General features: G+C 73.9%; 44 protein-coding genes (2 of these 44 only partly in view). 15 read left to right on the forward strand and 29 right to left on the reverse strand.

The features are described from left to right. From ACF08F_RS28460 to ACF08F_RS28520, 13 genes are all read right to left on the reverse strand, one after another. Positions 1 to 335 carry the beginning of a helix-turn-helix domain-containing protein gene (locus ACF08F_RS28460; protein ID WP_392301383.1) on the reverse strand. It extends 658 nt beyond the left edge of the window, so only the first 335 of its 993 coding nucleotides appear in the window; it begins with the start codon at positions 333 to 335; its stop codon lies beyond the left edge, outside the window. A gap of 431 nt (positions 336 to 766) precedes the next feature. Further along, positions 767 to 1,432, reverse strand: a complete 666-nt coding sequence (locus tag ACF08F_RS28465) for an SDR family NAD(P)-dependent oxidoreductase (protein ID WP_392301384.1) — start codon at positions 1,430 to 1,432, stop codon at positions 767 to 769. Between the two features lie 381 nt (positions 1,433 to 1,813). Further along, complete coding sequence (locus ACF08F_RS28470) at positions 1,814 to 2,818, reverse strand: HEAT repeat domain-containing protein (protein ID WP_392301385.1); 1,005 nt, start codon at positions 2,816 to 2,818, stop codon at positions 1,814 to 1,816. 7 nt (positions 2,819 to 2,825) lie between these two features. Further along, positions 2,826 to 3,494 (reverse strand): HEAT repeat domain-containing protein, encoded by a 669-nt coding sequence (locus tag ACF08F_RS28475; protein WP_392301386.1) that lies wholly within the window; start codon positions 3,492 to 3,494, stop codon positions 2,826 to 2,828. A 279-nt stretch (positions 3,495 to 3,773) separates the two neighbouring features. Then, a complete protein-coding gene (locus ACF08F_RS28480) occupies positions 3,774 to 3,989 on the reverse strand; it encodes a ferredoxin (RefSeq protein WP_392301387.1) in 216 nt (71 codons plus the stop codon). Positions 3,990 to 3,993: 4 nt separating this feature from the next. Beyond that, on the reverse strand, positions 3,994 to 5,256 hold the full coding sequence (locus tag ACF08F_RS28485; protein ID WP_392301388.1) for a cytochrome P450: 1,263 nt from the start codon (positions 5,254 to 5,256) through the stop codon (positions 3,994 to 3,996). Between the two features lie 108 nt (positions 5,257 to 5,364). After that, entirely contained in the window at positions 5,365 to 6,156 is a 792-nt protein-coding gene (locus ACF08F_RS28490; protein ID WP_392301389.1) for an ABC transporter permease, read from the reverse strand. Then, on the reverse strand, positions 6,153 to 7,130 hold the full coding sequence (locus ACF08F_RS28495; protein WP_392301390.1) for an ATP-binding cassette domain-containing protein: 978 nt from the start codon (positions 7,128 to 7,130) through the stop codon (positions 6,153 to 6,155). Before ACF08F_RS28495 ends, ACF08F_RS28490 begins: the two co-directional genes overlap by 4 nt. A gap of 180 nt (positions 7,131 to 7,310) precedes the next feature. Then, positions 7,311 to 8,147: a DUF4097 domain-containing protein gene (locus ACF08F_RS28500; RefSeq protein ID WP_392301391.1), complete on the reverse strand. Its 837-nt coding sequence runs from the start codon at positions 8,145 to 8,147 to the stop codon at positions 7,311 to 7,313. Positions 8,148 to 8,219: 72 nt separating this feature from the next. Next, positions 8,220 to 8,756 carry a hypothetical protein gene (locus ACF08F_RS28505; RefSeq protein ID WP_392301392.1) on the reverse strand — a complete coding sequence of 179 codons (537 nt, stop codon included), beginning with the start codon at positions 8,754 to 8,756 and terminating at the stop codon, positions 8,220 to 8,222. Positions 8,757 to 8,866: 110 nt separating this feature from the next. After that, positions 8,867 to 9,568 carry a DNA alkylation repair protein gene (locus ACF08F_RS28510; RefSeq protein WP_392301393.1) on the reverse strand — a complete coding sequence of 234 codons (702 nt, stop codon included), beginning with the start codon at positions 9,566 to 9,568 and terminating at the stop codon, positions 8,867 to 8,869. A 76-nt stretch (positions 9,569 to 9,644) separates the two neighbouring features. Next, a complete protein-coding gene (locus ACF08F_RS28515; RefSeq protein WP_392301394.1) occupies positions 9,645 to 10,058 on the reverse strand; it encodes a peptidoglycan-binding protein in 414 nt (137 codons plus the stop codon). Positions 10,059 to 10,336: 278 nt separating this feature from the next. After that, entirely contained in the window at positions 10,337 to 11,005 is a 669-nt protein-coding gene (locus tag ACF08F_RS28520; RefSeq protein ID WP_392301395.1) for a CGNR zinc finger domain-containing protein, read from the reverse strand. 57 nt (positions 11,006 to 11,062) lie between these two features. Between ACF08F_RS28520 and ACF08F_RS28525 the strand changes: the two genes are divergently transcribed. Together ACF08F_RS28525 and ACF08F_RS28530 are read left to right on the forward strand one after the other, a co-directional pair. Further along, positions 11,063 to 11,857, forward strand: a complete 795-nt coding sequence (locus ACF08F_RS28525; RefSeq protein ID WP_392301396.1) for an AzlC family ABC transporter permease — start codon at positions 11,063 to 11,065, stop codon at positions 11,855 to 11,857. Then, entirely contained in the window at positions 11,854 to 12,174 is a 321-nt protein-coding gene (locus ACF08F_RS28530; RefSeq protein ID WP_392301397.1) for an AzlD domain-containing protein, read from the forward strand. The genes ACF08F_RS28525 and ACF08F_RS28530 overlap by 4 nt, the downstream gene beginning before the upstream one ends. Positions 12,175 to 12,236: 62 nt before the next feature. Here the strand turns inward: ACF08F_RS28530 and ACF08F_RS28535 are convergent, their stop codons facing one another. The 4 genes from ACF08F_RS28535 to ACF08F_RS28550 form a co-directional block, all read right to left on the reverse strand. Then, the gene (locus ACF08F_RS28535; RefSeq protein WP_392301398.1) at positions 12,237 to 12,590 is read right to left on the reverse strand and encodes a hypothetical protein; all 354 of its coding nucleotides are present in this window, start codon (positions 12,588 to 12,590) and stop codon (positions 12,237 to 12,239) included. 138 nt (positions 12,591 to 12,728) lie between these two features. Then, positions 12,729 to 13,394 carry a winged helix DNA-binding protein gene (locus ACF08F_RS28540; protein WP_392301399.1) on the reverse strand — a complete coding sequence of 222 codons (666 nt, stop codon included), beginning with the start codon at positions 13,392 to 13,394 and terminating at the stop codon, positions 12,729 to 12,731. Between the two features lie 76 nt (positions 13,395 to 13,470). Beyond that, positions 13,471 to 14,310 (reverse strand): dimethylargininase, encoded by an 840-nt coding sequence (gene ddaH / locus ACF08F_RS28545; RefSeq protein WP_392301400.1) that lies wholly within the window; start codon positions 14,308 to 14,310, stop codon positions 13,471 to 13,473. Positions 14,311 to 14,342: 32 nt separating this feature from the next. Further along, complete coding sequence (locus ACF08F_RS28550; RefSeq protein WP_392301401.1) at positions 14,343 to 15,290, reverse strand: methionyl-tRNA formyltransferase; 948 nt, start codon at positions 15,288 to 15,290, stop codon at positions 14,343 to 14,345. A gap of 247 nt (positions 15,291 to 15,537) precedes the next feature. Here ACF08F_RS28550 and ACF08F_RS28555 point away from each other — a divergent pair, with 247 nt between their 5' ends. The 4 genes from ACF08F_RS28555 (at position 15,538) to ACF08F_RS28570 (ending at position 33,114) form a co-directional block, all read left to right on the forward strand. Next, a complete protein-coding gene (locus ACF08F_RS28555; RefSeq protein WP_392301402.1) occupies positions 15,538 to 16,938 on the forward strand; it encodes a lysine N(6)-hydroxylase/L-ornithine N(5)-oxygenase family protein in 1,401 nt (466 codons plus the stop codon). 193 nt (positions 16,939 to 17,131) lie between these two features. Beyond that, positions 17,132 to 18,199 (forward strand): iron-siderophore ABC transporter substrate-binding protein, encoded by a 1,068-nt coding sequence (locus tag ACF08F_RS28560; protein ID WP_392301403.1) that lies wholly within the window; start codon positions 17,132 to 17,134, stop codon positions 18,197 to 18,199. A gap of 150 nt (positions 18,200 to 18,349) precedes the next feature. Beyond that, positions 18,350 to 32,908, forward strand: a complete 14,559-nt coding sequence (locus ACF08F_RS28565; protein ID WP_392301404.1) for an amino acid adenylation domain-containing protein — start codon at positions 18,350 to 18,352, stop codon at positions 32,906 to 32,908. Further along, entirely contained in the window at positions 32,905 to 33,114 is a 210-nt protein-coding gene (locus ACF08F_RS28570; protein ID WP_392301405.1) for an MbtH family protein, read from the forward strand. Before ACF08F_RS28565 ends, ACF08F_RS28570 begins: the two co-directional genes overlap by 4 nt. Positions 33,115 to 33,330: 216 nt before the next feature. On the opposite strand, the gene ACF08F_RS28575 is transcribed toward ACF08F_RS28570, so the two are convergent. Continuing rightward, complete coding sequence (locus ACF08F_RS28575; protein WP_392301406.1) at positions 33,331 to 35,214, reverse strand: ABC transporter ATP-binding protein; 1,884 nt, start codon at positions 35,212 to 35,214, stop codon at positions 33,331 to 33,333. Further along, positions 35,211 to 36,908, reverse strand: a complete 1,698-nt coding sequence (locus ACF08F_RS28580; RefSeq protein ID WP_392301407.1) for an ABC transporter ATP-binding protein — start codon at positions 36,906 to 36,908, stop codon at positions 35,211 to 35,213. Before ACF08F_RS28580 ends, ACF08F_RS28575 begins: the two co-directional genes overlap by 4 nt. Before the next feature lie 158 nt (positions 36,909 to 37,066). Here ACF08F_RS28580 and ACF08F_RS28585 point away from each other — a divergent pair, with 158 nt between their 5' ends. From ACF08F_RS28585 to ACF08F_RS28600, 4 genes are all read left to right on the forward strand, one after another. Then, positions 37,067 to 38,134: a FecCD family ABC transporter permease gene (locus ACF08F_RS28585; protein ID WP_392301497.1), complete on the forward strand. Its 1,068-nt coding sequence runs from the start codon at positions 37,067 to 37,069 to the stop codon at positions 38,132 to 38,134. Continuing rightward, a complete protein-coding gene (locus tag ACF08F_RS28590) occupies positions 38,131 to 39,261 on the forward strand; it encodes a FecCD family ABC transporter permease (protein ID WP_392301408.1) in 1,131 nt (376 codons plus the stop codon). The genes ACF08F_RS28585 and ACF08F_RS28590 overlap by 4 nt, the downstream gene beginning before the upstream one ends. Next, the gene (locus ACF08F_RS28595; RefSeq protein WP_392301409.1) at positions 39,258 to 40,196 is read left to right on the forward strand and encodes an ABC transporter ATP-binding protein; all 939 of its coding nucleotides are present in this window, start codon (positions 39,258 to 39,260) and stop codon (positions 40,194 to 40,196) included. The genes ACF08F_RS28590 and ACF08F_RS28595 overlap by 4 nt, the downstream gene beginning before the upstream one ends. Positions 40,197 to 40,328: 132 nt before the next feature. Continuing rightward, positions 40,329 to 41,903, forward strand: a complete 1,575-nt coding sequence (locus ACF08F_RS28600; protein WP_392301410.1) for an amidohydrolase — start codon at positions 40,329 to 40,331, stop codon at positions 41,901 to 41,903. Positions 41,904 to 41,958: 55 nt separating this feature from the next. Here the strand turns inward: ACF08F_RS28600 and ACF08F_RS28605 are convergent, their stop codons facing one another. Next, a complete protein-coding gene (locus ACF08F_RS28605) occupies positions 41,959 to 42,882 on the reverse strand; it encodes an ArsR/SmtB family transcription factor (RefSeq protein ID WP_392301498.1) in 924 nt (307 codons plus the stop codon). Positions 42,883 to 43,018: 136 nt separating this feature from the next. Between ACF08F_RS28605 and ACF08F_RS28610 the strand changes: the two genes are divergently transcribed. After that, positions 43,019 to 43,927 (forward strand): aldo/keto reductase, encoded by a 909-nt coding sequence (locus ACF08F_RS28610; protein WP_392301411.1) that lies wholly within the window; start codon positions 43,019 to 43,021, stop codon positions 43,925 to 43,927. 3 nt (positions 43,928 to 43,930) lie between these two features. Here the strand turns inward: ACF08F_RS28610 and ACF08F_RS28615 are convergent, their stop codons facing one another. The 7 genes from ACF08F_RS28615 to ACF08F_RS28645 form a co-directional block, all read right to left on the reverse strand. Then, entirely contained in the window at positions 43,931 to 44,845 is a 915-nt protein-coding gene (locus tag ACF08F_RS28615) for an adenosine kinase (RefSeq protein ID WP_392301412.1), read from the reverse strand. 192 nt (positions 44,846 to 45,037) lie between these two features. Continuing rightward, positions 45,038 to 45,778 (reverse strand): phosphatidate cytidylyltransferase, encoded by a 741-nt coding sequence (locus ACF08F_RS28620; protein WP_392301499.1) that lies wholly within the window; start codon positions 45,776 to 45,778, stop codon positions 45,038 to 45,040. Positions 45,779 to 45,843: 65 nt separating this feature from the next. Next, entirely contained in the window at positions 45,844 to 47,637 is a 1,794-nt protein-coding gene (locus ACF08F_RS28625) for an aminotransferase class I/II-fold pyridoxal phosphate-dependent enzyme (RefSeq protein ID WP_392301413.1), read from the reverse strand. 129 nt (positions 47,638 to 47,766) lie between these two features. Further along, a complete protein-coding gene (locus tag ACF08F_RS28630) occupies positions 47,767 to 48,672 on the reverse strand; it encodes an amidohydrolase family protein (protein WP_392301500.1) in 906 nt (301 codons plus the stop codon). A gap of 8 nt (positions 48,673 to 48,680) precedes the next feature. Beyond that, a complete protein-coding gene (locus ACF08F_RS28635) occupies positions 48,681 to 49,565 on the reverse strand; it encodes a 3-hydroxyacyl-CoA dehydrogenase NAD-binding domain-containing protein (protein ID WP_392301414.1) in 885 nt (294 codons plus the stop codon). Further along, the gene (locus ACF08F_RS28640) at positions 49,562 to 51,544 is read right to left on the reverse strand and encodes an acetoacetate--CoA ligase (protein WP_392301415.1); all 1,983 of its coding nucleotides are present in this window, start codon (positions 51,542 to 51,544) and stop codon (positions 49,562 to 49,564) included. The genes ACF08F_RS28635 and ACF08F_RS28640 overlap by 4 nt, the downstream gene beginning before the upstream one ends. Beyond that, positions 51,541 to 52,305 carry a crotonase/enoyl-CoA hydratase family protein gene (locus ACF08F_RS28645; protein ID WP_392301416.1) on the reverse strand — a complete coding sequence of 255 codons (765 nt, stop codon included), beginning with the start codon at positions 52,303 to 52,305 and terminating at the stop codon, positions 51,541 to 51,543. The genes ACF08F_RS28640 and ACF08F_RS28645 overlap by 4 nt, the downstream gene beginning before the upstream one ends. Positions 52,306 to 52,402: 97 nt before the next feature. On the opposite strand from ACF08F_RS28645, the gene ACF08F_RS28650 reads away from it, so the two are divergent. Continuing rightward, a complete protein-coding gene (locus ACF08F_RS28650; protein WP_392301501.1) occupies positions 52,403 to 52,849 on the forward strand; it encodes a MarR family winged helix-turn-helix transcriptional regulator in 447 nt (148 codons plus the stop codon). A gap of 99 nt (positions 52,850 to 52,948) precedes the next feature. On the opposite strand, the gene ACF08F_RS28655 is transcribed toward ACF08F_RS28650, so the two are convergent. Further along, entirely contained in the window at positions 52,949 to 53,386 is a 438-nt protein-coding gene (locus ACF08F_RS28655) for a nitroreductase family deazaflavin-dependent oxidoreductase (RefSeq protein ID WP_392301417.1), read from the reverse strand. A 187-nt stretch (positions 53,387 to 53,573) separates the two neighbouring features. On the opposite strand from ACF08F_RS28655, the gene ACF08F_RS28660 reads away from it, so the two are divergent. The 3 genes from ACF08F_RS28660 to ACF08F_RS28670 all read left to right on the forward strand — a co-directional run bounded on the left by ACF08F_RS28660 (position 53,574) and on the right by ACF08F_RS28670 (position 57,622). After that, entirely contained in the window at positions 53,574 to 54,590 is a 1,017-nt protein-coding gene (locus ACF08F_RS28660; RefSeq protein ID WP_392301418.1) for a molybdopterin-binding protein, read from the forward strand. Between the two features lie 34 nt (positions 54,591 to 54,624). After that, positions 54,625 to 55,809 (forward strand): S8 family peptidase, encoded by a 1,185-nt coding sequence (locus tag ACF08F_RS28665; RefSeq protein WP_392301419.1) that lies wholly within the window; start codon positions 54,625 to 54,627, stop codon positions 55,807 to 55,809. A 115-nt stretch (positions 55,810 to 55,924) separates the two neighbouring features. Beyond that, a complete protein-coding gene (locus ACF08F_RS28670; RefSeq protein WP_392301420.1) occupies positions 55,925 to 57,622 on the forward strand; it encodes a glycosyl hydrolase family 8 in 1,698 nt (565 codons plus the stop codon). A gap of 26 nt (positions 57,623 to 57,648) precedes the next feature. Here ACF08F_RS28670 and ACF08F_RS28675 read toward each other — a convergent pair whose 3' ends face one another. Next, positions 57,649 to 57,671, reverse strand: partial view of a phosphoribosylaminoimidazolecarboxamide formyltransferase gene (locus ACF08F_RS28675; protein WP_392301421.1) — the end only. 1,312 nt of this gene lie beyond the right edge of the window; only the last 23 of its 1,335 coding nucleotides appear in the window; its start codon lies off the right edge, out of view; its stop codon occupies positions 57,649 to 57,651.

Here is a 57,671-nt window from a genome sequence, read left to right on the forward strand (position 1 = left end):
GCCCGGGCGACGGCCGTGAGGTCGCCCTGACGGACGCGGACCTCTCCGTCCAGGACGCAGGCGAGGTAGAGCGGGGCGGTCGCCGCCTTGGTGGCGAGCAGTGCGGTGCGCTCGACGGCGTGCGGTCCGGCCTGCACCTCGGCGAGCTGCACGGTGCCGAAGGTGCCCGTGGCGATGGTGCCTTCGAAGTGGCCGGGCTCGGTGCGGTAGACGCGCAGCGGGCCGCAGGCGTCCGTGACGAGATCACCCCAGGTGTGGAAAGCCCGCTGCAGATCGGAGCGCCCCGTGCGCAGGGTGCGCACCGGTCCGGGCGGGTCGAGCAGGGCAGTGCTCATGTGAATCGTCCAGGTACCGCTGAAAGAGATATGCACTTGCCCTGGGGCTCGCGGGGCATGAAGTACTCCTTTCCCGAGGACCGTTGCCGGCTCTCTTCACAGATGCTCCTCATCCTGCTGCATGGGCTCGGATGCCCGGCAGTTGGATTTGCGTCAGCGCAGCTCGAACAAGGATTCCTGCTTCGTGTATATCCACGACAAGGGGAAGCGACCTGTGTCGCGCTGTGTAGTTCATGGAACATTCACGAAGGCCGCGTGGTCCGGGACATGGCTGAAGCCCCGTCGGTGTCTGACCGAAGGGGCTCTTGCTTTCCTGTCCGGGGACGTGCGGCGGGTCCTCGGCACGCTCAGGGCGTGCTGCCGGGCCGTCCCGGGGCGCGGCGTCCGGAAAGGATGCCTTGACGGCGGGGGTCGCGGCGCGCCTCGACCCGCTAGCGCGCCGCCGGTACGCCGCCGTGCACGATCTCGCGCTCCCAGCCGTCCCGTGGCTGGGTGTGCAGGCGCCAGTAGTGCTCCGCGATGTCGTCCGGGTCGTACGCCGTTCCGGGTGCCACGGCCCCCGGGACGGTCACCGAGGCCACGTGGACCCCGGCCGGACCGTACTGCGCGTCGAGCAGGTCGACCAGGGTCCTGACACCGAATTTTCCGAGGCCCAGGCTCACGTAGCGCGGGTCGACCCGGGGCATTCCGCCCGTGACCAGGATCGTTCCGCTGCCCCGCTCGGCCATGCCGGGGGCCACGTGGCTCGCCGTGGTGAGCGCGCCCACCACGTTCACGGCCCAGGCGTCGAGCTGCCCGCGCGCGTCGAGTTCACCCGCCGCGTCGCGCCGGATGAGGGCGGCGTTGTAGACGGCCGCGTCGACCGGCCCGAGCTCCTTCCCGACCGTGTCGAGCGCGGCCCGCAGCCCCGCCTCGTCCGTGCTGTCGGCGGTCAGGGGCAGCACCCTGGCGCCGTCCCGCCCGACCTCCCAGGCCACCTGTGCCACGGTCTCCTTCGTCCGTGCGATCACGGCGACGGAGTAGCCCTCACGGGCGAACCGCGAGGCCACGGCCTTCCCGATCCCCGGCCCGGCACCGACCACGACTGCTGTGGACACCACAACTCCCTTGTTCCCGCGAATGGTTACGGGCGGAGCGTACGACGATCTTCGACCCGGTCAGCGCCCTCCACCGGCGGGAGCCACCCGTGTGAGCGAACGGCGGCCACGGAGCGTGACGAAGGCCCGTCGGCCGGCCGCCTCCACCGTTCGACGGCTCGAACGGATGCCCCACCGCTGTTCGTACGGCTCGACGCGCGTACCGGCCACCGCCGTTCGCACGGACGCTCCGATGTCGTTCGTGTGCGTGCCCCACCGTCGTGCGTGCCTGTGCCCCACCGCCGTGCGTGTGTGCGCCCCACCGTCGTGCGTGCGTGCCCCACCGCCGTCCCCACGGGTGCTCCACCCGCGAACGCGCGGGTGCCCCCATTCCCGTACCCGCTACCGCCCTCCGCGCAGTTCGACGACGTACGTCGCGGTCAGTGCGACGGAGCGGTCCTCGTCCCGGGCGAGCTCCGCGAGGGCGTCGGCCGCGGTGGCTCCCGGGATGTCCGCGAGGGCCTGCGCGAGCCGTCGGCGCGCGGGCGCCCCGGCGGCGCCGGGGACGAGGCGGCCGACGAGCGCGGCGGCGATCCCGTCCGCGGCCCCGGGGCGGTTCGCCAGCGTGCTGAGCACGTCGGCCGCGTCGACGTCGTTTCTCTCCTCGACGACCATGTCGACGAGCGCCGGGACCGCCTCGGCCACGCCCCGGGCCCCGAGCGCCAGCGCCGCGTGCTCCCGGACCACGGCGTCGGGGTGCGCGAGCGCCTCCCGCAGCGGGACGGTCGCCTCCTCGTCCGGGATCCCGGCCAGGGCCCGGACGGCGCGCTCCCGCACCTCGGCCACCGGTGCCGCGAGACCCTGCGCGAGGAGCGCCGCTCCGCCCTCGGCCCCGCGCGCCAGCGCCCAGCGCAGGGCTCCCGCGACGATCGGGTCGGACTCGCGGAGCACCGCCTCGACCAGGGCCTCCACGGCCACCGGCTCGCCCTCGGCGGAGGACAGGGCCGCCCGCTGCCGCGTGCGGGCGCTCTTCGAGCCCAGTGCCTGGAGGAGGGCGACGGTCCGCAGGACGTCCTCCCAGCCGGCCGGTTCGGCGGCCCCGATCCGGTGGAGCCGCGTGAGCAGCTCGGTCTCGGCCGCGACGCGCTCCCGGGTCTGGCGGATGAGGTCGTCGACCAGCTCCGAGGGCGTGAAACCGGGATCGTCGAGAGCCCGCCCTACCTCCCGCAGGGAGAGTCCCAGCGAGCGCAGGCTCTCGATGTGGAAGATCCGCCGGATGTCCTCGTCGGAGTACGCCCGGTAGCCGCCGTCGGTGCGCCCCGACGGCCGCACCAGGCCGAGCGACTCGTAGTGCCGCAGCATGCGGGCGCTGACCCCGGACCGTCGTGCCACCTCACCGATCAACACTGTCTGTTCACTCCTCCCGGCCGGTCGTGCCGAGGGCCACGATGCGCTTCGCCTCCTCGATCGCGAAATCGAACCCGGCATCCGGGTCGTTCGCCAGCCGTTCCGTGGCGATCGCGTGCCGCCGCCGGTGCGGGTCCGGATGCCCCGCCGCGGCGCGCAGCGCCGGCACGGCCGACTCGCCGAGCGCGATCAGCGCCCGGCTGAGGCTCAGCCGCGTCTCGCGTCCGCCGCGCCCGAGCTGGGTGGCCAGCACCCCGGCCAGTTCCGCCTCCCGCCCTTCGGGCACGAGCGCGACCGCCGCCCGCCAGGCGCTCCGCGCGACCTCGTCGTCGGCGTCGGTCAGCAGCTCCCGGGTGATCGACGGCCATGCCCGCCGGTCGCCGATCTTGGAGAGCGTGTGCAGCGCCTGGCTGCGTGCCTGAGCGTGCTCCGAGCGGAGCTCGCCGACGAGCCCGGGAACCGTCGCCGAGGCCGGGTGGCGGGTGAGCGCCCAGGTCAGCATCTCGCGGACGGAGAAGTCCGGCTCGACCGCGCTCCGGCCGATCAGCGCGTCGACGCACCACGGCTCCGGGTCCGTCCCCACCGCCAGCGCCGCCCGCAGCCGTACGGACGGGCTGTCGTGCTCCAGCCCCTGAAGGGCTCGGGTCGTGTGCGCGGTGTCGTTCCGTCGGGTCATCGTGACCACCTCCGACGCCCCAGTGAAGGCCTTGTCACGATGTCAAGGTCAAGCGCGGGGCGTCGCGGGCGGCCCGTTACGCGTCACACGCGGTCCTGGAGGGCGGCGCCTCAGGCGGGGGGTGGGCGCGGGCCGGGGCCCGGGGCCGCGGCCCGCGCCGGGCGAAGAAGTCGGCCGGAGGCAGGAGGGCCGCGCCCACGGTGACCGCCGTGGGGCCGACCGGACGAACGACGGCGGCCCCGGGCGGGAGGAACTCGCCCGGGGCCGCCCCCGGCGGTCTCACGGGGCGGGGGAGGAACCGTCCCCCGTGAGGGTGATGACCGAGGCCGGGCAGACGCCGGCGGCCACACGGACCGCCGCCCGCTGCTCCTCCGGCGGCCGGGCGTCCAGCAGGACGACCAGACCCTCCTCCTCGTCCTGGTCGAAGACCCGAGGAGCGGTCAGGGCGCACATCCCGGCACCGAGGCAGCGGTCGCGGTCGACGTGGACCTCCACAGGATCAGACCTCGTCCCAGGTGACCGGCAGCCGGTGCACCCCGTAGATGCTCATGTCCGTCCGCAGCGGCACCTCCTCGGCCGGCACGTCGAGCCGCAGCGAGGGGAACCGCCGCAGCAGCGCCGGCAGGGCCACCGTCATCTCGACGCGGGCCAGTTGCTGACCCAGGCACTGGTGGATGCCGTGCCCGAAGCCCAGGTGCCCGGTGGCCCTGCGGCGCAGGTCGAGCACGTCGGGCTCGGGGAACCGCTCCGGGTCCCGGTTGCCGGCCTCCAGCGACAGGGTGACGCTCTCGCCCGCCCTGATGAGCAGACCGTCCAGCGCGACGTCGACCAGCGCGGACTTCACGCTCGTGTGGGCGACGGTCAGATAGCGCATGAGCTCCTCGACGGCCTGCGGCGCCAGGTCGGGGTCCGCCCGCAGCGCCTCGGCCTGGGCCGGCGCGGAGAGCAGCGCGAACGTCCCGTGGGCGATCATGTTGGCCGTCGTGTCGAGCCCCGCCGCCAGCAGGAATCCCCCGATGCCGACCAGTTCCTCGTCGGTGAGGTCGGAGTCCCTGGCCAGGTCGCCGAGCAGGTCGTCGGTCGGCTCGGCGCGCTTCGCCGCCACCAGCTCGGCCATGTACTCCTGGAGCCCGACGAAGGCGGCGTACCTGTCCTCGGGCGTCACGTCCATGGACATGATCGTGTGGGCGTGCCCCTGGAACCGCTCGCGGTCGGCGTACGGAACGCCGAGCAGCTCGCAGATCATCAGCGCGGGAAGGGGGCGGGCGAAGGCCTCGACCAGGTCCACGCCCGGGCCGCCGCGCTCCATCGCGTCCAGCTGCTCCGCGGTGATCTCCGCCACCCGGTCGGAGAGCTGCCGCATCCGGCGGACGGTGAACCTGCCCGTCAGGATGCGCCGGAAGCGGGTGTGCTCGGGCGCGTCCATCCCGGTCATGTCGCCGACCGGGGCGGGCGGCAGCGGACCCTCGGGCCCGCCGGGGTACGGGTAGTGCATCAGCTCGTAGCGCGAGCTGAATCGGCTGTCGCCCATGATCGCGCGGACCGTGGACCAGCCGGTGGCCAGCCAGCCGACGTGCCCGTCGGGGTACGCCATGCGGGCGAGCGGCCGCTCCTCGCGCAGCTCCGCCAGGCCGGCGGGCGGGTCGAAGGGACAGCCGGCGGCGCGCTCCGTGGGGAGCGTGACCGGCGCGTCGGTCACGGCGGGTTCCGTGGGTCCCGCGGTCTCCGCGTCCTCGGGTCGGGTCGACGGTACGTGCTGCATCGTGTCCTCCGTGCGTGAGTGCGTGCATGCGTGCGTACGTGCGTGCGCAAGTGCGTGAGCAAGTGCGGTGGGGTCGACGGGTCGGTTGCGGGGGCCCGTGGTGGGGCGTCAGAGCGTCGCCGTGCGGCCGAAGGCCGACCGCGCCCAGAGGTAGCCGACGAGCGTGAGGCCGAGGCACCAGGCGAGCGCGAGATAGCCGCTGTGGCCGATCCCGGTCCCCATGAGCAGGCCGCGCAGGGTCTCGATGACCGGGGTGAAGGGCTGGTACTCGGCGAACCAGCGCAGTCCGGTCGGCATGGAGTCCGTCGGCACGACCGCGCTGCCGAGGAAGGGCAGGAAGGTCAGCGGCAGGGGCGCGTTGCTCGCCGACTCGGGGGTCTTGGCGACGAGCCCCATGCCGGCCGACAGCCAGGTCAGGGCCAGCGTGAGGAGGGCGAGGAGGCCGATCGCGGCGATCCACTCGACGGCGGTGGCGTCGGGCCGGAAGCCGATGGCGAGCGCGATGGCGATCACCAGGGCGATGGCGATCAGGGTCTGGACGACGCTGCCCACGACGTGCCCGGTGAGGAACGCGGCCCGCGAGATGGACATCGTACGGAAGCGGTTGACGATGCCCTCCGTCATGTCGACGCAGACGCCGACCGCCGTCGCCACCGATCCGGCGGTCGCGGCCATCAGGATGATGCCGGGTGCCACGTAGTCGATGTAGGCGCCGCCGCCGGTGGGTGCGCCGGAGATCCCGCTGCCGAGGGCGCCGCCGAAGGCGTAGTTGAACAGCAGCAGCATCATCACCGGCATGACGACGACGGACAGGGTCATCGAGGGGTAGCGCACGGCGTGCTTGAGGTTGCGCCGCAGCATCGTCATCGAGTCGGAGACGGCGTACGAGAGGGAGCTCATCGGGTCATCTCCGTGGCGGTGCCGGGCGTGCCGTGACCCGTGAGGGTGAGGAACACGTCGTCGAGGTCGGGGGTGTGCACGGTCAGGGACTCGGCCCGGAGGGCCGCGCCGTCGAGGACGTCGAGCACGGCCCGCAGGGTGGGGATCCCGCCGTCGCTGGGGATGCGCAGCGTCAGCTCCTCCGGGTCGCGGGCCGCCGCGCCGAAGTGGCGTGCGGCGGCGTCGAGTTCGCCGGGACTCGCGAAGCGGAGGCGGATGTGTCCGCCGGGGACGATGCGCTTGAGCTCCTCGGAGGTGCCCTCGGCGACGAGCCGGCCCTGGTCGAGGACGGCGATGCGGTCGGCGAGCTGGTCGGCCTCCTCCAGGTACTGCGTGGTGAGGAAGATCGTCACGCCGTCGTCGGCGACCAGCTCGCGGATGATCTCCCACATGGTGCGGCGGCTGCGCGGATCGAGGCCGGTGGTCGGTTCGTCGAGGAAGATGATCCGGGGGTCGCCGACCAGGGTCATCGCGAGGTCGAGCTTGCGGCGCATGCCGCCGGACAGCGTGCTGACGGGTTTGCGGGCGGCCTCGGCCAGGTCGAAGCGGCGCAGCAGCTCGGCGGAGCGCCGCCTGCCCTCGGGGCGGGGCAGGTGCCGCAGGTCGGCCATGAGGACCAGGTTCTCCTCGGCGGTGAGGAGGTTGTCGACGGCGGCGAACTGGCCGGTCACCCCGATGACGTCCCGGACGCGCTCGGGCCGTTCGGCGAGGTCGTGGCCGGCGACCCGGGCGCGGCCGTCGTCGGGGGCGATCAGCGTGGAGAGGATCTGGACGGTGGTGGTCTTGCCGGCGCCGTTGGGGCCGAGGAGGGCGAAGACCGTGCCCTCGGGGATGGTGAGGTCGATGCCGTCGAGGACGACCTTGTCGCCGTAGGACTTGCGCAGCCCGAGGGCGGAGATCGCCGGGACGGCGGTCGTGCTGGGTGTCGTGATCATGACATGCGTCTCCTGTGGAGAAAGGTGAGGGAGGGTGCTGTGATGTGACATGGCACATGTGAAATTGCAGACCTGATGGCGGGTCGCCGCCGCGAGATCGGCGGCAGCGGCCCGGGGCGGGTCAGGCGCGGGGGCTCGGGTCCTGGTGCTCGGGCCCGGTGCTGGTGGGGGAGGGGGAGGTCAGGCGCGGCGGATCACGATGTCGCCGACTCCGGTGCGCGCGTGGATCTCGACGGTCTCCTCGGACACGTCGGGCCCCTCGGCGGCGCCGAGCGCGTTGCGCACGGTGCCCACCCGGGTGTTGACGTCCAGCCACGCCGCCGTGGACTCGCGTACGCCGATCTCCACGTCGTGCGCGGCGGCCTGGAGGTGGATCACGCCCCGGACCACCTCGTCGACGCGGATGGCGCCGTTGGCGGACCGGGCGTCCACGGAGGCGTGCGCGAGGCCGACGGTGATGCGGCCGTTGGAGGAGTTGGCCTTGAGGTCGCCGGTGATCTCGCCGATCGTGATCTCGCCGTTCCCGTTCTTGACGACGGCCGCGCCGGCGATCTCGTCGATCTCGATCCGGCCCTGCCCGTGGATCTCGGCCTGGCCGGTCGCGCGGTGGACGTGGATGTCGCCGTGGCCGGTCCGCAGGTGGGTGACGCCCGCCTCGGCGAGCCGGATGTCGCCGAGCGAGGCCTTCACCCGGCACTCCCCGAGCGGCCCCTCGCCGGCGAAGTCCCCGATGGAGGCCGAGCCGTTGAGGCGCGAGCCGGCGGGGAGTTCGACGGTGATGTCGATCGAGCCGTGCTTGCCGAAGGGGGAGCGCTTGCGGGGCCCCTTCACGGTCAGGGTGCCGTTGGCGTACGTGACCTTGGTCTGCTGCGCGACGCGGACGTCGACGTCCTCGGCGCCGTTGCTCGGCAGTACTTCGACGACCGTGTCCTTGCGCTCGCTCGCCACGAGGCGCGCGTTGCCGACCTCGAAGTCCAGGATCGCGGTGATGGGCTCGGGCGTTTCGTAAGAAGGCATGGCTGTCCCGTCCTCTTGGCTCTGGTGGGTGTTCGCGCAGGTGGTGCGGGTGATGGTGGGGGTGGGGTCCGGTTAGCGGACCCAGCCCCGGTAGCTCTGGCCCACGCGGCTGGGCCGCGGCGCGGGCTGGGTCGCTCCCGCCGGTTCCAGGGCGAGGGCGACGGCCCGTACGAGCCAGGCGTTGACGGACAGGCCCTCCTTGCCGGCGGCGTCCTCCACCCGGGCCTTCAGGTGGGCCGGGAGGCGGAAGTTGATGCGCGCGGTGCCTCCGTCGTCGCCGTCCCCGACGGGCGGTGCCATCGGTGCGGTACGTGGTGCCATCGGTGCCGCCATGGTGGCGTCGGCGTCGTTCGGCGCCTCGGTCGCGAGCGGGGACGTCACCACGAACTCGGGGTCCGTCCCCCGCAGCCGTACGTCGACCGAGCCGGGCGCGAGCTCGCGGGTGATCTCCTCCGAGGCCGCGGACAGGGCGTTCAGGAGCGTCAGGCGGGCGGCCGACTCCAGGGGGGCGGTCAACCGCTCGGCCAGGGCGCGTGCCTCGTCGCCGCCGGCGTTGGCGGCGACCGCGAGCTCGCTGCGGAGGTGGTCGACGTAGGGGGTCAGGTCCATGAGGAACATAGTGGCACCGCTATGGCGCCATTGCAAGTCCCTGTGGCGCCACGTGGCGCCGTTGTGTGCCAGGTGGCGCCATGTGGTGCCACGTAGGGTGCGCGGACGCCTCAACCGGCGTTCTGCCGACGCACCATCTCGCCGATCCAGGCCGGGGCGTACGGCGACGTGCAGCCCGGGGGAGTCGGGTAGTCCTTCAGCACCTCCAGGCGCTCACCGATGCCGATGGCGCGGGGGCGCAGCGCGGGGTGGTCGATCCCGATCTGGGCCAGACAGTGGTTCATCGCCCACTGGAGCCGGTCCGGGGCGTCCTTCATCTCCGCCTCGACGACGTCCAGCAGCCCCGCGAGGTCGAGTCCCGCGGGCTTCTTCGCCACGCGCTCGGTGGTCAGCGCCCAGCCGGCGCTCGCGACCACGGGGTCGGGATCGGCGATCCAGGCCAGGCGCAGCTCCTCCGCGTGCGGGCTCTTCTTCACCACGTAGTTCACGAGCCAGTCGTGCACCTTCGGGGTGCGCGACTCGCGCAGCATGGTGTCCAGCTCCTCCCGCCCGAACGCCTTCGGGCGGGAGATCAGGATCGCCAGGAGCCGCGCCGCCGAGTCGTCGGTCGCCCACAGTCGGTACGCGAGCTCCTGCTGCGTCCTGAGCCGCTTCGCGAGCGCGCGCAGCTTGCCGAGGTTCACGCCGTGGTCGTCACCGTGCCGCTCGTTCACGGCCCGAGCCTTCGGGTCCTCGAGCCCGGCCAGCTCGGCCAGCACCTCGTCGACGACCCCGTCGTCCACCGCGGCCCCGTCCGCCTTCGTCCCGCTCACCTCGGACCTCCCACACCGCGCGCCGCGAGCCTTCGGTCCTCAGCCTAGGTCCTGTCAGGGCCTAGGACGGGCGCGGTCAGAACTTCACGCAGGTGCGGTAGGGCGCGTCGTTGGCGATCCAGAACATGGCCTTCCGGGTCTGCGGGCCGTAGACGCCGTCCACCGGGATCCTCGAGAACTCCTGGGTGATCCGCACGGCCGAGGCCGTCAGCGGCCCGTACTGACCGTCGGAGGCCAGGCGGTTGTGGCCGTTGCAGAAGCGGAGCGCGGTCTGCAGGGTGCCGATGGCGTCGGGGTACGGATCGCCCTGGCGCAGGATGCAGTCGACCGAACCGCCGGCCGTCGTCGGCACCCAGGAACCCTGGCCGCCGACCTGGATCTTCCTGGACTCGGTGCAGGGGCCGTAGGCGGCACCGGCGGTGGGGGCGGAGCCGATCAGGGCGCTGATCGACGCGACCGTGACGCCCAGGGCGGCAAGGCGACGCTTCATGAGGCTCTCCTCGTGCGGGGTGGAGGCGGCAAGTGCGGGACACCCCCGCGATCTCCCGTGGAACGCACGGGCCTGATGCCCGGTGCGGCGGCCCGTGCGGAGCGGACAGGCCCCGGCGGCCGCGGCCAGTCTCCCTCCCGGGGGCCGCTCGCCCGGGCGCCGACGGGGCGTGGGACGTCCCGGGACGATCCCGGGACGGGCGCCGGGGCGGCGGCTCGGGCGGGTGAGCCGGGGTGGCGGCTCGGGCGGTTTCGTCGGGCGCCGGGGGCTTCAGCTCGTCACGGCGCGTTCTTCGTGCGGGCGTAGTGGCGGCGGGCGCGGTCGCGGTTGCCGCAGTCGCCGGAGCTGCACCAGCGGCGGGTGCCGCTGCGGCTGCGGTCGAGGAAGAACCATCCGCAGCCGGGGCCTCCGCAGCGCCGGATCCGGTCGAGGCCGGGGCCGCTCAGGAGCTCCTCGGCCTGGAGCGCCAGGATGTGGCCCAGATCGGCGAGCCGCTCGGTGCCGGGCTGCCAGCGCAGCGGGAACGCGGGCGGCAGTGCCGCGTTCTCGCGGGCCCGCAGGATCTCCTGACGGAGCCCGCTCCACTCCTCGGCCGGGGGCGGGCCGCCCTCGGTGAGCGCGTCCAGGACGGGCCAGAGCAGGTCGCGAAGGTGCCGCAGCTCGGCGAGCCGGCGTTGCGTCTCCTCGGTCCCGGTCTCCGCGAGGGCCGCCTGGAGTCCGGCGGACTGCTGCGGGGTGAGCAGTCCGGCGGCGACCGCCCATCGCGCCCATGCCGTGGGGCCCTGCACCCGCTCGGCGCGGCGGGCCGGGTCCGTCCGCCAGGCGACGGTGTTGGCGAAGTCCAGTACGGGGTGTCCGCCCATGAGGGTCACGCCCGCGCCCGCGTCGGGTGCGCCGGACCCGTTGTTCTCCGCCGTCCGCACCTTCGGTGCCTTCTCCGCTGTCACGCCGCCAGTGTAGCTACCTAATGCCCTTAACCGCTTATGACTGTTAGGTTGTCGCGCATGGACAACACCCCCCGAGAGCGCTTCCGCTCAGGACTCGACGTCGGGACAGGACTGGCGGCCGCCTCCTTCCTGCTCGCCACCAGCTTCGGCGCGGTGACACAGGCGCAGGGCTGGGGCACCCTCGCGCCCGTCCTGTGCTCGATGGTCGTCTTCTCCGGCTCCGCGCAGTTCGCCCTGGTGGCGGGCCTGAGCGCCGGTGGTGGTGTGGCCGCCGCCGTCACCGCCGCGGCTCTCGTCAACAGCCGCTTCCTCCCCATGGGCATGGCCGTCGCCGCCGACCTGCGCGGCGGGCGGCTGCGCCGGGCCCTGGAGGGCCAGGCCGTGGTGGACGGCTCCTGGGCGGCGGCGCACCTCGGCGGCGGCCGGTTCGACCGGTACGTGCTCTTCGGCGCGACCGTCGTCCAGTGGCCGGCCTGGGTCGCCGGGACCGCGCTCGGTGTCGCCGTCGCCCCCGACCCGGAACTCCTGCGCACGCTCGGGCTGGACGTCCTCACCCCCGCCCTGTTCGTGATGCTCCTGATCGACGAGCTCCGCAAGGAGCGGGCCAACCGGCTGCCGGCGCTCCTGGGCGCGGTCATCGCGGCCGGACTCGTCCTCGTCCTCCCCCCGGGACCGGCCCTGGTCGGTGCGGCCGCAGCCGCCCTCGTGGCGCTCGTGCGGCCCGCCGACGCCCACGGCGACTCGGCATCCGACTCCGGCTCCGGCTCCGCATCCGAAGCCGCATCCGACTCCGAAGCCGCATGCGAATCCGAAGCCGCATCCGAATCCGGCTCCGTCGAGGTGACCCGATGACCCACCCGATGACCCTCTGGATCGCCATCGGCTCCATCGCCCTGATCAGCTTCGCCTTCAAGGCCGTCGGCCCGGCGGTCCTGGGCGGTCGTGAACTCCCCGTGCGGGCCCGGTCCGTGATCTCCCTCGTGGCCCCGGCGCTCCTCGCCGGCTTCGTCGTCACGGCCGTCGCCGGTCCGGGCTGGACCGGGCTGGACCCCACCCTGCTCGCGGGCCTCGCGACCGTGGTCGTCCTCCGCCGCCGCGGGGCGCCGATGCCGGTGACCCTCCTGGGCGCGGTGGCCGTGACCGCGCTCCTGCGTGTCTGGATCTCGTGAGGCGGGCGACGAACGTGCCGTAGGTCGTCGTGAGGAAGCTGCCGCGCACTGCTCCCGTGGCCTCAGCGGAACTCGTGGATCACCTGGATCTCGCCGACGACGTGCGCGTTGAACTCGTCCAACTCCTCCGCCGGGACCCAGAGCTCGAGGATCGTGCGGCCGCCGGCCTGCTGGACGGGATAGCGGCGCAGGAACTCCGAGTCGACCTCGAACCGGGTCACGAACCCCGCGCCGTCGTGCCTCACGTTCCAGTCGCGGGCGATCCTGATCGCGTACTCCTCGTCGAGGACCGGGTAGAAGATCGGCTGCTCGGGGAGACGAGGCGGCCACGCACGCCAGTTCAGCTCGCGGACGAGGTCCAGCTCGACGGGGCCGGTGGGGCGCCACAGGGTCGTCGTCGCCTGGCGGCCGGTCATGTGCGTCGCTCTCTGTCGTACGGGGCGGCCGGTGGTGCGGCCGACGGGACCCCGGACGATAGTCCCGCGGCGAACCCGGCGGCCACCGGTTTCCCGCCGCGGCGCCGGCCGGGGCGTTCCGGTCGACGTGCGGGCGGCTCAGTCGTCCGTCCGACCGAGGGGCTCCTGGGGGGTCGTCAGGTCGTTCGCCGGTTCGAGGTGGTGGTGGACGCGGCGTAAAAGTGAGCCCAGTTGCTCGCGCTCCGCCGGGCTGAGGGGTGCGAGGACGTCGTCGTCCGTCGACGCGATGTCCGCGCTGAGCTCGGCGAGCGCGGTCCTGCCCGCGTCCGTCAGGCCGACGACGACACGGCGCCGGTCGACGGTGTCGCGGACGCAGTCCACGTGTCCGGCCCTCTCCAGGTCGTTGACGATCTTCACGAGGTCGCTGGCGTTCATGTCGAGCCGGGTGGCCAGGGCCGTCTTCATCTGCGGGCCGAGGTCGTGGAGCAGCGCCATCACGGTGAGGTGCCACAGGCGCAGTCCGTGCGCGGTCAGCCGGTCGGTCAGGCGCCGGCGCGCGGCCTTGCCGATCGCCGTCAGGAGGTACGCGTGGAGGTCCAGGACGCTCGGTGGTGTCATGCGCGTCACGGGCACGGCGGAGGGTGCGGCCGGGGTCGTGCCGGGGGGCGGGCCGAGGGTCAGTCCGGAGCCGGCGAGCGCGGCGAGGACCCGCGCCCAGTCGGTCGGTACGTTCGAGATGCCGACGAAGGCGAAGCGCTCGCCCTCCGGGTCGTGTGCCGTCCCCGAGACGACCGGCTGCTCCATCGAGAGATCCCTAGGTTAGGTAAACCTAATAATTGGCCACTGGCGTACCCCGGGACCGTCCGGGGCACGTCAGTGGCTATGCCGGGTTGTGCTGGGCCGAAGCCGTGGTGGCGGTGCGCAGTTCCAGCGTGCAGCACTTCACGCTGCCACCCGCCTTGAGCAGTTCGGAGAGGTCCACGCCGATGGGGTGGAAGCCCCGGGCGCGCAACTGCTCGGCCAGACCGGTGGCGTTGTGGGGCAGGACGACGTTGTGGCCGTCCGAGGTCGCGTTGAGGCCGAAGACCGCCGCGTCCTCGGCCATGGCGATGACGGCGTCCGGGAACAGTCGCCGCAGCACGGCGAGGCTGCCCGGCGAGAAGGCCGCCGGGTAGTACGCGACGGTCTGCTCGTCGAGCACCGTGAGCGCGGTGTCGAGGTGGTAGTAGTCCGGGTCCACGAGCGTCAGCCCGATGACGGGGCGGCCGAAGAACTCCTGCGCCTCGTCGTGCGAGCGCGGGTCGCTGCGGAAGCCCGTACCGGCGAGGAGCCACTCGCCGGCCAACAGGTAGTCGCCCTCGCCCTCGTTGACGACGTTCGCGGTGCGCAGGTCCGGGAATCCGTGGTCGCGCAGCCAGTCGTGGTAGGCGGGGCCCTCCGCGATGCGCTCGGCGTCGCGGAACCGCGCCACGAGCGCCCGGCCGTCGATCACGGTGGCGCCGTTGGCGGCGAACACCATGTCGGGGAGACCGGGGAGGGGGTCGATCGTGTCGACGGTGTGCCCGAGGCTCAGGTAGACCTCGCGCAGCTTCTCCCACTGGGTGATGGCCAGTTGGGTGTCGACGGGCTTCGCCGGGTCCATCCAGGGGTTGATGGAGTAGACCACGTCGAAGTGGGTGGGCCGGCACATGAGGTAGTGCCGAGGCCGTGCGGTACGCATGGGTGAGGGTCCTCGTGGTCGGGGGGTAGGGGTCAGGGGCGGCCGGTGAGGTAGCCGCCCATGGAGGTGAAGTACTCGGCCGCCGACAACTCGCGGCCGTCGTCGGTCCGTACGCGGGTGACGGCGAGGCCGTGGTTGCGGCCGGTGCGGGCGTCCGCTCCGGCGACGACGACGACGCCGTCGCCCTCGCGGTAGAAGATCCGGCCGGGAGTTCCGCCGTAACGGCCCGTGGAGACGACGGCGGAGAGGATCTCCAGGCGTCGGCCGCGATGGAACGTGAAGGCCGCCGGATACGGCTCGGACTGGGCGCGGACCAGGCGCGCCAGGACCTCGGCGGGCCAGCTCCAGTCGATCCGGATGTCCTCCTCGGCCCGCTTGTGGAAGAACGTGGCCTGGGACCTGTCCTGCGGGGTGAACTCGGTCTGCCCGGAGGCGATCAGGTCGAGCGCGCCGATCGTGACCGGGGCGATGAGGTCGACCGTCTTGTGGAACAGGTCCGTCGCCGTGTCGGTCGGTCCCACGGCGACCGACTCCTGCCGCACGATGTCGCCGGCGTCGAGCACCTCGTCCATCATGTGGGCGGTGACGCCCACTTCGGGCTCGCCGTTGATCAGCGCCCAGATGAGGGGCGAGAAGCCGGCGTACTTCGGCAGCAGCGAGTCGTGGACGTTCAGCGTGCCGTGGCGCGGCAGGGTGTAGATGCGCGGCGGGATCCACGTACGCCAGTTGTTGGCCACGATGATGTCCGGATCCGCCTCCTTGAGGCGCGCGAACAGCTCCTCGTCGTCGGGCCGGTTGCGGATGACGACGGGGACGCCGTGCTCCGCCGCCAGATCGGCGACCGAGTCGCTCCAGATCTTCTCGTAGGCGTGCTCGCTCTTGGGGTGCGTCACGACCAACACCACGTCGTGCTCGGAGTCCAGGAGCGCTCGGAGGGTCCGATGGCCCCAGGTCTGATAACCGAACATGACGACCCGCATGGGCTTCCTCCTCGGAAGAGCGATTGATCGAAGCCAAGTAAAGCAAGGCTTACCTAACATGACAACTGGGCAGTGTTTCAAGGCTGTTCGGAGCCATTTCCCCCGCCGTCGTTCACTGAAGGGCGTCGACAGATACCTTCAGGTCAGGTTAGCTTTACCTAAGTTCGACTCGGGTCGCCGTCTCCGGTGTGCCCCGACGTCCTGTTCCCTCACGCCCCCCACAGGCGGCACGCACGATGGGAGTGACATGTCTCAGGTTCTTCCTGGCGACACACCTCTGGTCCACGACCTCATTGGAATCGGCTTCGGGCCGTCCAACGTGGCCATGGCGTTGGCGCTCAGCGAGCACAACGCACAGGTCGGCAGGGAGGAGGCGGTGACCGCGCACTTCTTCGAGCGGCAGCCGTGCTTCGGCTGGCACCGCGGCATGCTGATCGACGACGCGACCATGCAGGTGTCCTTCCTCAAGGACCTCGTGACGCTGCGGAACCCGTCCAGCGAGTACAGCTTCCTCTGCTACCTGCGGAGCAAGGGCCGGCTCATCGACTTCGTCAACCACAAGAACCTCTTCCCGCTGCGCGTCGAGTTCCACGACTACTTCGAGTGGGCGGCGGCGAAGGTCGACGACATGGTCTCGTACGGCCACGAGATCATCGCCGTCGAACCCGTCGTCCAGGACGGCGTGGTGGAGTACCTGGAGGTCACCGCCCGCGCCGGCACGGAGCTCGTCGTGCACCGCGCCCGCAACCTCGTCCTCGGTACGGGACTTCGCCCCCGTATGCCGGAGGGCATCGAGCGGAGCGACCGGGTCTGGCACAACTCCGACCTGCTGGCCAAGGTGGACGCCCTGGACGGCACCGCACCCGAGCGGTTCGTCGTCGTGGGCGCCGGACAGAGCGCCGCCGAGAACGTGGCCTATCTCCACCGCCGGTTCCCCGAGGCCGAGATCTGCGCCGTCTTCTCCCGCTACGGCTACAGCCCCGCCGACGACAGCGCCTTCGCCAACCGGATCTTCGACCCCGAAGCCGTCGACGAGTACTTCACCGCGCCCGACGACATCAAGCGCAAGCTGATGGAGTACCACGGCAACACCAACTACTCCGTGGTGGACATCGACCTCATCGACGACCTGTACCGGCAGTCGTACCAGGAGAAGGTCCTCGGCACCGAGCGGCTCCGCTTCCTCAACGTCTCCCGGCTCGTCGGCGTCGAGGACGGCCCGGACGGGGCCCGCGCCACCGTCAAGTCCCTGGTCAGCGGCGAGGAGACCACGCTCGACGCCGACGTCGTCGTCCTCGCCACCGGCTACAGCCCCGCCGACCCGCTCGGCCTCCTCGGCGACGTCGCCCGCCACTGCCACCACGACGAGCAGGGCCGCGTCCGCGTCGAGCGCGACTACCGCGTCGCCACCGACCCCGAACTGCGCTGCGGGATCTACCTCCAGGGCGGTACGGAGCACACCCACGGCATCACGTCCTCGCTGCTCTCCAACACCGCGATCCGGGTGGGGGAGATCCTCGAATCGGTCGTCGTCCACCGCCGGGCCGCCGCCTCCTCCCCGGCGTCGGTCCCCGCGCCCGCCTCCGCCCCGGCCCCGGTCGTCGAAGAGGCCCGGCCGGTCGTGGACGGAGTCGGTACGGCCCGCTAGGCCCTGTCGTCGAACTCCCGCCCGCCCTATGGGCGGACGACGGGAGTGTGACGACAGGACCTAGGCCGACGCCTTCTCGCACACCCCTCGTACAGCTCCGCGACCCCCCACGCGACACCCGCCGTCCTCCGCCGGGCAGGGCAACTCCCGGCGGCCGCGGCACGCACTGCACATCCCCGTGAAAGGAAAGTCCGTGTCAACTGGTGCACGTCCCGCCGCCCTCGCGCGGTTCGCCAGATCCGCTCCCCGTGTGGCCGTCCTCGCGGTGGCGGCGCTCGCACTCGCCGCCTGTGGGGGCGGCGCGGAGAAATCCGGGTCGTCCTCCCCCTCGCCCTCCGCCCCGGCCTCGGCCGACGGCGGCGCGAAGCCCGCCGCGTTCCCCGTCACCGTCGCGCACAAGTACGGCAGCACGACGATCGACAAGGAGCCGAAGACGATCGTCACCCTCGGCCTCTCCGACCAGGACGCGGTGCTCGCGCTGGGCGTCAAGCCGGCCGGCTCGGTCGACTGGTTCAAGGAGCAGCCGTACGGCAAGTGGCCCTGGACCAAGGACAAGTGGGGCTCCGTCAAGCCGGTGATCGTCGGCGAGCGCGACGAGTACAACATCGAGAAGATCGCCCAGCTGAAGCCGGACCTCGTCATCGCCCAGTACTCGGGGATGAAGAAGGAGCAGTACGACACGCTCTCCAAGTTCACCAAGGTCGTCGCCCAGCCCAAGGAGCACCCCGACTACGGCGCCCCGTGGCAGGTCATGACCCGGCAGATCGGCAAGGCCCTCGGCAAGGACGCCGAGACCGAGAAGCTGATCGCCGACATCGGCACCCGCTTCAAGGCCGTCCGCGACAAGCACCCCGAGTTCGCGACGAAGACGCTCGCCGTCGCCGACTCCTTCGAGGCCGGCAAGTACTCGGCGTTCACCAGGACGGACCCCAAGGCGATCTTCTTCTCCGAGCTCGGCTTCAAGCTCAAGCCGGAGATCGACGGCCTGGCCAAGCCGGGCTGGAACGTCGCCGAACTCAGTGCCGAGAAGCTGAACATCCTCGACGTCGACCGGCTCGTCTGGGTCACCTCCAGCACCGAGGCCAACGACCGCATCAAGGCCGAGCCGCTCTACAAGAAGCTGAAGGTCAACCAGGAGAAGCGCGACCTGTTCGTGCCCTACCAGGACCCGGACATCGGCGCCGCGTTCTCCTTCAACACCGTCCTGTCGATCCCGTACGCCATCGACGAGATCGAGCCGCTGCTCGCGGCCGTCAAGTGACGACCAGCCGCTGACGCACCGTCAGGAGCGTCCACCGATCGACGGCGTGGCGGTCGCGCCACGCCGTCGATCCGCGCCCGGGCCCGTCCGGACACGCCCCGGGACCACCCCCACACCTGACGCACCTCCAGGGAAAGGCCACTTCGTACGATGTTTGACGTCGAGTCGGACCGGGCGTCCGCTTCCGGTATCCCCCTCACCGGCGGGCAGTCCGGTATCTGGCTGGCCCAGCAACTGGAGCCGGACAGCTCTGCCTACAACATCGTCTTCACGCTCGACCTCCGCGGCGACGTCGACCCCGCCCGGCTCACCGAGGCCGTCAGGCGGGCCGTCGAGGAGGCCGAGAGCCTGCGGGTGACCGTCGCCCCCGGGGCCCACGGACCGCGCCAGACGCCCCGGGACCTCCCCGTCGACATCGCCGTCGTCGACCTCCGCGCCGCCGCCGACCCCGAGGAGGCCGCCGCCGAGTGGACGGCCGCCGACCGGGACCGGCCCGTCGACCTCGCCCACGGACCGCTCACCGGCCACGCCCTGCTGCGGCTCGCCGACGACCACGTCCGGTGGGTCCAGCGCTACCACCACATCGTCGCCGACGGCATGGCCGCCGCCCTCGTCACCCGGCGCGCCGGCGAGCTCTACACGGCGGGGGAGCAGGCGCCGCCGCCCGGCGAGCGGTCCCTCGCCCGCCTGGTCGCCGCCGACCGCGCCTACCGCGACTCCGGGCGGTACGGCGAGGACCGCGACTGGTGGGCCGAGCGCATGGCCGGCCGGACCGAGCCCGTACGCCTGGTCGAGCGCGGCGCGGCCCCCATGACGCGACGCCTGCGCCGCACCACCGAACTCGCGCCCCAGGACGTCGACCGGCTGCACGCCGCGGCCCGCGACGCGGGCGTCCGCCCGTCCCGCGTCCTCGTCGCGGCCGTCGCCGCCTACCTCCACCGTGTCAGCGGCGAGCAGGACCTCGTCCTCGGCCTGCCGGTCACCGCCCGCCGGGACGAGATCTCCGCGGCCGTCCCCGGCATGGTGTCCAACCTCGTCCCCCTGCGCCTGGCCGCAGCGCCCGCCGTCACCGGCGCCGACCTGGTCGCCCACGTCCGCGACACGGTCGCCGGCGCCGTCGCCCACAGCCGCTACCGCGCCGAGGACCTGGCCAGGGACCTCGGCCTCGTCGACGGCGTACCGGAGCTCGTCGGCCCGACCGTCAACGTCCTGCCGCGCCCCGAGGGCCTCCTCTTCGCCGCCGACGGGGTCGCCCACGAGGCCGAACTGCGCCCGGAATGGCTCGGACCCGTCAGCGACCTCGCCTTCAGCTTCGCCGAGACCCGGCAGGGCCGCGGCCTCACCGTCCACCTCGACGCCGACGCGGACGTCTGCGACGAGACGGCGCTCGCCGACCACGAACGCCGCTTCCTCGCCCTGCTCCGCGACCTCACCGAGGACCTCGACCGCCCCCTCGGTCACCTCGACATCGCCGACCCGGACGAACAGGCCCTGGTCCTCGACGAGTTCGGCGTCGCCCCGCGCGAGGTTCCGGAACTCTCCTGGCCTGCCGCCTTCGAGCGGCAGGTCCGCCGCAGGCCCGACGGCATCGCCGTCGTCTGCGAGGACCGCGAGCTGACGTACGCCGAACTCAACGCCGCCGCCAACCGCCTCGCCCGCCTCCTCGCCGCCCGCGGCGTGACCGCCGAGGACGTCGTGGGCGTCGCCCTGCCCCGCTCGCCCGAGCTGGTCGTCGCGCTGCTCGCCGTGATGAAGGCGGGCGCCGCCTACCTCCCGCTGGACGCCGACCACCCCCGCGACCGCATCGCCTACATGCTCGCCGACGCCGGGGCGCGCACCGTCCTCACCGTGCACGAGCTCGCCGGTGAACTCCCCCCGGCGGGAGACGGCACCCACCTCCTGCTCGACGACCCGGCGACCGCCGGAGCCCTCGCCGCCCAGGCCGACACCGACCCGGGCGTCCCGGTCGCCCTCGACCAGGCCGCGTACGTCATCTACACCTCCGGCTCGACCGGCCGCCCCAAGGGCGTCGTCGTCCCGCACGACGGCGTCGGCAGCCTGATCGCCACCGCGACCGACCGGATCGGCATCACGGCCGACAGTCGTGTCGTGCAGTTCGCCTCCGTCGGCTTCGACGTGACGGTGTGGGACCTCGTCATGTCCCTGTGCGTCGGCGGCCGGATCATCCTGGTCCCCGCCGAGCGCCGCGTCGCCGGCCCCGCGCTCACCGACTACATCGCGCACCACCGCGCCACCCACATGATCCTGCCGCCCTCGCTCGTCTCCGCGCTGCCGCAGGAGTGCGAACTCCCCGCCGGCGCCGTGCTCGTCGTCGGCACCGAGGCGGTCCCGGGCGAACTGATCGCCCGCTGGGACGGCAGGCTCCGGGTCGTCGTCGCGTACGGCCTCACCGAGGCGAGCGTCAACTCCACGCTCTGGCTCGCCGAGCCCGACCGGCCCGGCCCCGCGCCCATCGGCCGCCCCGACCCCAACACCCGCGCCTACGTGCTCGACACCGCGCTCCGCCCGGTGCCCGTCGGTACGGAGGGCGAGCTGTACGTCGCCGGGCGCGGCCTCGCCCGCGGCTACCTGGGCCGCCACGGCCTGACCTCCGAGCGGTTCGTCGCCGACCCGTACGGCGAGCCCGGGACCCGCATGTACCGCACGGGCGACCGGGTCCGCTGGGGAGCCGACGGCAACCTGGAGTTCCTCGGCCGCGCCGACGGCCAGCTCAAGATCCGCGGCCACCGGATCGAGCCCGGCGAGATCGAGAGCGCCCTCATGGCCTGCCCGGGCATCGCCCAGGCCGCCGTCCTCGCCCGCGAGGACCACCGGGGTGCGAAGCGGCTCGTCGCCTACCTGGTGGCGGAGGCGAGCGGTGCGGCGGCCGAGGCCGCCGTGGCCGCCGCGCGCGCCCACGTGACCGACACGCTGCCCGACCACATGGTCCCGTCGGCCGTCGTCGTCCTCGACGGACCCCTCCCGCTGACCCCCAACGGCAAGCTCGACGCCAAGGCACTTCCGGAGCCCCGCTGGACGGCCCTGACCGGCGCCGACACCCCGGGCACCCCGGCCGAGACCGCGCTCGCCGCGCTGTTCGCCGAGGTCCTCGGCCTGCCGTCGGTCGGCGTCCACGACAGCTTCTTCGAACTGGGCGGCGACAGCATCGTCGCCATCCAGCTCGTCAACCGCGCCCGCGAGGCCGGTCTCGCGATCACCCCGCGCGAGGTCTTCCGGAACCGGACCGTCGCCGCGCTCGCCCGGACCGCCGCCACCGTCGGCGCGAAGGCCGCCGCGCCGGCTCCCAGGGTGCCGCTCGACGCGGACGCGCTGCCCGTCTCCCCGCTCCAGGAAGGTTTCTTCTTCCACGCGCAGTTCGACGACCGCGCCCCCGACACCTACGTCGTCCAGGAACTCCTCGACCTCACCGGCCCCGTCGACCCCGACCGGCTGCGCGGCGCCCTCCAACTCCTCCTCGACCGGCACCCGCTGCTCCGTGCCTCCTACCGCCAGCTGCCCGGCGGCGAGATCGTCCAGTGGCTCGCCGACCACGTCACCCTGCCGTGGCGGGAGGCCGACACCGCCACCACCCCGCTCGACGAGATCCTGCGCACCGACCGCGCCGAGCGCTTCTCCCTCGACCGGCCCCCGCTGCTCCGCGCCACCCTCCTCAGGGACGGGCAGCGCCACCGGCTCCTCCTCACCCTGCACCACATCGTCGCCGACGGCTGGTCCGTCTCCGTGCTCCTCCGCGAACTGACCGCCGCCCACCGGGGCGACGCCCTGCCCGAGCCCGTGTCCCCGGAGCCGTACCTGGCCTGGCTGGCGGGCCGGGACCGGTCCGCCGCGCGCGAGGCCTGGCGCGCGGCCCTCGCGGGGCTCGACGGACCGACCCGGGTGACCGAACTCCCCGCACTGTCCGGACCGTCCGGGACCGCCGCCCCGGACGGCGCGGACGCGCCGGCCCGGCACGAGCACGTCGACACCCGGCTGCCCCAGGACCTCACCGAGGGGCTGACCGCCTACGCCCGGACGCACGGCCTGACCCTGAGCACCGTCCTCCACGGCACCTGGGGCCTCCTCCTCGGCGCCCTCACCGGCAGCCAGGACGTCGTCTTCGGCTCCACCGTGTCCGGGCGCACCACGGAGGTCGCGGGCCTCGACTCCGCCGTGGGCCTCTTCATCAACACCGTCCCCGCCCGGGTGACCCTGCGCCCGGACGAGTCGCTGACCGGCCTCCTGCGGCGGGTCCAGGACGAGCACGCGGCCCTGCTCGACCACCAGCACCTCGGCCTCGCCGACATCCAGCGGGTCGCGGGCGGCGGCGAACTCTTCGACACGCTCGTGGTGCTGGAGAACTACCCGACGGGCGAGCCGGCCGGCCCGGCGGCGGCGGACGAGCTGCGCGTCACCGGCGCCGAGGTCCTCGACGCCGTGCACTACCCGCTCGCGCTCGTCGTCGAGCCGGCCGACGGCGGACTGCTGCTGCGGTTCAAGCACGACGCGGCCCGGCTCGACCAGGTGTCCGTCGCGGTCCTCGCCGGCCGGTTCGCCGCCCTGCTGCGGACCGTCGTCGCCGAACCCACCCGGCTCGTCGGCCGGACCGGACTGCTCTCCCCGCGCGAGCGCGCCCACCTCACGGAGCTCAACGCCACCGGGCGCGCCGTTCCCGAGGCGACCCTCGCCTCCCTCTTCGCCGCGACCGTGGCGCGCACCCCGGACGCCCCGGCCGTCGTCTTCGAGGACACGACCCTCACGTACGCGGAACTCGACCGGCGCGCCGAGGCCCTGGCCCGGCGGCTCCGGGCGTGCGGCGCGGGCCCCGAGCGGTACGTCGCCGTCGCGGTGCCGCGCTCGGCCGAGCTGATGGTCGCGCTCCTCGGCGTCCTCAAGACGGGTGCCGCCTACCTCCCCGTCGACCTCGACTACCCGGCCGACCGGGTCGCGTTCATGCTCACCGACTCCGGCGCCCGCACGGTCGTGACGACCGCGGAGGCGGCCGGAAGGCTGCCCGCCGTCCAGGACCTCGACCGGATCCTGGTGGACGCCGCCGGGGACGGGTACGCGGACGCGGACGGGTACGCGGAGGCGGCCGAGCAGGGCGGCGGACCGGTCGCCGAGGTGCCCGCGCCGACGACCGCCGGACCCGACCACCCCGCGTACCTGATCTACACCTCGGGCTCCACCGGCCGCCCCAAGGGCGTGACCGTCACCCACCGGGCCGTCGTCAACCGGCTCGTCTGGATGCAGCACGCGTACGGGCTGACCGCCGACGACCGGGTCCTCCAGAAGACCCCGTCCAGCTTCGACGTCTCCGTGTGGGAGTTCTTCTGGGCGCTGAACGAGGGCGCGGCCGTCGTCCTCGCCCGCCCCGACGGCCACCGCGACCCGGCCTACCTGGCCCGCCTGATCCACGACGCCGCCGTCACCACCGTCCACTTCGTGCCCTCGATGCTGGCCGCGTTCGTCCAGGTCATGGAGGCCGCCACGGACCTCCCGGACTGGGCGGCCGGCCTCCGCCGGGTGTTCTGCAGCGGCGAGGCGCTGACCGGCGCCGACGCCCGGCGCTGGTGGGACCTCACCGCGCGGGCCTCCCGCGACGGCCGGGGACCCGTCCCGCTGCACAACCTCTACGGCCCCACCGAGGCGGCCGTGGACGTCACGTACTTCCCCTACGAGGCGGGCGGCGAGGAGGAGCGCGAGGGACACGACGAGCCGGCCGTGCCGATCGGCCGCCCCGTGTGGAACACCCGACTCCACGTCCTGGACCCGTTCCTGCGGCAGGTGCCCGACGGGGTGCCCGGCGAGCTGTACCTCGCGGGCGTCCAGCTCGCCCGGGGCTACCACGACCGGCCCGGGCTGACCGCCGAGCGGTTCGTCGCCGACCCCTTCGGGGAGCCGGGTGGGCCCCTCCTGCCCGAGGGCGGGCGAGGAGGGAGGATGTACCGCACCGGCGACCTGGTGCGGCGGCGCGCCGACGGTACCGTCGAGTACCTCGGCCGCACCGACCGCCAGGTCAAGATCCGCGGCAACCGCATCGAGCCCGGCGAGATCGAGACCGCCCTCGCCGCTCTCCCCGGCGTCGCCCGCGCCGCCGTCGTCGTCCGTGACGGCGCGCTCGTCGGGTACGCCGTCCCGGCCGCCGACGCCGCCCCGGAGGGCGCGGCGCTGCACGCGGCGCTCACCGCCGCGCTGCCCGCCCCCCTGGTGCCGGCCGCCGTCGTCGTCCTCGCGGAACTGCCGCTGACGCCCAGCGGCAAGCTCGACCAGAACGCCCTGCCGGCCCCCGAGGCCGCGCCCCGGGCGGACGGCCGCGCGCCCCGCGACGAGCGCGAGCGGGAGCTGTGCGCGATCTTCGCCGAGGTCCTCGGCATCCCGGGGATCGGCGTCGACGACGACTTCTTCGTCCTCGGCGGCGACAGCCTCACCTCGATCACCGTCGCCACCCGCGCCCGCGAACGCGGTCTGCTGATCGGCCCGCGCGACGTGTTCGTCCGCCGTACTCCCGCCGCACTCGCCGAAGCGGCGTCCGAAGCGGCGTCCGCGGAGGCCGCCGACGCCGCCTCGGCCGCCGCGGAACCCTCCGCATCCCAGACACCCGAGGTACCCGTGCACCCAGACGGCGTGACCGTCTCCGCCACCGACGCCGGGCAGGCCGCCGCCGCCCTCCAGGCCGTCCTGGCCCTCCAGCAGCAGTCCGGAGCCGTCGTCGACCCGGCCCTCAAGGCCCTGCTCGACCAGCTGACCGCCGCCGCCGCGCCCCCGGCGGCCGCCCCGGCTCCCGAGCCGGCGCCGCTGGGCGGCCTCGTCCTCACGGCCGAGGAGACCGCGCGCGTCCACGCCGCCGCCGGGCTGCCCGTCGCGGACGTCTGGCCGCTCTCCCCGCTCCAGGAGGGCATGTACTTCCACGCCACCTACGACGCGGGCGACGCCCTCGACGTCTACCAGTCCCAGGAGGTCCTGGACTTCGACCGCGAGGTCGACGCCGACCGGCTGCGGGCCGCCTGCCGCGCGCTCCTCGCGCGCAACACCGGTCTGCGCGCGGGCTTCACCAGCGACGGCCTGCCCCGGCCCGTGCAGTTCATCGCGGACGGCGCCGAGATCCCGCTGACCGAGGAGGACCTGACCCACCTGTCCGAGGAGGAGCGGCGGACCCGCGTGGAGGAGCTGCTCGCCGCCGACCGCCGGCAGCGCTTCGACCTGTCCGCCGCGCCGCTCTGCCGCCTGCTCCTCATCCGCCTCGGCGACGGCCGCGACCGGCTCGTCGTCACCCACCACCTCATCCTCTGGGACGGCTGGTCCGCCTGGCTGTTCCTGGAGGAGCTGTTCACGCTGTACGAGCGGGCCGGCGACGCCACCGGCCTGCCGCTGCCCGGCTCGTTCCGCGACTACCTGGCCTGGCTCGACGCCCAGGACACCACGGCGGCCCTGGACGCCTGGCGGGGGACGCTCGACGGCTTCGACGAACCGACGCTCGTCGCCCCGACCGGGCGCGACGCGGGCCCGGTCATCCCGGCCGACTTCGACGCCTTCCTCGGCGAGGAGAGCAGCGACCGGCTCCGCGCCCTCGCCCGGCGCCACGGACTCACCCTGAACACCGTCCTGAACGCCGCCTGGGGCCTGGTGCTCTCGGCGATGACGGGCCGCGGCGACGTCGCCTTCGGCACGGCGGTCGCCGGGCGCCCGGCGGACGTGCCGAACGTGGCCGGAATCATCGGCATGTTCCTGAACACCGTCCCCGCCCGCATCGCCTTCGCCCCGGACGAGCCGCTGCTCGACCTGCTGCGGCGGATGCAGTCCGAGCGCGCCTCCGTCATGCCGTACGAGCACGTGGGCCTGGGCACGCTCCAGCAGGAGACCGGACACCGCCGGCTCTTCGACACCCTCTTCGTGCTCCGCTCGGCCGACGGCGAGGACCGGGCGGCCGAGCTCCGGGCGCGGCACGGCATCACGGGCGTCTCCAACGTCGACGGCACCCACTTCCCGCTCACCCTGATCGTCACGCCCGGCGCGCGGCTGAAGGTGACCCTGGCGGCGAGGCCCGACCTCTTCGACGCCGAGGCGGCCACCACGATCCTGGCCCGCTTCACGACCGTCCTCGACCGCCTGGGCGAGGCCCTGGACACGGCCCCGGACACGGCTCGGGAGGCGGCGGAAGGCCCGGCCGCCCCCCGTACCGCCGGCGTGGACCTGCTGCTGCCGGACGAGCGCGCCGCGCTGGAGTCCGGCCGGGCGGCCACCCGCGAGGACGTCCCCGACGAGACCGTCGCCGACATGCTGACGGCCCAGGTCGCCCGTACCCCCGACGCGGTCGCCCTCGTCTTCGGCGACCGCGCCCTCACCTACGCCGAACTCGACGCGCGGATCAACCGGCTCGCCCGGCTGCTCCTCGCCCGGGGCGCCGGACCCGAGACGGTCGTGGCGCTCGCGCTGCCCCGGTCCATCGAGATGGTGGCCGCGCTCTTCGCCGTCCTGCGGACCGGCGCCGCCTACCTCCCGCTCGACCTCGACCACCCCGCCGACCGGCTCCGCCTGATGGCCGAGGACACCGGGCCGCTGTGCCTGCTGTCCACGACCGCCGTCGCCCCGACGCTGCGCGCCGAGGACGGCCCCGTGGCCCCCGAACTCCTCCTCGACGACCCGGTGGTGGCGGCCGAGCTGGCCGCGCTGCCCGGCGACGACCTCGCGGACGCCGAGCGGCCCGCGTTCGCGCGGGGCGTCCCGGACCGCCTGGAGCACCCCGCGTACGTCATCTACACCTCGGGCTCCACCGGCCGCCCCAAGGGCGTCGTGACCCCCTACCGGGGCCTGACGAACATGCAGCTCAACCACCAGAAGGAGATCTTCGACCCGGCCATCGCCTCGGCCGGCGGCCGGCGCCTGCGCATCGCGCACACCGTCTCCTTCGCCTTCGACATGTCCTGGGAGGAGCTGCTCTGGCTCGTCGAGGGCCATGAGGTCCACGTCTGCGACGAGGACCTCCGCCGCGACGCCGAGGCCCTCGTCGCGTACTGCGACGAGCACCGTGTCGACGTCGTCAACGTGACGCCCACCTACGCCCAGCTCCTCATCGAGGAGGGTCTGCTCGACCGGGACGCGACCACCGGCCGGCACCGCCCCGCGCTCGTCCTCCTCGGCGGCGAGGCCGTGTCCGACACCGTCTGGACGCGCCTGCGCGACACCGAGGCCACCTACGGCTACAACCTGTACGGCCCGACCGAGTACACGATCAACACGCTCGGCGGCTCCACCGCCGACAGTGCGACGCCCACCGTCGGCGTCCCCATCCGCAACACCCGCGCCCACGTCCTCGACACGATGCTGAGGCCCGTACCGCCGGGCTGCCCCGGCGAGCTGTACATCGCCGGCACGGGCCTCGCCCGCGGCTACCACGACCGGGCGGGCCTCACGGCCGAGCGGTTCGTCGCCGACCCCTTCGGCGAGCCCGGCGAGCGCATGTACCGCACGGGCGACCTCGTCCGGCAGCGCCCCGACGGCCTCCTCGACTTCCTCGGCCGCACCGACGACCAGGTGAAGATCCGCGGCTACCGCATCGAACTCGGCGAGATCGCCACGGCCCTGTCCGCCCATCCGGAGGTCGCCCACGCCGCCGTGGTCGTCCACGAGGCCGCGGGCACGAAGCGCCTGGTGGGCCATGTCGTACGGGAGGACTCCGCCGGGCCCGCCGACGAGACGCTCGGCCGCCGCCTGCGCGAGCACCTCAAGGCCGCCCTGCCGGACTACATGGTGCCGTCCGCGCTGGTCACCGTGGCGACCCTGCCGCTGACCGTCAACGGCAAGCTGGACGTGAAGGCCCTGCCCGCACCCGACTTCGCCGGCACCGGTGCCGGCGGGAGCCGGGCGCCGCGCACCCCGCAGGAGGAGACGCTGTGCGCGCTCTTCGCGGAGGTCCTCGGCCTGGCCGAGGGCAGCGTCGGCATCGACAGCGACTTCTTCGACCTCGGCGGCCACTCGCTCCTCGCCACCCGGCTCGTCAGCCGTGCCCGTACGGCCCTCGACGCGGAGCTGGCGATCCGCGACCTGTTCGAGGCGCCCACCGTCGCCGAACTGGTGGAACGCGCGACCGCCTCGCGCGGCGCGGCCCGCCCGTCCCTCACGGCCTTCGCGGCCACGGCAGCCGCCACGGCGGGCGGGCGTCCCGCCGAACTGCCGCTCTCGCACGCCCAGCAGCGCCTGTGGGTCATCCAGCAGATCGAGGGCACCTCGGCCGCGTACAACTTCCCGCTCGTCATGCGGCTGCGCGGCGCCTTCGACCGCGCGGCCTGGAGCGCGGCCCTCGCCGACGTGACCGCCCGCCACGAGGCGCTCCGCACGGTCTTCGGCGAGCGCGAGGGCCAGGCCTTCCAGCGGGTCCTGCCCGCCGGCGTCCTCCCGCCCGTGGAGCACCTGCGCGCCACCGAGGACGAGGTGCCCGGCATCGTGGACGCCGCCGTCCGGCGGCCGTTCGACCTCGCCGCCGAACTGCCCGTACGCGCCACGATCGTGGAGGTGGCGCCCGACGACCACGTCGTCGCGCTGCTCCTGCACCACATCACCACCGACGAGTGGTCCGACCGCCCCTTCCTGCGCGACCTGACCACCGCCTACACGGCCCGGCTCGACGGCGCCGCCCCCGACCGGGAGCCGCTGCCCGTCCAGTACGCCGACTACGCCCTGTGGCAGCGGAGCCTCCTCGGCGACCCCTCGGACGGCGACAGCCTGGCGGCGCGCCAGCTGGAGTACTGGGACACGGCCCTGGCCGGCGCCCCCGAGGAGCTGGAGCTGCCCACCGACCGGCCGCGGCCCGCGCGGCCGGCGTTCACCGGGGCCGAGGTGGACATCGCCTTCGACCGGGCGGTCCACGAGGGCCTCAGGCGACTCGCCCGCGAGACCGGCGCCAGCATGTTCATGGTCGTGCACGCGGCCGTCGCCGCCCTCCTGCACCGGCTCGGCGCCGGCACCGACATCCCCCTCGGGGCGCCCATCGCGGGACGGGGCGACGAGGCCCTGGACGAGCTGGTCGGCTTCTTCGTCAACACGCTGGTGCTGCGGACCGACCTCGCCGGCGACCCCACCTTCACCGAGCTGCTCGCCCGGGTGCGGGAGACCGACCTGGCCGCGTTCTCCCACGCGGACGTGCCCTTCGAGTCGGTCGTGGAGAAGCTCAACCCGACCCGCTCCCTCTCCCGGAACCCGCTGTTCCAGGTGATGGTCGGCTACCACGCCCGCACCGACGACGAACTGCGCCTGCCGGGCCTGAGGGCCTCCTACGTCCCCTACGGGATCGGCACCGCCAAGTTCGACCTGGTGTTCAGCTTCACGGAGCACACCCCCGCCACCGCCGACGACGACGGTCCCGGCTCCCTCGGCTGCCGGCTGGAGTTCGCCACCGAACTCTTCGACCGGGAGACCGCCGAGCTCGTCGCCGACCGCCTCCGCAGGCTCGTCACGGCCCTCGTCGCCGCCCCCGACGAGCCCGTTTCGCGGGCCGAGATCCTCTCCGCCGAGGAACGCCGGCTGGTCCTCGAAGGCTTCAACGGCGTGCCCCGCGAGGTCGACGAGCTGACCCTGCCCGCGCTGTTCGCCCGCTGGGTCGCCGAGCGCCCGGACGCCGTCGCCGTCGTCGAGCGCTCCCGGTCGGTGACGTACGCCCAGCTCGACGCCCGCGCCGACCTTCTCGCCCGGCTGCTCGCCGCCCGCGGCGTCGGCGCCGAGAGCGTGGTCGGCGTGGCCGTCCCGCGCTCGGTGGACATGATCGCGACGGTCGTCGCCGCGCTGAAGCTGGGCGCCGCGTTCCTGCCGCTCGACCTGGTCCACCCGGGCGACCGGCTCACGTACATGATCGAGAACTCGGGCGCGGCCGTCGTCGTCGGCACGGAGCCCGTCGCCGGCAAGATCCCCGCCGTGCCGGGCGTCCCGGTGGTCCTCCTCGACGCCCCGGACACCGAGGCCGAACTGGCCGCACGGGAAGGGTCGGACACCCCGCTGCCCTCCGCCGGACCGGCCGAGCTGCACCGGGCCGCGTACGTGATCTACACCTCCGGCTCCACCGGCCGCCCCAAGGGCGTCGTCGTCCCCCACGAGGGCATCGCCAGCCTGGTCGCCACCGCCGTCGACCGGATGGGCCTGGAACACGACAGCCGCGTCCTGCAGTTCGCGTCGATCGGCTTCGACGTCTTCGCCTTCGAACTGGCCATGGCCCTCTGCCACGGCGGCCGTCTCGTCCTGATCACCGACGAGGCCAGGGTCGCGGGCCCCGCGCTCACCGACTTCCTCGCGGACCAGCGGATCACCCACATGATCCTGCCGCCGTCGCTGGTCTCGGCGCTGCCCCCGGGCTGCGCCCTGCCCGAGGGCTCGACCGTCCTCGTCGGCACCGAGACGGTGCCGCCGGACCTCTTCGAGCGGTTCGGCGCCACGGCGAACCTGATCTGCGCGTACGGGCTCACCGAGGCGACGGTCAACTCGACGCTCTGGCCCGCGCGCGAGCACGGCGGCCGGGCCCCCGGCCGGGTGCCGATCGGCCGGCCCGACCCCAACACCCGCTGCTACGTCCTCGACGACCACCTGCGGCCGGTGCCGCCCGGTGTCGTGGGCGAGCTGTACGTCGCCGGGCGCGGCCTCGCCCGGGGCTACCTCGGGCAGCCGGGGCTGAGCGCGGAGCGGTTCGTCGCCGATCCCTTCGGGGCGCCCGGCAGCCGCATGTACCGCACGGGCGACCGCGCCCGCTGGCGCTCCGACGGCAACCTCGACTTCCTCGGACGGGTCGACACGCAGGTGAAGATCCGCGGCTTCCGCATCGAGCTGGGCGAGATCGAGGCCACGCTCGTCGGCCACCCGTCCGTCGCCCAGGCCGCCGTCCTGCCCGACCGCCACGGCGACATCGTCCGCCTCGTCGGCTACGCCGTGCCCGAGACGGGACAGGGCGCGCCGCGGGAGCTCGACCCCGTGGAGCTGCGCGCCCATGTCGCCGGACAGCTGCCCGAGTACATGGTCCCCGCGCTCGTCGTCGCCCTGGACGGCCCTCTGCCGCTCACGCCCAACGGCAAGCTCGACCACAAGGCGCTGCCCGCGCCGGAGTGGTCGGCGATGACCGGCGACGCCCACCCGGCGACCCCGACGCAGGCCCGGCTCGCCGAGCTGTTCTGCGAGATCCTCAAGCTGGAGGACGTCGGCGTCCACGACAGCTTCTTCGCCCTCGGCGGGCACTCGATGGCCTCGATGCGGCTGCTCGGCAGGATCCGCGCCGAGTTCGGCGCGGAGCTCAGCATCCGGGACGTCTTCGACGCCCTGACCGTCGCCGGCATCGCGGCGAAGCTGGACGGCGCGACGGCCGCGCGGCCGGCCCTGCGCCCCGCGGAGGCGACGACGGAGGCGGCCGGCGAAGCGGCGGCCGAGCTCCGGGTGGCGCCCGTCCAGCAGTGGCAGTGGGACGCGTACCGGCGGAATCCCGGCTTCGACCACGCGCTCGTCCTGCGCTCGCCCGGCGGGCTGGACGCCGAAGCGCTCGCCGCGGCCCTGGCCGACGTGACCGCCCGGCACGAGCCCCTGCGCACGGCCTTCGCCGAGCTCCCCGACGGGACGGTGCTGAGCAGGGCCGCCGAGGCGCCCACGCTCATCTCGGAGCACTGCGCGGACCTGGACGCCCGCCTGGCCGAACTGGCCCGGTCGACCCCCGACCCGGAGCGGGAACCCGCGCTGCGCGTCAGCCTGCTCACCGACCCGGACGGGGCGCAGGCCGTCCTGCTGGCCATGCACTACCTGGCGGTCGACGAATGGTCCGTGGTCCCGCTGTTCCGGGACCTCACCACGGCCTACGCGGCGCGCACGGCTGGCCGTGCACCGGTCTGGGAGCCGCTCCCCGTGACGTACACCGACTACACCCGCTGGGCCCGCGAGGTACTGGGCGACCTGGACGACCGGGAGAGTCGCGGCGGCCGCCAGCTGGCCTACTGGCGCCGCACGCTGCTGGGCTCCCCGAGCGACCTGGCGCTCCTGCCGCCCGGGACGGCATCCGCGGCCGGCACGGCACCCACGGCGGGGGCGGCGGCCGAGGTCGTCGAGTTCACCCTCGACGAACGCCTGCACGCCGATGTCGACCGTCTCGCCCGGGCGACCGGCACGAGCATGTTCATGGTCCTCCACTCGGCGCTCGCGACGCTGCTCACCGCCCACGGCGCGGGCACCGACCTGCCCATCGGCACGATGGTCGCCGGACGCACCGACGATCAACTCGCCGACCTGGTGGGCTGCTTCTTCAACACGGTCGTGCTGCGCACCGACACGGCCGGGGACCCCACCTTCGCCGAACTGCTCGCCCGCGTGCGGGAGACCACCCTGAGCGCACTCGACCGCCAGGACGTCCCCTTCGACGCGGTGGTCCGGGCGGCCGGCCTGCGCCCCGAGGGCCCGCAGGTCATGGTGATCCACCACGAACAGGCCGACCTCGACCGGCTGGAGGGCGGCGTGGGCGCCCTCGGGGCCGTACCGACCGGCACGGCGCGCGCCGAGCTGACGCTCTCCTTCTACGAACCGCTCGGCGACGGCCCCGTGCACTGCGGCTTCGTCCACGCGCCCGAGCGGATCGGCGCGGAGCGGGCCCGGCGCCTGGCCGAAGAACTCCAGACCCTGCTGCGGACCGTGGCAGCCGACCCCGAACAGCCGCTCTCCGCGCTGTTCCCCGTCACCATGAGGAGCGACAACGCATGACCACCAACCCCTTCGAGGACCCGCAGGGCCGCTTCCTGGTCCTGGTGAACGAGGAGAACCAGCACTCGCTGTGGCCCGCCTTCGCCGCGGTACCGGCGGGCTGGCGCACCGCCTTCGGCGAGGACACCCGTGAGGCCTGCCTGACCTACGTGGAGACCCACTGGACCGACCTGCGCCCGTCGAGCCTGGTCGCCCGGCAGGGCTGAGGCGCGGGCCCCGGCCGATCCGCCGGGGCCCGACGCGGAAGGAGGGGCGTCACGACTCCGGTCGTGACGCCCCTCCTTCGTGCGCGCCCACGGACGCGTCCCCTGGGCTACGGGGCCGTCGCGCGGAAGAGGCCCAGGAGGGCCTGGGCCTCGGCGGCGTCCGCGTCGGAGAACAGGGTGGCCAGTGCCGCGGGCACGGCGGGTGCCGCGTGCCTCTCAGACGGCCGGTGAGACCGGGGCGTCGGCGACGGGGGCGGGGTTCGGGACCTTCTCCGCGGGGTGGCGACGGGTGGCCGACCAGGCCGACCAGAGCTCGGCGTAGTGGCCGCCGGCGGCGGTCAGGGCCTCGTGGGTGCCGTTCTCCACCACCCGGCCTCCGTCCAGGACGACGACACGGTCGGCGGTCGCCGCCTGCGGGAGGCGGTGGGCCACCACCAGGGCCGTCCGGCCCTCCAGGGCGCGTTCGGCGGCCTCCTCCAGGACACGGGCGCCCGCGCTGCCCGCGTCGGCCGTCGCCTCGTCGAGGATGGCGACCGGCGGGTCGGCGAGGACCAGCCGGGCCAGGGCGAGGTGCTGCGCCTGCGTCACCGTCAGCCGGTGGCCGCCCTCTCCGACGACGGTGGCCAGCCCCTCGGGCAGCGCCTCCGCCCACTCCAGGGCGCCCACCTTCGCCAGGGCCGCGCGCAGTTCCTCGTCGTCGGCCCCGGGGCGGGCCAGGCGCAGGTCCTCGGCGAGCGGGCCGGCGAAGACGTGCACCTCCTGGCTGATGAGCGTCACCGCGCGCCGGACGCCGGCCGGCCCGAGCTTCCCGACGGGCACCCCGCCGAGCGTGATCGACCCGGAGGTCGCCTCGTGGACCCCGGCGATGACCTTCGCGAGGGTCGTCTTGCCGGCGCCGCTCGCGCCGACCAGCGCGACCCGTTCTCCGCTGCGCACCGTGAGGTCGATGTCGTGCAGCACCGGAGCGCCCGTGCCGTACGCGTGGCCGAGCCCCGAGACCGTCACCGAGCCGTCCACGGGGGTGTCGGCGCCCTGCGGCGCGGGCTCGGCCGGGAGGGCCGAGACGCCCACCAGGCGGGCGAAGCTCGCGCCCGCGGACTGGGCGTCGTCCAGGAGGTACAGGGTCGCGTTGATCGGGTTGAAGAGACTGTGGAAGTACAGCGCGGCGGCCGTCGCCGTACCGATGCTCGCCGAGCCGCCGTCGACCAGGACGAAGCCGGTGGCGAGCATCGCGGCCAGGCCGATGAACTCGGCGAGGTTCAGTCGGGAGAAGAAGCCCGACACGAGGTGGATGCCCCGCAGGCCGAGGTCGCGCGCCGCCGCCGACCGCTCCTCCAGGAGACCGGAGTGCGTCCCGCCGAGCCGGAAGGCGCGGACGGTCCGCGCGCCGCCGACGCTGTCGAGCAGCTGGTGCTGCAGGGCCCCGGTGGCGATGCGGTGCTCGCCGTACACGGGGGAGGAGCGGCGCATGTACCAGCGCACGGAGAGGACCTGCACCGGTGCGGCGAGGAGCGCGGCGAGCAGGAACCGCCAGTCGAGCACGGCGAGTCCGACGAAGGTGAGCACGATGGTGAGCGCCGACCGGCTGAACTCGGGAAGGGCCTGCCGCACCGACTTCGCGATCATGGACACGTCGCTCGTCACCCGGGAGACGAGGTCTCCGGAGCCGGCCGCCTCGACGCGTTCGAGCGGCAGCCGCAGCGCCCGCTCGATGAACTGCTCGCGCAGCGCGGCGAGCACGGTCTCGCCGAGCCGGGCGACGAGCGTGCCGCCGATCGCGGTGGCCGCGCCACGGGCGACCGCGACGGCGATCAGCAGGACGAGCGGCACCGTCAGGGCCTGGGCCCCCCGCTGCTCCACCACCAGGTCGACGATGCGCCCGAGGAGCGGCGCGGTCAGCAGCCCGACGGCGGTCCCGGCGACGAGGACGGTGAGCGCGCCCACGGCCAGGAGCCGGTGGCCGTGGAGCATGATGCGCAGCGCCGCCAGGGACTCGGCGCGGGTGGCGGTCGGCAGGAGCGCGCGGTCCTGGGGGGTTCCGCTCATGGTGTGTTTCGTCTCCTCGGGCGTCGTCGTACGCGCGTCCTCGTCGGTGGTCATGCCAGCACCGCCGCTCGGTAGGTCTCGTCGGCGGCGAGCAGCTCGTCGTGCCTGCCGTCCGCGCGTACGGCCCCGTCCTCCAGGACCACCACCCGGTCCGTCACCGCGAGCAGCGCGGGACTGGTGGTGACGAGGACGGTCGTACGGCCCCGGCGGACCTCCCGCAGCCGGTGCGCGATCCGCGACTCGGTCACGGTGTCGACGGCGGTCGTCGGGTCGTGCAGGACGAGCACGGGTCGGTCGGCGGCGAGGGCCCGGGCGAGCGCCACGCGCTGGCGCTGGCCGCCGGAGAGGGACCGGCCGCGCTCGGCGAGGAGGGTGTCCACGCCGTCCGGCAGCAGCCGGGCCACGTCGTCGGCGGCGGAGGCCGTGAGGGCGTCGTCGACGGCCGTCGTGTCGCCGTCGGACCCGGACCGTACGTTGTCGACGAGGGTGCTCTCGAACAGGTCGGCGTCGTGGTGGGCGACGAGGACCGCCCGGCGCAGCGCGTCGGGGTCGAGCCCGGTCAGGGGTACGCCGTCGAGCTCGACGGAGCCCTCGGCGGGGTCCTTCTCCCGGGCCAGGCAGAGCAGCAGGTCGGCGGCGGCCGCCGGGTCCCGGGTGACGATGCCGGTCAGTCCGCCGGCGGGCAGGTCGAGGTCCACCCCGCGCAGCGAGCCGAGCGAGACCCCGCGCAGGGCGAGGTGTCCGGCGGCCGGGGCGGCCGGGACCGCCTCGCCGCCCTCGACGGTGACGGGCGAGGCCAGCACCTCCGCGATGCGCCGGGCGGAGGCCCGCCCCTGGGCGAGTTCGGCGTTGACGTACGTGAGGAGCTGGAACGGGCCGAGGAGGAACTGCGCCAGGCCGACGGCCGCGACCAGTTCGCCGACGCTGATGCTGCCGTCCATGGCGAGGTAGGCCCCGACCAGGCCGATCACGGCGATGAAGACGCCCGTCAGGGCGAGGATCGCGCCCTCGTGCCCGGCCCGGCTGCGGGCCGCGCGCAGGGCGGCGGCCAGCGAGTCCTGGCTCGTGGTGCGGTAGCGGGCGACGGCCGCCGACTCGGCGCCCATGCCCTTGAGGACGCGCAGTCCCGTGACGAGGTCGGCGGCGACGCCGGAGGCGTGGGCGGCGCGCTCCTGCTCGGTCTCGCTGCGCCGCTCCAGAGGGCGGCTGATGCGGTGGCCGAGCCAGAGGAGCGGCGGGATGCCGAGCAGGACGAGGAGGCCGAGCGGGACGGAGATCCTGAGGAGGGCGACGGCGCTGATCACCAGGGCCGCGACCGCCGAGACCCCGTACGAGATGACGGTCGCCACCGAGCCCACCCGGCGGGCGTCGTTGGTGGCGATGCTCGTGAGGGCGCCGGGGAGGCGGCCCGTCTCGGCGCCTCCCCGGGGGTCGAGGACGCGGGCGGCCAGCTCCAGGCGGAGTCGGTGCGCGGCCTGCTCACCCGCGCCCTCGGTGATCCGCGCGCTCGTGCGGTAGCACGTGGAGAGGACGAGGAAGAGGGCCGCGAGGACGACGAGCCAGCGCAGCAGGGAGGCGGAGGAGCCGGTCGCCACCGCCGAGTCGATGATGACGCCGATGACCACCGGGACCAGGGCCTCGCAGGCCTGGTGGGTCATGCCGAGCAGGGACGCCGCGAGGATGCGCGGGCGTTGCCCTCTGATCGCTCGACCGAGGACAACTGCCCCTGTCGGTACGCCCGTTGGCATGAGACTCCTCCACGGAGACGAGTGAATGGTTAGGTAAGCCTACTCTGACCTGGCGAGCGTTGACCGACCGTGTGCGTTCGGTTAGCCTCACCTAAGTACCGGCTCGTCGGGTCGTGTACCGCGGGGCCCGCTCCGCGCGTCAACTGCCGCCAGGGGAGCTGTCGTTGTCCGTCCAGTCCCGCGAACAGGTCGGGAAGGCCGTCGACGCCGCACCGCACTCGGGCCGCACCGGGGCCACGCTCCGGAGCCTCGGCCTCCTGCTCGGCGCCGCCGCACTCGTCATCGTCTCGCTCGTCAGCGTCTGGGTGGGCACCCGAGGCATCCCCTTCACCGCCACCTGGCACGTCCTGTGGAACCCCGACGGCTCGGAGACGTCGGTGATCATCCATGACTACCGCATCCCCCGGACCGTCCTCGGCATGCTGGTCGGCATGGCGCTCGGCCTCGCCGGCGCACTGATGCAGGCCCTCACCCGCAACCCGCTCGCCGACCCCGGCATGCTCGGCGTCAACCTCGGCGCCTCCGCCGGCGTGGTGGTGGCGATCGCCTTCTTCGGCGTCGGGGCACCCCTCGGCTACGTCTGGTTCGCGCTCGCAGGCGCCGCCGCCGCGTCCGTCGGGGTCTACCTGCTCGGCTCCTCGGGGCGGAAACTCGCCTCGCCCGAGCGGCTCGTCGTCGCCGGCGCCGCCGTCACCGCGGTGCTGTACGCCTTCAACTGGGCGATCCTGCTCCTCGACCCCAGGGCCTTCGACCAGTTCCGCTTCTGGACCGTGGGCTCCCTCGCCGGCCGCTACTACGACGTCGTCCTGATGGCCTTGCCGTTCATCGCGACCGGCCTGGTCATCGCCCTCGTCCTCGCCCCCTCGCTCAACGCCCTCGCCATGGGCGACCAGATGGGACGGGCCCTCGGCGTGAACGTCGGCCGGACCCGCGCCCTCGGCGCCGTCGCCGTGATGCTCCTGTGCGGTGCCGCGACCGCCGCCGCCGGGCCGATCGGCTTCGTGGGACTCGCCGTTCCGCACGTCGCCCGCTTCGTCGTCGGCCCCGACCAGCGGTGGGTGTTCGCGTACTCGATGCTCATCGCCCCCGTCCTCCTCATCGGCTCCGACGTCCTCGGCCGGATCCTCGGGGCCCCCGGCGAGGTGCAGGTCGGCATCGTCACCGCGTTCGTGGGAGCGCCCCTCTTCATCGCCCTGTGCCGCCGCCGAAAGCTGGTCATGCTGTGACTGCCGTACGGGAGGCGAAGACCTCCGGACCCCCGCACGGACCCGGCGACGGGCCCGCCCCCGACGCCGCCCCGGTCCCGTCCCGGGTCGTCACCGGCCGGGTCGTCCGTACGCGGTCGGGGGCCGTCTCCCTGCTCGTCCGGGGCCGGACCGTCGCCGTCACCGCCACCCTCCTCACCGCGCTCCTCGCCGTCGCGGGCATCACCCTCACCACCGGCGACTTCGACCTCACCGTCGGAGAGGTCCTCCGAGCGCTCACCGGCAACGGCTCCGGCATCGCCGACTTCGTCGTCAACACCCTGCGCATGCCCCGGCTCGTGACCGCGCTCTGCGTCGGCGCCGCCCTCGCCGTCAGCGGCGCCATCCTGCAGAGCGTCACGGGGAACCCCCTCGGCAGCCCCGACATCATCGGCTTCACCAACGGCTCCGCCGTGGGCGCGCTCGTCGTCATCGTCGTGCTCCACGGCAGCATGACGCAGATCGCGATCGGCGCCCTCGCCGGCGGCCTCGCCACCGCCCTCGCCGTCCACCTCCTCATGATCGGCCGGGGCATCCAGGGATTCCGCCTGGTCGTCGTCGGCATCGGCGTCAGCGCCCTGCTCCTCGCCGTCAACTCGTACCTGATCACCAGGGCCACCTTCCAGGAGGCCCTGGAGGCGCAGGCCTGGCTCATCGGCAGCCTCGGCAACCGCCTCTGGACGCACGCCACCGCCATCGGCATCGCCGTCGCCGTCCTGCTCCCGCTCGCCCTCCTCCTCTCCCGCCGCCTCTCCATGGTGGAGATGGGCGACAGGACCGCGATGGCCCTCGGCGTCGACGTGGCACGCACCCGCACGCTGCTCCTCGTCATCAGCGTCGCCCTCGCCGCCTTCGCCACCGCCGTCACCGGCCCCATCTGGTTCATCGCCCTGGCCGCGCCCCAGGTGGCCCGCAAACTGACCCGCTCGTCGGGTCCCGCCCTGCTGCCGTCCGCCCTCATGGGCGCGGTCATGCTCGCCCTGAGCGACCTCGCCGTGCAGCGCCTCTTCGCCCCCGCGCTCCTGCCCGTGGGCACGGCGACCGGCTGTGTCGGCGGGCTCTACCTCATCTGGCTACTGGTCACCGAGTCGCGAAAGAGCCGCGCATGACAGCAACAGCGAAGCGTCCCACGAGCGGTCCGACGAGCGGTCCGACGAGCGGTCGCGTGGCCGGTCCGGCGAGCGGTCCGACGACCGGTCCGGCGAATCCGTCCGCCTCCCGCCTGCGCGCCGAGGGCCTGACCCTCTCCTACGACCAGCGGACCGTGGCCACCGGCCTCGACGTCGAGATCCCCGACCACTCGTTCACGGTGATCATCGGCCCGAACGCCTGCGGCAAGTCCACCCTCCTCACCGCCCTCGCCCGGATGCTCAAGCCCCGCGCCGGACAGGTCCACCTCGACGGCCGCGCCATCGCCTCGTACCGCTCCCGCGAGGTCGCCCGCCGTCTCGGCCTGCTCCCGCAGTCCTCCACCGCGCCCGGCGGCATCACCGTCGGGGACCTCGTCGCCCGCGGCCGGTACCCCCACCAGGGCCTGCTGAGGCAGTGGTCCGCCGACGACGAGGCGGCCGTCGTGGAGGCGATGCGGCAGACCGGCGTCCTCGAACTCGCCGACCGTCCCGTCGACGACCTCTCCGGCGGCCAGCGCCAGCGCGTGTGGCTGTCCATGGTCCTGGCCCAGCAGACCTCGATCCTCCTGCTCGACGAGCCGACGACCTTCCTGGACATCGCCCACCAGGTCGAGGTCCTCGACCTGTGCGCCGAACTCCACGCCCGCCGGGGCCACACGGTCGTCGCGGTCCTCCACGACCTCAACCAGGCGTGCCGCTACGCCACGCACCTCATCGTGATGCGGCCCGGGGGCGTGATCGCGGCCGAGGGCGATCCGTCGACCGTCATGACCGCCGAGCTGGTCGAGGACGTGTTCGGCCTGCCCTGCCGGATCATCGACGACCCGGAGACGGGAACCCCTCTGATGGTGCCGGCCGCGCCCAAGCGGTACGCGTCCACGAGCGGGACCGCCGAACTGGCCCCGGCCACCTGACCGACGCGCACCGCCTCCCACGCGCACCGCCTCCCACGCGCACCGCCTCCGACACGGACTCGCCCCCGGAGCAGCCCCGCCCCCGGCGGCGGCCCCGCCTCCGACACCGACCACGACCCGGACGGACCACCCATGCTCTGTACGAGGCTGACGAACGCGCACATCCTCACGATGGACCCGGACCACCCCGTCGCCCACGACCTCGGGATCTGGCGCGGCCGGATCGTCGGCCTCGACGAGGCCGTGACCTCGCTGCCCGCCCGCGACGTCGTCGACCTCCAGGGCGCCACCGTGCTGCCCGGCTTCATCGACAGCCACGTCCACATGGCGTGGGCCGGGCTGAAGGCGAGCACCCCGAGCATCGCGCCCTGCGAGCGGATCGAGGACGTCCTCGCCGTCGTCGCGGAGGCCGCCGAGCGGAAGCCGCCCGGCGCCTGGGTGGACATCGCCGGATACGACCAGCGGGCGCTGGGCCGGCACCTCACCGCGACCGAGCTCGACCGGGTCGCCCACGGACGCAGGCTCTTCGTCATGCACGACTCCGGTCACGCCTGCGTGGTCGACAGCGCCGTCCTGGACCTCCTGCCCGCCGACGTCCCGCACGAGGACGGCTTCCTCGTCGAGAGCGCGATGACCGCCGTACGGCGCCTCCGGCTGCCCTACTCCCAGGAGGAGATCGCCGACGCGGTGGAACGGGCGGGCCACGCCTGCCTCGCCGAGGGCATCACCGCCGTCGCCGAGGCGGGCATCGGCGGCGGGCTCCTCGGCCACAGCCCGGTCGAGCTCGGCGCCTACCAACTGCTCCGGGACCAGGGACGCCTGCCCCTGCGCGTGCAGCTCATGGCCGCGGGCGACACCCTGCGCCCGCTCGCCGCGCACCGCGACGACGGCGTCCCCCGGGCCCTCGACCTCGGCCTGCGGACGGGCTTCGGCGACGACTGGCTGTCCCTCGGCGCGCTCAAGATCTACACGGACGGCGGCATGATGGCCCGTACGGCGGCCCTCACCGCCCCGTACGAGGGCATGGCCACCACCGGACAGCTCCAGGACGATCCCGGGCGGCTCGCGGAGCTCATCGTCGACGGCCACCTCGCGGGCTGGCAGCTCGCCGTCCACGCCATCGGGGACCGCGCCGCCGACCTCGCCCTCGACGCGCTGGAGCGCGCCCAGGACCTGCGGCCCCGCCCCGACGCCCGGCACCGGATCGAGCACGCCGGGCTGATCCGGCCCGACCAGCTGCCCCGCCTCGCGCGCCTCGGCCTCAGCGCGGTGGTCCAGCCCAACTTCCTGCGCCACTTCGGCGACGACTACGCACGGATCATGGGGGAGAAGCGGGCGCCGTGGATGTACCGGGGCCGGGGCTTCCTGGACCACGGCGTCACCGTCGTCGGCAGCTCCGACCGCCCGGTCGCGGACGGCTCACCGCTGCGGGCCGTGCAGTTCATGGTCGAACGGGCCTCCCTCTCCGGCGGCCGGATCGGCCCCGACGAGGCGGTCACCGTCGACGAGGCCCTGCACGCCTACACGGTCGCGGGCGCGTACGCCTGCCGCTGGGACGACACCGCGGGCAGCCTGAGCCCCGGGAAGCGCGCCGATCTCGTGGTCCTCGGCGACGACCCGCGGCGCGTCGAGCCGGCACGGATCGGGGACATCGAGATCGTCGCGACGTACGTGGACGGTCACCCCGCCCGGGAGGCCAAGGCCTGAGCCAGGAGCCGGCGATCCCGGACGGCGGCGCTCTCGGACGGGGGCTGCGGCGCCCTCAGGCGGAGGCGGCGGCCAGGAGGGTCTCGGCGGCGGCGGTGCGGGCGTAGAGGACGGAGCGGCCGGCCCGGTGCGCACTGACCAGGCCCGCGTCGCGCAGCGCCGTCAGGTACTGGGACACCCCGGCCGGGGAGAGCCCGGTGCGGCGGGCCAGCTCGGTGGTGGAGGCCGGGGCCTCCAGCTCGGTCAGCAGCAGGGTCCGCGAGCGGCCGAGGACGAGGGCGAGGGCCCGGGCCCCGCCGGCGGGCCGGGCCTCCCACAGCGTGCCGACGGCCCGCGCCGGGTAGGCGAGCTGCGGCGGGTCCGGCGGCCGCACCCTGGTCCGCGGGCCGGGGCCGGTGAAGACGGAGGGGATCAGGAGCAGCCCCGCGCCCGTGAGCTCCCGGGGCAGGTTCCTCTTCCGGACCAGCCGGAGCGCGTTGTCCTGCCAGCTCATGGAGGCGTGCAGATCGTCGAAGAGATGACCCACGCCCTGCTCGGCGACGGTGCGGGCACGGTGGAACACGTCGGCGTTCAGGACCGCCCGGATCCGGGCCCAGTAGGGGGCGAGTGCCAGTTCCCAGTACGTCTCGACCTCCTGGACGACCTTGGCCAGGCAGGCGGACGGGTCGGCGCGGAGGGCCCGGGCACGGGCGCCGAGGCCCCCCTGGTGGCGGGCGAGGTGGTCGAGGTCCTCGCGCACCCGGTCAGGGGGCGAGGCCAGGATCGCGTCCCACTCGTCCGCCGGCTCCGGGCTCGGCCCGGCGGGGGCGGGGGTGAGGAAGTCGGGCACGTAACCGGTGGGCGGGATCAGCTCGGAGAGCCATCCCCGGTCCAGCCCGGCGGCCATCACGCGCGGCCGTACCTGCTCGGCCCAGGACCGGTGGACGGGGTGCGCGGCGGGCGACGTCAGCAGACGGAAGCCGGGCGCGACCTCCCACATCGGCGAGACGGCGAACCGCACCCGCGCCAGATCGTTCGCCGAGAACTCCAGCTGTGTCAGGGTCACCACTCCACGACGGATTCAGGCATGTGTGAATCAATGGCGGGTCAGCCTACCGTGCGGAGATCATCCCGCCATGACCTCACAGACCATCACCGCGGCGGCGTCGGGCACCTGGAAGCTCGGCGACCGCACGGTCAACCGGATCGGCTTCGGCGCGATGCGCCTCCCGCAGCACGGCGAGGCGTTCGCGCCCGGCGCCGTCCCCCGCGACCGCGACCAGGCGATCGGGGTGCTGCGCCGCGCGGTCGAACTCGGGGTGAACCACATCGACACCGCCGCCTTCTACTTCTCGTCGCTGCGCAGCGCCAACGAGCTGATCAACCAGGCCCTCGCCCCCTACCCGGACGACCTCGTCATCGCGACGAAGGTCGGACCCGGCCGCGACCCCGCGGGCGACTGGCTGCCGCACGCCGGCCCCGGGCAGCTGCGCGCCCAGGTCGAGGAGAACCTGCGGCAGCTCGGTCGCGACCACCTCGACGTGGTCAACCTCCGTGTCGTCGGCACCGACTCGATCGCCGAACGCTTCGGCGCCCTCGCCGAACTGCGCGAGGCGGGGCTCATCCGCCACCTCGGCCTCTCCAACATCCGCCCCCACCACCTCGACGAGGCCCTGACCGTCGCACCGGTGGTCTGCGTGCAGAACATGCACGGGATCGGCGCGTCGCCCGAACAGGAGGAGTTCCTGCGCCTCTGCGGCGAACGGGACATCGCCTTCGTGCCGTTCTACTCGATCGCGGGCAACGGCCGCACGGTCGGCGCGCGTTCCGAGGACGGTCCCGAGGTGCGCGCGGTCGCCCGCGCCCACGGGGTGAGCGGCGCCCAGGTCCGGGTGGCCTGGACGCTGCACCGGGGCCCCCACGTCCTGGCCATCCCCGGCACCGGCGACCCCGGGCACCTCGCCCAGAACGTCGCCGCCGGCGCCCTGCGCCTGACCCGGGAGGAACTCACCGCCCTCGACGCCCCGCACCGCCCGGAGGCATGAGCCTCAGCGCCCGGACGTCAGCTCGGCGACCTCGCGGAGGAGCGTCGGTCGGTCGACGGCGTCGCAGCCGGTCGCCGGGACGGTGCACGCGTAGGCGCCGGCCACCGCCCCGTACAGCGCGCACCGGGCCGGCTCCTCGCCGGTCAGCCGGCCGAGGAGGAAGCCGGCGGCGAAGGCGTCGCCCGCGCCGTTGGAGTCGACCACCGGGGCGCGCGGGGTGACGGCGGGGACGTGCGAGAGCCCGTCGGCGGTCAGCAGGTACGCGCCCTCGGCCCCGGCGGTCGCGACCACGGCCTCGGCCCGCCCCCGCTCCAGGATCCGCCGCATGGTCTTCTCCCGGTCCGCCAGGGCCGTGGTGGAGACGAAGACGAGGTCGGCGCCGTAGGCGAAGGGCTCGTGGTAGGGGTTCTCGCCGTCCCAGTCGTGCAGGTCCGTGGAGACGGTGACGCCCGCCTCGCGGAGCTGGGGCAGGGCGAAGGCGCACGGATGGGTGATCGAGACATGGGCGTGCCGGCTCGCCGCGGCCAGCGAGCGGACCAGCTCCTCCGGGAAGCGGTCCGACTCCCGGGAGCGGCTGTCGTCGTAGAGCGAGAGGCGCCGGCCGTCGGGGGCGACGAGGTTGACGGCCCGCTTCGTCCCGCAGGGCTGGGGGACCTCGGTGAGGCCGATGCCCCGGTCGCGGTGGAGGGCGCGCACGAGGTCGCCGTACGGGTCGTCGCCGATCATGTCGAGGTGGTGCGTCCGCAGGCCGAGGGCGCTGAGGCCCAGGGCGACGAAGTCGCCGGTCTGCCCCGCGCGGCTCTCGATGCCCGGCCGGATCTTGTGGCTGTCGGCGTACGGCAGGGGCAGCTCGGGGACGTAGACGATCGTGTCGACGCCCGCTCCTCCCAGGACGAGGACGTCGTACGGGCTGGTCATCGCTGTTCCTCTCGACGGGATCGCGCTGCCCGGAGGGACGGCACAACTCCCGCCGGGCGGAGGCGAGTCAAGCATCCGACGCGGAACGATGCAAGAACTTGCACTACTTTTCAGCAAGTTGTCCTCCATGGCTGCGCGACCCCGTCCGACGCGCCCGGCCCCTCCGACCCCTCCGACCCGGCCCGGCGCGGATCAGCTCAGGACCAGCAGCACCGCCAGGGCCACGAGAAGGGAGTCGATCCGGTCCAGCAGCCCGCCCGAGCCGGCCAGCCACCGGCCCGCGTCCTTCGCCCCGGCGCCGCGCTTCACCATCGACTCCAGCAGGTCCCCGAGCGGGCCGCCGACCGCCACGGCCACCGCCGTCTGCCACGTCAGGGACGAGAGCACGGCGAGCGTCCCGAGGCCCGCCGCCGCCCCGGCGAGCGTGCCGCTCCACCGCTTGGCGGGCGACAGCGGGGAGAGCCGGGGCCCGCCGAACCGGCTGCCCGCCGCGTACGCGACGATGTCGGCGACGGACACGGCCACGAACAGCACGAGGCCGAGGGCGCCGGACGGCACGAGCCCGGCCAGGGCGCCCAGCCACACGAGCCCGAGCAGCCCCGCCCCCAGACGGCGGAGCCCGTGCTCCGCGTCCCCCGCGAGCAGCGGCACCCCGGCGATCGCGAGCGCCCCGACGGCCCCCACCCGGAGCACCTCCGACGGCGCCAGCCAGGCGGTCAGCACGAGCGCGACGACCGCCGCGCCGAGCACCGCCCGGTCCACGGGGGCCAGCCGCAGCAGCCCGCCGTACTCCGCCACCGCGACCGCCCCGACCACGGCCGCCAGCACCGCGATCCCCGCCGGGCCGAGCCAGAACGCGGCGGTGACCAGGGGCACCCCGAGCACCCACACGCACCACCGGACCATCAGCTCGCGCCGCCGGGTCGCCGCCACCGCGAGCCCGCCGGCCGCCAGCGCCCCGCCGAGGTACGGCACGAGACCGGCGACGGTCGGCGTCGTCACAGCGCGCCCCGCCCGCCCGCCGCCACCGACGACGCCGACGTCCTAGCCTCCAGCGCCTCCAGAGAGCTCCGGCACGCCGCCACGATCCGCGCGTTCTCCACCCGGTCGCGGACGGCGACGCGGAAGGTCCGCCCCTCGTAGGAAGGGGACATCGGCGACAGGTCCCGCAGGTACACGTCGTGGCGGCGGCACTCGGCCACCAGACGGGCCGCGCTCGGCCCGCCCCGCCGCAGGGTCACCGTGAGGAAGTTCGACACGCCCTCGTCGACCGAGGCGAAGCCGCCGAGCTCCAGCAGGCCGGCGGCGAGTTCACGCCGCAGCACCGCGGTGCGCGCCCAGCGCTCCGCGTAGTACGCGGGGTCGCGCAGCGCCGTGACGGCGGCGAGCTGGGCCGGCAGGCTCACCGGCCACGGCGGTGTCCAGCGGCGCAGCTCCGCGGCCGCCTCCGGGGCGGCCACCAGATACGCGGCCCGCATCCCCGAGAGCGCGTACATCTTCGACAGCGAGGTGCAGACGACGACACGGGGGTCGACGGAGGCGAGCCCGGCCAGCGAGTCCGCCGGATCGACGTAGCCCAGGTACGCCTCGTCGATCCACCAGCGGGTCGCGGCGGGCGAGTCCGCGATCACCGCGCGCAGCGCGGCGGCGGGGGCGTGGCGGCCGGTCGGGTTGTTCGGGTTGACCACCACCACGAGGTCGTACCGGCCGCTGCGGGTCGCGGCGGCGAGGCGGGCCGGATCGAGCACCCAGCCGTCCTCGCGGCGCAGCCGGAGCCGGTCGACCCGGCAGCCGATCACCCGCTCGGTGACATGGGCGTACTCGCCGTAGCTCGGGTCGAGGAGGAGGACCCGGCTCGCCGGGGTCAGCCACCGGCCGAACGCCCGGAAGATCAGGTCGGAGGAGCCCGCCCCGACGGCCAGCGACTCCACCGGCAGTCCGCGGACCCCGGCGATCTCGGCGAGCAGCCCTTCCGCTCCGGTCGGCGGCGAGGTCCGGGCCGCCCACCCCGGATCCTCCGTGAGGACCGCGCGGACGTCGGGGGAGGGCGCGAACCAGGCGTCCAGCACGTCGGCCGGGACGACCTCGTGACGACGGGTCAGCGTCCGGAAGTCCGTACCGATGGCCGAGAAGAAGGCGCCGCCGTGCTCGCAGCCGTCGGCGCGCGGGGCGAACGGCACGTCCAGCCGCCAGTCGAGGCCCGCCCGCAGCCGCTCCAGTGTCCGGCCGTGGCGCTCGGCGACGGTCCTCGTCAGCTCGTCCACCGAGCCGCTCAGCACCTCGAAGGAGACGGCACCCGAGCGGACCGTGCGCCCCACCGGCCGCAGCCCGGTGGCGAGGTACATGTCGAGGAGTTCCGTGCGTCCCATCGCGACCACCCGGCGACCGCCGCGGGCCGCGACCCAGCGCAGTGCCGCGTACATGAGGAGCGGCGCCGCCGCGGTCGACCGCCACCGCTCCTCGACGGTCAGGACGCGGACCTCGAAGGGCGCCTCCTCCGACAGGACCGGCAGCTCCTCGCGCGTCAGGTACTTGTCCAGCGAGTAGCGGCCGACCCACGGCGGGGTGAGGCTGACGAACCCGATCCGCGTCCCGCCGCGCGCGGCCACGAGGTAGACGTTCTCGCCGTCGAGCCCGTCGCTCAGCCGCCCCGACGGATCCACCTCGTGCTGGCCGAGCTCCTCCGCGTACACGCGGTGGCGGAGTTCGTGGATCCAGTCGCGGTCCTGGGACGTGGCGGCGCGCAACTGCAGGGCCTGTCCCGTGAGTTCCGTACGGTCCGTGCGGGTCATGTGTGTCCCCCTGGTGAAGATCCGTTGTCCGCGCCCAGCATGGAGGAGACCGGACGGCGGCACCTGAGTACGCGTACTCACCCCGCTGGTGGGGGAGCACGCGCCCCGGGGCGGCGCCGGCCGTCGTGCTCAGAGGCCGAGGAGGCGGGCGGCGTTCTCCTTGAGGATCAGCGGCCGGACCTCGGGTTTGAGGCCGAGCCCGTCGAAGTCGGCCAGCCAGCGGTCCGGGGTCACGACGGGGAAGTCCGAGCCGAACAGCACCTTGTGGCGGAGGAAGGAGCCGGCGGCCCGGACGAGCTGCGGCGGGAAGTACTTCGGGGACCAGCCCGACAGGTCGATGTACACGTTGGCCTTGTGCGTGGCCATGGAGATCGCCTCGTCCTGCCAGGGCACCGACGGGTGCGCCAGGACGATCGTCAGGCCGGGGAAGTCGGCGGCGACGTCGTCCAGGAGCATCGGGTCCGAGTAGCGCAGCTTGATGCCGCGGCCGCCGGGCAGGCCCGCGCCGATGCCGGTCTGCCCGGTGTGGAACAGCGCGGGGACGCCCAGCTCCTGGAGCGCCTCGTAGAGCGGGTAATGCTCGGGCGCGTTCGGCGCGAACGCCTGGAGGCTCGGGTGGAACTTGAAGCCGCGGACGCCGTGGTCGAGGACGAGCGCGCGGGCCCGCTCGACGGCGTCGGGGCGGTGCGGGTCGACCGAACCGAACGGGATGAGGACGTCGGGGTGTTCGGCCGCCGCCGCCGCGATCTCCTCGCTGGACAGGCCCGGGTGGCCGAGGCCCGTCGTGGCGTCCACCGTGAAGATCACGGCGGCCATCCGGCGCTCCCGGTAGTGGGCTGCGAGGCTCTCGACGGTCGGGGTGCGGTCCTGGCCGGACCTGAAGTACGCGGCCGAGGCGTCCATCAGCTCGGAGTCGAGCGCGAGACGGCCGTGGGCGTCCTGCTCCACATGGACGTGGAAGTCGATCGCGGTCAGCTCCGCGGGAACCAAGGGGCTGACGGGGCGGGTGGAGTTGGTGGGGTTCAGGGGGTGCATCGGTGTGCTCACAGGTGGTCGGTCCGGTTCTTGGCGTCGAGCAGGAGGGTGAGGAGCGCGTCGCGTTCGGCGACGAGATCCGCCTCGGCGGTCCCGGCCAGCTCCTCGGCGACACCCCGGGTGATCGTGTCGGTCAGCGCGGGCGTCAGGCGCGGCGCGCCGAGGTCCGCCCACCACTCCTCCATGGGCGGGCCGAGGCGTTCGAGTACGTGGGCGATGCCGCCCGCGCCCCCCGAGAGGTGCTGGTTGAGGAACGGCCCGAGCAGCGCCCAGCGCAGACCGGGCCCGTGCGCGACGGCCGTGTCGATGTCGGCGACACTGGCCGCACCTCGTTCGACGAGGGAGTACGCCTCGCGCCACAGCGCCGCCTGGAGCCGGTTCGCGACGTGCCCGGGCAGCTCTTGGCGCAGCCGGATCGGCCGCCGGCCGAGACCGCGGTAGAAGCGCAGCGCCTCCTCGACGGCCGCCTCGGCCGTCCGCTCGCCCGGCACGACCTCGACCAGCGGGATCAGGTGCGGCGGGTTGAACGGGTGCCCGACGAGGACCCGTTCGGGGTGGGCCGCGCAGGCCCGCTGGATCCGGGACGGGAGCAGTCCGGAGGAGCTGCTCGCGAGGACCGTCCCCGGCGGGGCGGCGGCGTCGAGGGCGGCGAAGACCTCGTCCTTCAGGTCGGGGCGCTCGGGCCCGTTCTCCTGGACGAAGCCGGCGTCCGCGACGGCCTCGGCGAGGTCGGGGGTGAACGTCAGCCGGGTCTGGTCGGCGGTGACGGCCGCGCGCAGCCGGGCCTCCGCGCCGGGTGCCGGGTCGGTGGCGACGACCTCGTGCCCGTACCGGAGGAAGAGGGTGGTCCAGGAGGCCCCGATGACGCCGGTCCCGACGACGGCGACCCTCATGACGCGCTCCCGGGCCGGACCGTGCCGCGGCGGGTGGCGGCGAAGGCGACGAAGGTGTCGAGGGAGCGGGGGTCGGCGAGGACGTCGGTGCTCGCGACGGACTCGGGGGCCGCGCCGAGCAGGATCCGCTTGACCGGCACCTCCAGCTTCTTGCCGGTGCGGTTGCGCGGGACGGCGGGCACCCGCTCGATCACGTCGGGGACGTGCCGCGGCGACAGCGCCGACCGCAGCGTCCGGGCGATCTTCGTCCGGAGGGCGTCGTCGAGCTCGGCGGGGCCCGCGACGAACAGCAGCAGTTCGCCGTTGCCGCCCTCGGGGTCCTCGATGTGGACGACGAGGCTGTCGTCGACCTCGGGCAGGTCCTCGACGACCGCGTAGAACTCGGCGGTGCCGAGCCGCACCCCGCCGCGGTTGAGCGTGGCGTCGGAGCGCCCGGCGACGACGCAGTGGCCCTCGGGCGCGAACCGCACCCAGTCGCCGTGCCGCCACACGCCCGGGTACTCCTCGAAGTACGCGGCCCGGTAGCGGGAGCCGTCGGTGTCGCCCCAGAAACCCACGGGCATGGACGGCATCGGCTCGGTGATCACCAGCTCGCCCAGCTCGCCGACGACCCGCTTCCCCTCGCCGTCGTAGGCGTACGCCGCGACCCCGAGGCACGGGCCGGAGATCTCCCCGGCACGCACGGTCTGGAGCGGGCTTCCCTGGAGGATGCCGGTGCACACGTCGGTGCCGCCGCAGCCGACGTTCAGGAGCACCCGGTCGCCGAACTGCTCGGCCACCCAGCGGAACCCGTCGGCCGCGAGCGGGCTGCCGGCCGCGCCGAGCTGCCGCAGCCGCGACAGGTCGAACTCCTCGGCGGGCCGCACGCCGGCCTTGCGGCAGGCCATCAGGTAGCCGGGGCTGACGCCCATGAGCGTCGCCCCCGTCTCCTCGGCGATCCGCCACTGCTCCCGCAGCTCCGGGTGGACCGGATTGCCGTCGATCATGACGATCGAGGCGCGTACGAGCAGCGCCGAGACCAGGGTGTTCCACAGCATCCAGGCGGTGGTGGAGAACCAGAGCATCCGGTCGCCCGGCCTCAGGTCCCAGCTCAGCGCGTTGTTCTTCAGGTGCTCCAGGAGGATCCCGCCGTGGCGGTGGACGATCGCCTTGGGGATGCCGGTGGTGCCGGAGGAGAACAGCACGAACAGCGGGTGGTCGAACGGCACTGGCTCGAAGGGCACGGGGCCGGGGGCCGGCTCCGCGAGCAGCTCCGCCCAGCCCAGGGCGCCGGGCACGGTGTGCGGGCCGTAGGGCACATGGACGACCCGCTCCACGGTGGGCAACCGAGCCGCGATCTCGGCCACTTCGGTACGGCGGTCGACGTCCCGCTCCCCGTAGCGGTAGCCGGCGACGGTGAGCAGCACCTTCGGTGCGAGCTGGGCGAACCGGTCGACGACGCTGCGCGGCCCGAACTCCGGTGCGCAGGCCGCCCAGACCGCGCCGATGCTCGCCGTGGCGAGGAAGGCGACGAGCGTCTCCGGGATGTTCGGCAGATAGGCGACGACCCGGTCGCCCTTGCGGACGCCGAGGCGGAGGAGGCCGGCGCGGGCCCGGGCGACCTGCTCGCGGAGCTCGCCGAAGGTCAGCTCGACGGGCGCCCGCGTCTGGGAGTGGGCGACGACCGCGACGGCGGCGTCCTCGGCGGACCCCTCGCGCCCGAGGGCGTGCTCGGCGTAGTTGAGGGTCGCGCCCGGGAACCACTCGGTGTCCGGCATGGACCTGCGGCCCAGGACGGCGGTGGGCGGGGTGTGGGGACGGACGTCGAAGAACTCCCAGACCGAGGACCAGAAGCCCTCCAGGTCGGTGACGGACCACTGCCACAGGCTGTCGTAGTCCGGGAACGACAGCTGCCGTTCCGCCTCCAGCCAGCGGAGGTAGCGCCCGATCTCCGACTCGTCCCTGACCCGCGGACCGGGGGTGCTGAGGATCTCGCTCATCGGGTGACCTTTCCGGCGCGGCCGTCGAGGAACGCCCGCATCCTCTCCTGGGCGTCGGCGCTGCCGGCGGCGACGGCCGCCATGAGGGATTCGAGCAGGAGGCCGCCGGCGGGCGAGGCCTCCGCGATGCGGGGGAGCGCCTGCAGGACGGCGAAGTTGGTCAGGGGCGCGTTGGCCGCGATCCGCTCCGCGAGCTCCAGGGCCTTGGCCCGTGCGCCGCCCTGCTCGGTCAGGTAGTGCGAGAGACCGACGGCCTGGCCCTCGGCGGCGTCGAGGACGCGACCGGTGAGCATCATGTCGGCCATCCGGTGGGCCCCGATCAGCCGGGGCACACGGACCGAGCCGCCGCCTCCGACGAAGAGGCCGCGCTGCCCCTCCGGCAGCGCGTAGAACGTGGACGGGTCGGCCACGCGCAGGTGCGCGGCGGCCGCCAGCTCCAGACCGCCGCCGATGACGGCGCCCTTCAGCGCGGCCACCACGGGGACCCGGCCGCCCTCGATCGTGTCGAAGACCCGGTGCCACATGAGCGAGTGCTCCAGGGCCTCCTCGGTGGACCGCTCGGTCAGCTCGGCGAGGTCGAGTCCGGCCGAGAAGTGCTCGCCCTCGGCGTCCAGGACGACGGCCCGGACGTCCGGTCCCGGCTTGCGGAAGAACTCCTCGACGCGCAGCACGGTGGCGTCGTCGAGGGCGTTGCGCTTGGCCGGGCGGCGGAGTGTCAGGACCGCCACTCCGTCGCTGCGGTCGATCGAAAGCGTGCTCAAGAAGAACTCCTCAATCATCAGGAATCCTGAGTATCAGAGGGCGCCCGTCCGCCACGCAAGGGTGTTTGCGCTAGAATTTTCGACAGGATTCCTGATGATGGTGAGAAGGGGAGGGGAAGTGCCGGACGTCGCTCCGCCGTCTCTGCTGTACTCGGTGAAACAGGTCGAACTGGCCACCCGGGCCCGGCTCGACGAACTGCTCAGGCCCTCGGGCGTGACCGCCCTCCAGTACACGGCGCTGACCGTGCTCGAACGCCGGGACGGCATGTCCTCGGCGGAGCTCGCCCGCAACTCGTTCGTCACGCCCCAGTCGATGTCCGACCTGGTCGGCGCCCTGGAGCGGCGCGGCCTCATCGTCCGCTCCCCGGACCCGGCGAGCCGCCGGCGCCACGTCATCGGCCTCACCGACGAGGGCCGCGCCCTGCTCGCCCTCCACGCGCCGGCCGTCCAGCACCTGGAGGACGAGATGCTCACGGGCTTCACCGCCCGCGAGCGCACCGTCTTCCGCGACCTCCTCAACCGCGCCCGCGCGGCGCTCGGCTGACGCCGGGCGGCCGCGCGGAGCGCGCCGGAGGCCGGGAGCGGACCTGCTAGGGCGTGTTGCGAAAGTCCCGCCTGCCCGACGCTACTTTCGCAACACGCCCTAGCCGATCGGCTCGACGACGAACACCGGGATCTCCCGGTCCGTCTTCCGCTGGTAGTCCGCGTAGTCGGCGAAGGCCGCCACGGCCCGCTCCCACCACGCCTGCCGCTCCTCGCCCGTGACAAGCCGGGCCTTCATGTCCCAGGTCCGCGTGGCGTCCCGCAGCTCGACAAGGGGAGAGGCGACCAGGTTGTGGTACCAGACCGGGTGCTTCACCGCCCCGCCGTTCGACGCCACCAGGGCGTACGCGCCCTCGTGCTCCACCCGCATCAGCGGGGTCTTGCGGAGCTTGCCGCTGCGCGCGCCGACGTTCGTCACCAGGACCACGGGCAGGCCCCGCATCGTGGTGCCCTTCGTGCCACCGGACGACTCGTACAGCTCGACCTGATTCCGCACCCAGGCCGACGGGCTGGGCTCGTACTCACCTTCGAGGGGCATGCCTGTCCTTTCGTCGTTCCGACGCACACCTCACCGGCAGCCTCGCGGGAGCTCCCCGGCAATGTCAAAGGTGTCTCCGCTGTGTCGCACGGCTCTGTACAGGGGTTCTGTGGTCGGATGGGCGCCGCCGACGGCCCTGCGCCCCTCCGTGGGCTGGCCCCGAGGACAAGGGGAGAAAGGGAGCCGGATGTACCAGATGCGTCAGTGGATCGCCGCCGCCGAGGCCGAGCTGGAACGGGAACCGGACCGGGAGGCCGCCCCCGGACGGCCCCTCCGCCCGACCCCCGCACGGCCGGCGTCCCCGCCCGTTCCGGGGCCCGCGGCTCACCCCCTGCCGTGGGAGCGGGCCCGCGCCCTGGCTTGGGACGCCGGGAGGCCGCTGCCCGTCGTCACCCGTGCGCTCGACGAGGCCCTCGGGCACGCCCTCGCCGGACCGCTGACGGTGGGCGACGCGGCGGCCCCGGACGTCCTGCTGCCCGCCGGGACGACCGTGACCCCGGCCGTCGTCGGTCTCGCGGCCGCCGCCGGTCACGACCGTCCTGCCGTGCACCGGCGCCCCCGCGTGGAACTCCTCGACCTCGGCGGCGCACCGGCGGCGTCCGGCCCGCTCCTCGCGTCCTGGCTGGCCCGCCACGGTGCCGAGGTGACCGGCCGCCGTCCCGTCCCGGGCGACCCGGGAAGCCTGCGCGAGGCCGTGCACGGCTGCACCGCGGACGTCGTCGTCACCCTCGGCGATACGGGTACGGGTACGGGCCCAGGCGCGGGCGCGGGCGCGCGGCTCCTGGTCGACACCGTCGCCGTACGACCCGGCCTCCGCATGCTGCTCGCCGAGCTGCCACCCGCCCCCGACGGCGGGCCCCGCTTCCTCGTCGGCCTGCCCGGCGAGCCGTCGGCCGCCCTCGCCGGCGCCGTCACCCTCGCCGTACCGCTCCTGCGCCGCCTCGGAGGGCACGCGGACCCGGCCCCCGGGTCGTACCGGACGACCGCCGCGACGGCACTCCCCGGGCACCCGCACGACACCCGGCTGCTCCCCGTGCGACGCGGGGCGCACGGGGTCGCACCGGTCCGGTACGACGAGGCGGAGAGCACGCCCGCAGCCGGATTCCTCTCCGGCCTCGTGCGCGCCCACGGTCTCGCGGTCGTCCCGCCCGGCGGCGTACCGGCCGGGGCGGAGGTCGAGGTCCTGGCCCTCCCGGGGGCGTGAGCGGTCAGGACGCCGGGGCGATCCTCACGGTGACGTGCTGCTGACCGTCTCCGCCGCCACCGCGGCCGCCCTGCTCGGCACCTTCGCCGCCGTCCCCGCGCAGGCGGCCCCCGCCGAAGGAGTCGTGCTCGCGGCCGGCTCGACCGACGCGGTGCCCGGCAGCTACATCGTCACCCTGAAGCAGGGTGCGGGCTTCAAGGCCGGCTCCGCCAAGGGCCGTGACCTGATATCCGGTTACGGCGGCACGGTCCGCAAGACCTTCGGCTCCGCCCTCAACGGCTACACGGCCACCCTCGGCGCGACCGAGGCCCGCCGCCTCGCCGCCGACCCCGCCGTCGCCTCCGTCGAGCAGAACCAGGTCTTCCGCGCCGACGCCACGCAGACCGGCGCCCCGTGGGGCCTGGACCGCATCGACCAGGCGAACCTGCCGCTCAACGGCACGTACACGTACCCCGACGCGGCGGGCGCGGGTGTCACCGCGTACGTCATCGACACCGGGGTGCGCATCTCGCACGCGCAGTTCGGCGGACGGGCCGTGAACGGGTACGACGCGGTCGACGGCGACACCGTCGCCCAGGACGGCAACGGCCACGGCACGCACGTCGCCACCACCATCGCGGGATCGACCTACGGCGTGGCCAAGGCCGCGAGGATCGTCGCCGTCCGCGTCCTCGACAACGCGGGCTCCGGCACGACCGCCGGTGTCATCGCGGGCATCGACTGGGTCACCTCCCACCACCCGGCGGGGGCCCCGGCCGTCGCCGACCTGTCCCTCGGGGGCGGCGCCTCCACGGCCCTCGACAACGCGGTGAAGAACTCCATCGCGGACGGCGTCACCTACGCCGTCGCCGCGGGCAACTCCGGTGTCGACGCCTCCCCCTCGTCGCCCGCCCGGGTCGCCGCCGCCATCACGGTCGGCGCCACGAGCAACACCGACGCCAAGGCGAGCTGGTCCACCTACGGTTCGGTGCTCGACCTCTTCGCCCCCGGCGTGTCGATCACCGCGGGCTGGCACACGAGCGACACGGCCGCCAACACGATCTCGGGCACCTCGATGGCCACCCCGCACGTCGCGGGCGCCGCCGCCGTCTACCTCGCGGGCCACACCTCCGCCACTCCGGCGCAGGTCGCGACCGCTCTGGTGAACGGCTCGACCCCGAACAAGGTGACCAGCCCGGGCAGCGGTTCGCCCAACCGCCTGCTGCGCCTCGTCCCGTAGTCCGCGCACGACCGGTGTCGGGGGTCTTGCGCGGACCCCCGACCCTCTCTACCCTCGCGGCTCAATGGTTAGGAAAACTTCCTAACGAATGAGCCACGAAGGACAGGGAGTTGTCATGCGTCGTCGAAGCGTCTCGCTTCTCGGGCTCGCCGGACTGCTGGTGCTGCCTCTGACATCGATCCCGCAGGCCCAGGCACAGGCGCCGGCGCAGCCGCGCGCGCAGGAACGGGAACAGGACCGGGCCGTCGCCGCCGACGGCCTGGTCTCCGCCGGGAAACCGGTGACGGCCTCGTCCGTCGAGGGCGCCGGGTTCGAGGCCGGCCGCGCGGTGGACGGCAACACCGCCACGCGCTGGGCCAGTCTGGAGGGCGTCGACCCGCAGTGGCTGAGGATCGACCTCGGGGCGACGCACACCGTCTCCCGGGTGAAGCTCAACTGGGAGGCCGCGTACGGCAAGGCGTACCGCATCCAGACCTCGGCCGACGGCACGAACTGGACCGACGTCTACGCGACCACGACCGGCGACGGAGGCGTCGACGACCTCGCCGTCTCCGGCAGCGGCCGGTACCTCCGCATGCACGGAACCTCGCGCGGCACCCCGTACGGCTACTCCCTCTGGGAGTTCGAGGTCTACGGCTCCCCGAGCGGCGGCGTCCCCGGCGGGCCGGCCGTCCCCTTCGGCAGCCACCTCAGGCCGTACGCGGCGGGCACCCTGAAGCCCTCCGGCAGCCAGGCCTCGATCGACCAGAAGGTCGTCGAGTACTACAACAGGTGGAAGGCCGCCTTCGTCCGGCAGAACTGCGGCAACGGCTGGTACCAGATCATCTCGCCCGACGCCGACCACCCGTACGTCGCCGAGGCGCAGGGCTACGGCATGGTCGTCACCGCCACGATGGCCGGCGCCGACCCCGACGCGAAGAAGATCTTCGACGGCCTCGTGAAGTGGAAGATCGACCACCCCTCCTCGATCAACCCGAACCTCCTCGCGGCCGAACAGGACACCGCCTGCAGGAGCGTCAACGGCGGTGACGGCGCCACCGACGGCGACATGGACGTGGCCTACGGCCTGCTCCTCGCCGACAAGCAGTGGGGCAGCACCGGCACGTACAACTACAAGGACCTCGCGCTCAAGCACATCGCCGCGATCAAGAAGGACGAGCTCAACCCGACGACCAGGCTCCTCAAGCTGGGCGACTGGAGCAGCTCGGGCGACCAGTACTACTACATCTCCCGCACCTCGGACTGGATGGTCGACCACTTCCGCGCCTTCCGCACCGCCTCCGGCGACACCACCTGGGACGCCGTCCGCAGCGCGCACCAGACCCAGATCTCCCGTCTCCAGTCCACGTACGCCTCCGGCACCGGCCTGCTGCCCGACTTCGTCGTCGACACGAACACCACGCCCAGGCCCGCCCCCGGCCAGGTCCTGGAGGACCCGAACGACGGCGCGTACTGGTGGAACGCGTGTCGCACCCCGTGGCGCATCGCGGACGACGCGGTGACCAGCGGCGACGCCGGCTCGCTCGCGGCGGCGCGCAAGCTCAACAGCTGGATCAAGACGAAGACCGGGGGCGACCCGAACAAGATCGCCATCGGCTACAAGCTCAACGGCACCCAGATAGCGGCGGGCAGCGAGGCCGCCTTCTTCGCGCCGTTCGCCGTGGCGGCCATGACCGACCCCAGCAGCCAGGCCTGGCTCGACGCCCTCTGGAACAAGATGCTGGCCACCCCGGTCGACACGAGCAGCTACTTCTCGGCCAGCATCCAGCTCCAGGTCATGATCACGGCCTCGGGCAACCACTGGGTCCCGTAGGGGCGTTCCGCCCGGCCTCTCGCCGATCAGTGGTGGAAGAGCCTCAGCC

This window comes from Streptomyces sp. NPDC015130, from assembly GCF_043080005.1.
Taxonomy (GTDB): domain Bacteria; phylum Actinomycetota; class Actinomycetes; order Streptomycetales; family Streptomycetaceae; genus Streptomyces.

Bases quoted from the DNA above. Each gene is read 5' to 3' on its own strand.
- ACF08F_RS28625 (WP_392301413.1), bottom strand. From the start codon at position 47,637: ATGACCCGCACGGACCGTACGGAACTCACGGGACAGGCCCTGCAGTTG.
- ACF08F_RS28540 (WP_392301399.1), bottom strand. From the start codon at position 13,394: ATGGAGCAGCCGGTCGTCTCGGGGACGGCACACGACCCGGAGGGCGAG.
- ACF08F_RS28640 (WP_392301415.1), bottom strand. From the start codon at position 51,544: ATGAGCGAGATCCTCAGCACCCCCGGTCCGCGGGTCAGGGACGAGTCG.
- ACF08F_RS28650 (WP_392301501.1), top strand. From the start codon at position 52,403: ATGGTGAGAAGGGGAGGGGAAGTGCCGGACGTCGCTCCGCCGTCTCTG.
- ddaH (WP_392301400.1), bottom strand. From the start codon at position 14,310: ATGCGTACCGCACGGCCTCGGCACTACCTCATGTGCCGGCCCACCCAC.
- ACF08F_RS28485 (WP_392301388.1), bottom strand. From the start codon at position 5,256: ATGCAGCACGTACCGTCGACCCGACCCGAGGACGCGGAGACCGCGGGA.
- ACF08F_RS28475 (WP_392301386.1), bottom strand. From the start codon at position 3,494: ATGACCCGACGGAACGACACCGCGCACACGACCCGAGCCCTTCAGGGG.
- ACF08F_RS28670 (WP_392301420.1), top strand. From the start codon at position 55,925: ATGCGTCGTCGAAGCGTCTCGCTTCTCGGGCTCGCCGGACTGCTGGTG.
- ACF08F_RS28635 (WP_392301414.1), bottom strand. From the start codon at position 49,565: ATGAGGGTCGCCGTCGTCGGGACCGGCGTCATCGGGGCCTCCTGGACC.
- ACF08F_RS28535 (WP_392301398.1), bottom strand. From the start codon at position 12,590: ATGACCGGCCGCCAGGCGACGACGACCCTGTGGCGCCCCACCGGCCCC.
- ACF08F_RS28600 (WP_392301410.1), top strand. From the start codon at position 40,329: ATGCTCTGTACGAGGCTGACGAACGCGCACATCCTCACGATGGACCCG.
- ACF08F_RS28570 (WP_392301405.1), top strand. From the start codon at position 32,905: ATGACCACCAACCCCTTCGAGGACCCGCAGGGCCGCTTCCTGGTCCTG.
- ACF08F_RS28530 (WP_392301397.1), top strand. From the start codon at position 11,854: ATGACCCACCCGATGACCCTCTGGATCGCCATCGGCTCCATCGCCCTG.
- ACF08F_RS28490 (WP_392301389.1), bottom strand. From the start codon at position 6,156: ATGAGCTCCCTCTCGTACGCCGTCTCCGACTCGATGACGATGCTGCGG.
- ACF08F_RS28575 (WP_392301406.1), bottom strand. From the start codon at position 35,214: ATGACCACCGACGAGGACGCGCGTACGACGACGCCCGAGGAGACGAAA.
- ACF08F_RS28615 (WP_392301412.1), bottom strand. From the start codon at position 44,845: ATGACCAGCCCGTACGACGTCCTCGTCCTGGGAGGAGCGGGCGTCGAC.
- ACF08F_RS28605 (WP_392301498.1), bottom strand. From the start codon at position 42,882: ATGTGGGAGGTCGCGCCCGGCTTCCGTCTGCTGACGTCGCCCGCCGCG.
- ACF08F_RS28630 (WP_392301500.1), bottom strand. From the start codon at position 48,672: ATGCACCCCCTGAACCCCACCAACTCCACCCGCCCCGTCAGCCCCTTG.
- ACF08F_RS28555 (WP_392301402.1), top strand. From the start codon at position 15,538: ATGTCTCAGGTTCTTCCTGGCGACACACCTCTGGTCCACGACCTCATT.
- ACF08F_RS28525 (WP_392301396.1), top strand. From the start codon at position 11,063: ATGGACAACACCCCCCGAGAGCGCTTCCGCTCAGGACTCGACGTCGGG.
- ACF08F_RS28660 (WP_392301418.1), top strand. From the start codon at position 53,574: ATGTACCAGATGCGTCAGTGGATCGCCGCCGCCGAGGCCGAGCTGGAA.
- ACF08F_RS28500 (WP_392301391.1), bottom strand. From the start codon at position 8,147: ATGCCTTCTTACGAAACGCCCGAGCCCATCACCGCGATCCTGGACTTC.
- ACF08F_RS28550 (WP_392301401.1), bottom strand. From the start codon at position 15,290: ATGCGGGTCGTCATGTTCGGTTATCAGACCTGGGGCCATCGGACCCTC.
- ACF08F_RS28495 (WP_392301390.1), bottom strand. From the start codon at position 7,130: ATGATCACGACACCCAGCACGACCGCCGTCCCGGCGATCTCCGCCCTC.
- ACF08F_RS28655 (WP_392301417.1), bottom strand. From the start codon at position 53,386: ATGCCCCTCGAAGGTGAGTACGAGCCCAGCCCGTCGGCCTGGGTGCGG.
- ACF08F_RS28515 (WP_392301394.1), bottom strand. From the start codon at position 10,058: ATGAAGCGTCGCCTTGCCGCCCTGGGCGTCACGGTCGCGTCGATCAGC.
- ACF08F_RS28595 (WP_392301409.1), top strand. From the start codon at position 39,258: ATGACAGCAACAGCGAAGCGTCCCACGAGCGGTCCGACGAGCGGTCCG.
- ACF08F_RS28580 (WP_392301407.1), bottom strand. From the start codon at position 36,908: ATGCCAACGGGCGTACCGACAGGGGCAGTTGTCCTCGGTCGAGCGATC.
- ACF08F_RS28505 (WP_392301392.1), bottom strand. From the start codon at position 8,756: ATGGACCTGACCCCCTACGTCGACCACCTCCGCAGCGAGCTCGCGGTC.
- ACF08F_RS28565 (WP_392301404.1), top strand. From the start codon at position 18,350: ATGTTTGACGTCGAGTCGGACCGGGCGTCCGCTTCCGGTATCCCCCTC.
- ACF08F_RS28610 (WP_392301411.1), top strand. From the start codon at position 43,019: ATGACCTCACAGACCATCACCGCGGCGGCGTCGGGCACCTGGAAGCTC.